The following is a 57,671-nucleotide window of genomic DNA, read 5'->3' as shown; positions in this document are numbered from 1 at the left end:
TCCTTACTAGCCGCTTTTTCCCCAGCCTTTTTAAAAAAAGGCTTGATTTTTCTAACAGGGTGGTTTTAGGACTAGGATCTAATCTTAAAAATCCTTTAAAAATATTAAAAAATTGTTTTTTATATTTTAAAAATCATAGTAAAATCGGGAAAATTTTTTCTTCGCCCATTTATATCAATCCGCCTTTTGGTTACACTAATCAACCTAACTTTTATAACGCTACGATTATCCTTAAAACATCTTTAAGTTTGCGCCATTTTTTTGCTTTGGTTTTTTATATAGAAAGGCGTTTTGGGCGCCAAAGGAAGCGCGATTTTAAAGACGCTCCAAGAACTTTGGATATTGATATTATCGCTTTCAACCAAGTCATTTTAAGACAGAATGATTTGACTTTACCTCATCCTAAATGGAGTGAAAGGGATTCGGTGTTAGTGCCTTTAACTTTACAACAAATTCTTTTTAAAAAAGGGGAGTGGTGAAATTCTATACCTATAGTGGGGAGACAGCTGCTGAAGCTTTAAAGATCGCTCAAAGCCACCATGGGGTGGATACGCTGGTGTTTAAAACCCAAGAAATCCGTAAAAAAACGCTCACTTCTTCTGGGCTTTATGAAATCGTTGTGGCGGTTGAAGAAGAAAACGAAAACAAACCCCCTAAAGCCCCCCTTATTCCAGAAAGCTTGTATGATGAAGAATTGAATGAAGAAGACGTGGTCATGCAGCTTTCAAGCACTGTAGAAGAAATGCGCAAACTCGCCGGGGTTTCATCTAATCAGCACAACTATAGTTTTTCAAAAAATAAGACCCTTTTAGAAAAAGACGCTCCGTTAGAGGATACGCCTTTAGAGGCTAATAAGCAGGACGCTTTATTGCAAGCCTTAAAAGATGAAGCCAACCATAAAAAAGAAAGAGAAAAAAGAGAGGTTAAACAAGAAGAAGAGATTAAAGATATTAATCTGCAATTAAGTAAAATCAGAGACAGCTTAAAACTCATTCAAAACATGTTTTGGGATGAGAAAAACCCCAATTCTATCAATATCCCTCAAGAATTTGCCGAAATTTACAAACTAGCCAAACAAAGCGGGATGAAATCCAGCCATTTAGATGAAATCATGCAATTGAGCCTGGAATTGATGCCTTTACGCATGCGGGAAAATTCCGTAACGATCAAGCGCTATTTTAGAGAAGTGTTGCGTAAAATGATTTTGTGCCGCCCTGAAGATTTGAATTTAAGGCAAAAACGCATTTTAATGCTTGTAGGGCCAACAGGCGTGGGGAAAACGACGACTCTGGCTAAATTGGCCGCGCGCTATTCTAGAATGCTAGCGAAAAAATACAAGGTGGGCATTATCACTTTAGACAATTATCGTATTGGGGCTTTAGAGCAATTGAGTTGGTATGCTAATAAAATGAAAATGAGTATAGAAGCGGTGATTGACGCTAAGGATTTTGCGAAAGAAATTGAAGCTTTGGAATACTGCGATTTTATTTTAGTGGATACGACAGGGCATTCGCAATACGATAAAGAAAAAATTGCCGGTTTGAAGGAATTTATAGATGGGGGTTATAATATTGATGTGTCCTTAGTGCTTTCCGTTACCACTAAATACGAAGACATGAAAGATATTTATGATTCTTTTGGAGTGTTAGGGATTGACACTTTAATCTTTACGAAATTAGATGAGAGTAGGGGGCTAGGGAATTTGTTTTCTTTAGTGCATGAAAGCCAAAAGCCTATCAGCTATCTTTCTGTCGGCCAGGAAGTGCCTATGGATTTGAAAGTGGCTACTAATGAGTATTTAGTGGATTGCATGCTAGATGGCTTTAGTAACCCTAATAAGGAACAAGCATGAACAATCAAGCGAGCCGCTTGGATAATTTGATGAATCTTAAAAGCCCTAAAAGTTTTTTTGATAATAAGGGGAATACCAAATTCATCGCTATCACAAGCGGTAAGGGAGGCGTGGGGAAATCCAATATTAGCGCTAATTTAGCTTACTCTTTATATAAGAAAGGTTATAAGGTAGGGGTGTTTGATGCGGATATTGGTTTAGCGAATTTAGATGTGATTTTTGGGGTGAAAACCCATAAAAATATCTTGCATGCCTTAAAAGGCGAAGCCAAATTGCAAGAAATCATTTGCGAGATTGAACCCGGGCTTTGCTTAATTCCTGGGGATAGCGGTGAAGAAATTTTAAAATATATTAGCGGCGCAGAAGCTTTAGATCAATTCGTGGATGAAGAGGGGGTTTTAAGCTCTTTAGATTATATTGTGATTGATACGGGAGCTGGGATTGGAGCCACTACACAAGCGTTTTTGAATGCGAGCGATTGCGTGGTGATTGTTACCACACCCGATCCTTCAGCGATTACCGATGCGTATGCATGCATTAAAATCAACTCCAAGAATAAAGATGAATTGTTTCTTATCGCTAACATGGTAGCCCAACCCAAAGAAGGCAGGGCGACTTATGAAAGGCTGTTTAAAGTGGCTAAAAACAATATCGCTTCATTAGAATTGCATTACTTAGGAGCGATTGAAAACAGCTCCTTATTGAAACGCTATGTGAGAGAGCGAAAGATTTTAAGAAAAATAGCCCCTAATGATTTGTTTTCGCAATCCATTGATCAGATAGCGGGTCTTTTGGTCTCTAAATTAGAAACCGGCGCTTTAGAAATACCAAAGGAAGGTTTGAAAAGCTTTTTTAAAAGGCTTTTGACATATTTGGGGTAGGCTGATGAGAGTTCAAAATTTTATCCATTTTTCTGTTGTGGTAGGGTTTTTTTTAGGGTTAGTGTTTTCGGTGTTGAAATTCAATGAGCCAGAGAGCATTTTATTATGGACGGTGTTATCCACGCTTGGGGGATACTTGATCGCGTTGTTGTTTGCGTCTATTTTTATCGCTTGCACGGATTTAGACATTTGTCTTTTTGACAAAAAAGGCACTGAAGAGAGCTTGCTTCGTTTCAATCATGAGTTTAAGAACAGAGAAAAAGAAGTGGCTAGTATTTTAGAATACATTAGAAATTATGACTTTGACGATGGAAAATAGAATGCCCCAAGAAATTCAAAAAACTGAACCAAACGAAATAAACGAAAAAAATATAGAAAAGGTTTTGAACGCCTATGATAAGCAACAACACCACCATCAAGACGCGCTCGCTATCCAGTATCTACCGGCCGTGCGCGCTATGGCGTTTCGTTTAAAAGAGCGCTTGCCCAGCTCTATTGATTTTAACGATCTAGTTTCTATTGGCACTGAAGAATTGATTAAATTAGCCAGGCGTTATGAGAGCGCGTTAAACGATTCTTTTTGGGGGTATGCTAAAACTCGTGTCAATGGGGCGATGTTAGATTATTTGCGTTCTTTAGATGTGATTTCTCGCTCTAGCAGGAAGCTGATTAAAAGCATTGATATTGAAATTACCAAACACCTTAATGAGCATGGGAAAGAGCCTAGCGATGCGTATTTAGCGCAAACTTTAGGCGAAAATATTGAAAAAATTAGAGAAGCCAAAACGGCCTCAGATATTTATGCGTTAGTGCCAATAGATGAGCAATTCAATGCGATTGAGCAAGATGAAATCACTAAAAAGATTGAAGCAGAAGAGTTGTTAGAGCATGTCCAAAAAGCACTGAATCAAATGAGCGAACGAGAGCAAATCCTTATCCAGCTTTATTACTTTGAAGAGTTGAATTTGAGCGAGATCAAAGAGATTTTAGGCATTACTGAATCGCGCATTTCTCAAATCATTAAAGAAGTGATTAAAAAGGTGCGTAAATCCTTAGGAGTGGATCATGGCTGATATTTTAAGCCAAGAAGAAATTGATGCGCTTTTAGAAGTCGTTGATGAAAATGTGGATATTCAAAATGTCCAAAAAAAGGATATTATCCCGCAGCGCAGCGTAACCCTCTATGATTTCAAACGCCCTAATCGTGTGAGTAAGGAGCAATTGCGTTCTTTTAGGAGTATCCATGATAAAATGGCTAGGAATCTTTCCAGTCAAATTTCTTCTATCATGCGTTCTATTGTAGAGATCCAGCTCCACAGCGTGGATCAAATGACTTATGGCGAATTTTTGATGAGTTTACCTAGTCCTACAAGTTTTAATGTCTTTTCCATGAAGCCTATGGGAGGAACAGGGGTTTTAGAAATTAATCCTAGCATCGCTTTCCCTATGATTGACAGACTATTAGGGGGCAAGGGGAGCGCGTATGATCAAAACAGGGAGTTTAGCGATATTGAATTGAATTTATTGGATACGATTTTACGCCAGGTGATGCAAATTTTAAAAGAAGTGTGGTCGCCCGTGGTGGAGATGTATCCTACCATTGACGCTAAAGAGTCCAGCGCGAATGTGGTCCAAATCGTCGCTCAAAATGAAATTTCTATCATGGTGGTTTTAGAGATTATTATCGGGCATAGCCGTGGGATGATGAATATTTGTTACCCGGTGATTTCCATTGAGAGCATTCTTTCTAAAATGGGGAGTAGGGATTTGATGCTTTCAGAGACTAACTCTAAAAAGAGCCGTAATAAGGAATTGCAAGCGCTATTGAGCGGGGTGAGCGTAGATATGATCGTGTTTTTGGGTGCGGTGGAATTGAGTTTGAAAGAAATGTTGGATTTAGATGTGGGGGATACTATTCGCTTGAATAAAATCGCTAATGATGAAGTGAGCGTTTATGTGCATAAAAAAAAGCGTTATTTAGCGAGCGTGGGGTTTCAAGGGTATAGGAAAACCATTCAAATTAAAGAAGTGATCTATAGCGAAAAAGAACGCACTAAAGAAATTTTAGAAATGTTAGAAGAACAGCGCAGAGGCAAAGTGGGCGATATTATGAAGATAGAAGAAGAGTGAGAAATGCAAGATTTTATTAAGATTTTTATTCAAGAGGTTGTTTCTACTTTAGAAGGGTTAGTGGGTAAGGCCCCGAGCGTGGGATTAGAAAAAGAAGTTTCTAATGGTGAAGAATCTTTTTTGAAATTAATCAGCGTGCCTTATGCAAGAGTCATGATAAGCACGATTGATAAAGAAGAAAGCCCTATTGAATTACTGGCTCCAGTAGGTTTGGTTACCGCTTTAAGCGATTTGATGCTAGGAGGTGAGGGGGCGAGTAAGGAAGAAATGGATAATGACGATTTAGACGCTTTTAAAGAAATGGCTTCTAATATTTTTGGCGCGATCGCTACAAGCTTGAAGTCTCAAGAATTGCTCCCCAAACTCAATTTCACCACCACAAACGCTGAAATCGCTAAAGAGCTTCCTAAAAAAGAAGATTATACTAAAGCGGTAGTGTTTTCTTTTAAAATGGAAGCCATTAAAGAAAGCCAAATCATTTTATTGACTACGGCGGCTTTTGAACGCCAATTTGAAAAAACGCATAAAGAAGAAAAAGAAGAAACGACAGAGGGCGTTGTTGAAGAGGTTAAAACCCATGATGCGTCTTTAGAAAACGTAGAAATCCGCAATATCAGCATGCTTTTAGACGTGAAATTGAACGTTAAGGTGCGCATCGGGCAAAAAAAGATGATTTTAAAAGATGTGGTTTCTATGGATATAGGGAGCGTGGTGGAGTTGGATCAATTGGTGAATGATCCTTTAGAAATTCTTGTAGATGACAAGGTGATCGCTAAGGGCGAAGTGGTGATCGTGGACGGGAATTTTGGCATTCAGATCACGGATATTGGCACTAAAAAGGAACGATTAGAACAACTGAAAAATTAAACCATTTTATCATAAAAAGGAAAGGGATATGGCCATTTTTGGGGAATTAAGCTCGCTTGGGCATTTGTTTAAAAAAACGCAAGAATTAGAAATTTTGCATGAGTATTTAAAAGAGATCATGCAAAAGGGTAGTAAATCGAATCAAAGGGTTTTAAACCTCGCTTCTAATACAGAATTTCAAGTGCCTTTAGGGCATGGCATCTTTAGCATAGAGCAGAGTTATTGTTTAGAGCATGCCAAAGAAAGCGAGAAAGGCTTTTTTGAAAGCCACCAACAATATGTGGATTTCCAGCTGATTGTCAAAGGCGTTGAGGGGGCTAAGGTGGTGGATACAAAAAAAGCTGTCATTAAAACCCCTTATAATGAAAAAAGAGATTTGATCGTTTATGAGCCGGTCAAAGAGGCTTCTTTTTTGCGTTTGGATGCGGGCATGCTGGCTATTTTTTTTGAAAACGATGTGCATGCGTTGAGGTTTTATGGAGAGTCTTTTGAAAAATACAGGGAAGAGCCGATTTTTAAAGCGGTCGTTAAAGCGCCTAAAGGATTGATCAAATTAAAATTATGAAATTGGTGAGTCTTGTTGTAACATTAGTTTTTTGTTATTTTTTAAGGGCTGTAGAGTTGCCTGGAATTTATCAAACTCAGGAATTTTTATACATGAAAAGCTCTTTTGTGGAGTTTTTTGAGCATAATGGGAAATTTTATGCTTATGGTATTTCTGATGTGGATGGCTCTAAAGCCAAAAAAGACAAGCTTAATCCTAACCCAAAGCTAAGGAATCGCAGCGATAAAGGCGTGGTGTTTTTAAGCGATTTGATTAAGGTTGGAAAACGATCTTATAAAGGCGGTAAAGCGTATAATTTTTATGACGGCAAGACCTACTATGTGAGAGTCACTCAAAATTCAAACGGGGATTTAGAATTCACTTCAAGCTATGATAGATGGGGGTATGTCGGCAAGACTTTCACTTGGAAACGCTTGAGCGATGAAGAAATCAAAAATCTAAAACTCAAGCGTTTTAACCTGAACGAAGTCCTTAAAACCATTAAAGACAACCCTATCTAAGTTTTAGCTTCTTTAAATTCTTTTAATTTTCACTCTCTTGGCATTCTTTACACCACACAAACATTTTCATGTCATGGCTAATCAGCTTGGCTTGATATTTTTTAACGACTTCATTCTGGCGGTTTTCAATTTCAGGGTCTGCAAATTCAATGATCTTACCGCAATGCAAACAAATGATGTGATCATGGTGTTCTTTAGCCGCAATTTCATAGCGCCGACCGCTTTTTGAGGTTTCTAAAACACAGATAAAATTTTCTTTTTCTAAGAAATTCAAAATGCGATAGACTGAAGAAATGCTGGTGTTTTTGTCCTTTTGGCGGATAGAATGCGTGATTTCTTCAGGGCTTAAATGCGTGCCGCTGCGATATAAAACGCTCACCACTTCTTCTCGTTGCTTTGAATTTTTGAGTCCGTTTTTTTTGATAGACATTCTCAAGCGCTCTAAAATGGATTCCAAAGTTTCTAATCTTTTCATGCTGATATTTTCCTTATCCGTAAAATGATTTTCATAATTGAAGTATTATTATACAATAATAATGCGATGAACCATAGATAAAACTCATTATTATTTTAATTTAATCAAAAAATATTGATTTTTTATTACCATTATCGCATTTTAATGTAACTTATAAGATCAATTTCTTATCTTATCAAGCCATTCTAAAAGGGTTTTTTCAAACCCTATACCTTGAGAAGAAACCAAATTGAGGGGTTTTTCTAAATAATCTTGTTTGACATAGCCGTTATAATCATGCGGGTAAAGGTAATCTTTAGAATTGGGTAATAAGTGTTTAGGAATGGGGTAGAGTAAGCCCTTTTGAACGCAATCCAAAGCCTGATCGATCGCTCTATAAGCCGTGTTAGACTTGGGCGAACAAGCCAGATAAATCACGCATTGGCTTAAAATAATGCGCGCTTCAGGGTAGCCGATTTGTTTGACTGAAAACAAGCAAGAAGAGGCTAAATTAAGGGCGTTCGGGTTAGCGTTACCAATATCTTCGCTCGCAAAAATTACCAGCCTTCTGGCGATAAATTCCGGGTTTTCCCCGCCAGCAATCAAGCGCGCCAGATAATAGATGGAAGCGTTTTCATCGCTCCCTCTTAAAGATTTGATTAACGCGCTAGTGAGATTATAATGCGTATCATCGCTATAAGATCCGTCATTTAGGCTATGGGGTCGTAAGGATTGGAGTGTTTTTAAAGTGATAGGATCTTCTATTTTAGCGCTCAAATCTAAAAGGTTTAATAACGCTCTAGCATCGCCAGCGCTGTTGTTTAAAAGATAGGTTTTAGCGTCAGGCTCTATTTGTTTTTTGAGCAATGTTAAAGCCTTATCGCAAAGCTTGTCTAAATCGCTCTTATTTAGTGGGGTTAATTCAAAAATAAAACTTCTTGAGCGGATCGCATGGCTTAGGCTGTAATTAGGATCTTGCGTGCTAGCCCCTAAGATTAAAGCGTGATCTTTTTCCATAATGGGGAGTAAAAATTCTTGTTGGGTTTTATTCAATCTGTGGGTTTCATCAATAAAAACAACGGGCTTTAAAAGGGTGTTTTGGTAATTTTTAAGCTTAAGGCGCAAATCCTCTAATTTGAAATCCGTCGCACTAAATGAAAGAATGGGGCGCTCTAGGGAGCGAACGATGATTTGAGCCAGGCTTGTTTTACCCACGCCAGGAGGGCCATAGAAAAAGGCATGGGGGAAGTGTTTGGATTGTAAGGCTTTAAATAAGGGGGTGTCTTTCCCTATTAGATGCTCTTGGCCTAAAAAATCTTCTAGGCTTGTGGGGTTTAAAAGCGAAGTCAGGCTCATTTTTTAAATAAAATCAATTCGTAAAAATTCGTAGGGGTGTTTAAATTTTTCGTTGGGGTTTTGTTGTTTTTAGAGTGTTTTTGCAGAGCGTCTTGCAGTTCTTTATTGAGATTGTCTAATTCATCAAGCTTTTCTTTCAAACGCAAGATAATATCCACGCCCGCTAGATTAACCCCCATATCCCTTGTAAGGCGTAAAATCGTTTTGATTTTGTCCATGTCTCGTTGGGAATACAAGCGCATTTTCCCATCAGTCCTGCTAGGCTCTATCAAACCCTCTTTTTCGTATTGGCGCAAGGTTTGAGGGTGCACGCCTAAGATTTTAGCCACAACGCTTATCAAATAAAGCGGTTCATCATAATCGCACACGATTCCTCCTTACAATTCTTTTTCTAATAACGTTTTTAACTCATTAGAAAGCGTTTCCGTTTTAGGCAAAATCAAACGAGCTTGCAAATACAAATCCCCCACATGCGAAGTTTTTCTGTTTTTGATCCCTTTGTCTTTGATGCGGAATTTTTGCATCGCTTTGGTGTTAGGGGGAATGGTTAGGGTTAAGGTTTTATGCCAAGTGGCGATTTCAATTTTCCCTCCAAAAAGAGCCGTTTTTAAGGGCAAATCAAAGATTTGGATAATATCGTCTTTCTCGCGCCTATACATTTCATCTTCTTCAATATGGATCTGCAAGAGCAAATCGCCCCTACCCATTTGCCCCGTTTTCCCTTTGTTGCGAACCCTGATTTTTTCGCCCTCTTCCACGCCGATAGGGATTTTAAGGCTAAAAGTCTCATTATTGATGCTCACTTGTTTTTTATTGCCTAAAAGGGTGTCTAAAACAGAGACATTTAAAGTGATGGTCATGTCTAAATTTTCAGGGGCGAAATTGGAAAAATTAAAGCCAGAAAAGCCTTGCGAGTTTTGAGAAAATCTTTGCGAAAAGCCTCCTTTCCCAAAAATAGAGCTTAAAATATCGTCTAAATCTTCACTAGGACCACGGCTTTTTGCAAAATCGCTGAAATTCTGCCCCCCAAACATGTTATCGCCAAACTGATCGTATTGGCGGCGTTTTTCTTCATCGCTCAAAATTTCATAAGCGGCGTTGATTTCTTTGAATTTTTCTTCGGCTTCTTTGGTTTTATTCAAATCCGGGTGGTATTGTCGGGCTAAACGGCGGTAGGATTTTTTGATTTCATCTTGGCTGGCGTTTTCGCTCACATTTAAAGTTTGGTATAAACTCTTACTCATGAATCACCTTTAAAATAGTTTTATTAGAATACTATCATAAATCTTTAGTGTTAGTCAATCAAGTTTATTGATAATGTTTAGTGGTAATTGAGATTTTAAACCCGTTTCAGTGCAATTAAAAGGAATTTTAACTAAAATATTGAGTTTAAATCCACGATGAGTTTTTAATGCAATATAAGAAAAATAAGAAAAGATATTATTATTTAGCGTTAGGGATCTTTTTTTTAAATGGTCTGTCTTTGAAAGCTTTAGAGATCGCAGTCAAACCTTTTGGCTATCTGGGGCTATTGTATAATCAAGGGGCGCAAAAAAACCCTCACAGCTATGTAGGGGCTTTAGCGCGCCTTGGGGTGGATTTTTCTTATAGTAATGGGTGGTCCTTTGGCATTGGAGCGATTGGAGCTTGGAATATTTATAACAAACAGCGTTTGGCTAACCTTTACATCAGTCTGGGGAATTTTTTTGGTAGTTCTAAAAATGTTAAACCTTATTTGAGCGCTGGCGATGTTTCTGATGCGTATCTCCAATACACTAACCAGCGTTTTAAAATCGCTTTAGGGCGTTTCAATACCGATTTTGTGGATTTTGATTGGATAGGGGGCAATATTCAAGGGGTCTCTGTGGCTTTTAAGCAAAATTCCATGCGTTATTTTGGGATTTTTATGGATAGCATGCTTTATAATGGGCATCAAATCAATAAAGAGCAAGGGAATCGGATCGCTACTTCCCTAAACGCTCTAGCGTCTTATGATCCTGTGTCTAAACGCTTGTATGTAGGGGGGGAAGTGTTTGTTTTAGGCGCAGAATACAGGCATGAAAATCTTAAAGTGGTGCCTTTTATTTTAACGGATACCCGCTTGCCTTTGCCCACTCAAAACGTTTTAGTGCAAGTGGGTGGTAAGTTGGAGTATGACGCTTCTTTAGCTAAGGGTTTCACTTCGCACACTCTAGTGCATGGCATGTATCAATACGGCAACACTGATATTGCTACAAGCGCTAAAAATGCCGGCTTGTTTTTGATCGATCAAACTTTTAAATACAAAATTTTTAATTTTGGAACGGGTTTTTATATCGTTCCGGCAAGAAACAACAAGGGCTATCTATGGACTTTTAACGACAGAACCAAATTCTATGGCCGTGGGATCAACGCACCCGGCGTGCCAGCGATTTATTTTGCTAATTCTAGCGTTTCAGGCTATGTTTTTCTAGGGCTTAAGACTAAAAGGGTGCGTTTAGACGCAATGGTGGCTTTTGGGGATTACCAAGAATATTCTTTAATGAGCAGTTTTAGGGTTTGGACTTATAGGAGTTTGTCTTTTGATATGGGTGGGGGGTATGTGTATGCTTATAATTCTAAAGCCACAAGAAAAAGCCTTGGAAATAGTTCTTTTGTCTTTTTTGGGAAGTTTTTATTTTAAAAAAAATACCATTTTTACAATCAATAGTGAAGAGTTTGCAATAAAGTAAGCGATAAAGCAAGCGGTAATTTCTTTTTTAAAAAATCAATATTAAAAGAGGTTTTTGTTTTAAGAAATTCTTTTAAAATCAGGTCTTTGGGGTTTTTTAGGGAAAAAAGTTTTTTTAAACTCAGGCTCCCATAGTTTGATCACGCCATGGCGGGTCATTTGGTGCATATTGACTAAACGCATGTTTAAAAGAGCCTTTTCTTTAGCTTCGCTGTCGCTCAAATCTTCTTTGATTTTGAACGCTTGAATGATTTGCTCCCACAGCTCATGCTCTTTAGCGTCTTCGTTTAAAAAATCTTTATAGTTGAAACCGCCAATCCCCTTAACCCCTTTAATATTATCCCCCTTATCCCCCACAACGCACTGGTAATAAGCAAAAAAATGAGCCTCTTTTTGGCTCACATTAAAAAAGGCGTTGGTTTTCAAGTTGAAATGAGAGCCTCTATTGGAATACAAAATATCTTTATCCATGCTGGCTATCACATAATTGTTGGGGTCTTTCTTTTTATAAAAAGAGATAATATCATCGGCTTCATATTCAAAACAATGTTCGCACTGGATTCTAGCCCCTTTTTTTAGGGGGTATTTTTCCACTAAAGCGATCTTTAGAGCTTTTAAAAGGGATCTAAAACCTTCATCAAATTGGTGGCGTTTTTGTTTGTAATGATCGCACAGCTGGTAGCGGAAACTCTCTCTGCCCCTAGTGATAAAAAAAAGCGTTTTAGAGCAACGGGTCTTGCGCATGATGGATAAAATTTGAGTGGTGAGAAAAATAACGCCCACTTCTTGCAAGCTGTAAGCGGCGAATCTTTTAGGGAGCGTTTTATTAGAAAGCAAACGCCTAACAATATTAGGGATAACGCAATCAATGTCTAGTAAAAGAGTTCTTGAATGCGTGAATCTTGTCTTGTTAAACGCTTGTCTAATGGTTAATCCTTAAGCTGAATTTTTCTTTTTAAAAGTTAAACTATTATAGTAAATATATAGCAAATAATAAGTTATTTTAATAATAATTAGCTCTATTCTCATTAAATACGCTAAATTTTGAGAGATTATCGCTTGCTTGACACAAGCTTTTTAATATTTAATTTTAAAAAATATTTTTGGTATTTTCACATTTTATAACTAACGCCCAACGAGAACAAAGCCTAAGAATTTCCCCACTATTTGCGAGGTAAGTTATACTTACGGCGTTTTTCCCAAAGGCTTTTACGGCTAATGCCAAGCTTACTGGCTAATTCCGTGTCCGTGCAGGTAGAAGAAAAATGCCTGATCGCTTCTTTTTCATATTCTTGAATGGAAAGGAAAGTCGTGCTGTTATTAAACAAAGATAGGGGTTTGTTGCCGCATTCAATGGTGATGATTCTAGGAAATTCTAAAGGCTCTTTATGGGTGTAAGACAACACAATAGGGCATGAACGGGCCAATTCTAACAATTTCAATTGCTCATCTTTTTTAAGCTCTTCTAAATGCATGATGTAAAAAGGGCGTTCTAGTTTGTCTTTATTTTTGTATAGATCTTTCCAAGTGGTATCCTTTAAAGAGAAAAAAGAAAAATCCATTTGCCTTTCTTTAGCGTATTGCAATAAATAAGCGTTCGCAAGCTCTTGAGAGGGCGTGTGGATGATAAAGGGCGGCCGGTAAGAAAAATCTTTAGGCAAGGGCAATTCCGCATGGATAAAGTCTAAGTAATTTTCATAAAATCCCAGACGAGCGGTCATTTCTTGGTAGGCTTTGTGGTATTGGATTTTACGCAACAACTCATCCATTTTAAAAGGTTTTAGAATATAATCTCTCGCTCCTGCTTGAATGGGTTTATTCACGCCATCTTCATTGACATGCGAAGCCATCATGATAATGATTTGCTTGGAATTATAACGCACAAAATGTTCGCAACGCCCTTGAGTGCAAACTTTAGAAGAAACTAAAATCACATCATAAGGCTCTTTGTTTTCTTCTGAAATGCTAGAGATGATCTCGCAAAAATGCCCTAAATCATGCAAATTATGCGAGATACTCCTAGCTAGCGCTAAATCGTCTTCAATGATTAAGATTTTCATCAATTCTTCCTTTTATCGCGTTTAAAGTTTTTGTTTATAACGCATGCTCACATGCGCTTGGACTAACAGCCCTTCTTGTTTGCCAATGAACCCCATTTTTTCCATTGTGGTGGCTTTCAAGCTGATTTGAGATTTTTCTAAACCCAAAAGTTGGCTCAAATTCTCTAAAATCGCCGGTTTGTAAGGAGTGATTTTAGGGATTTCGCTAAAGATGGTCGCCCCCATTTCAAGCAATTCAAACCCAATGCTTTGAGAAAAATCCAACACGATTTTTAAAAGCTCTTTAGAAGAGGCGTTTTTGTATTTGGGGTCATTATCAGGGAACCATTCGCCAATATCCCCCCCTTTAATCGCCCCTAAAACCGCATCAATAATTGCATGCAACAAAGCATCGCCGTCGCTATGAGCCTTTAACCCAAACTCGCAATCCAAAACAACTCCCCCTAAAACCATAGGCTTATTTTTAACAAACGCATGCGTATCAAAACCCATGCCGATAAAAGTGTCCTTTGCTGGGTTAAAAAAAGGCGTAAAAAACTTTAAATCGCCGCTTGTGGTGAGTTTGTGCAAATTTTTACTGCCTTCAATATAGCTCACCAAATCAGGGAAAGCTTGTAAAATCGCGCTGCTTTCATCTTTAAAATCCCCTTGATTTAGGGCTGATTGGAGCGTTTTGGTGTGGCTTAATTGAGGCGTTTGAATGAGTTTGATCGCTTCTCGATCTAAAACTTCATTATAATAGATCGCCGTGTCATAGCAAGGCAAGTAAGGAGCGATGCAATAATGGCTTGTTTGTTGGAGGGTTACAAACAAATTTTTAAGCATCTCAATATTGGCTAAACCCCTAGCCGCATCGCTGGTGAGCGTGTAAGCGCTATCAATTACTTTTAAAGCGTTGCACACGGATTCTTGCCTTGATGCCCCGCCTTTTACAAGCTTGATTTCAGGGTAATGGCGTTGGATATAAATATAATCCAATCCGCTTACAACTAAAATGACTTCCTTAAAGTCTAGGGCTTCTTTAAAGCTTTCATAAACGCTGAGCCATAAGGGGGTATGATTAGAGCGCAACCATTGTTTTTTGATGGTTTGAGAAAAACGCTTAGATTCCCCAGCGGCCAATAAAACAACGCTCGTTTGTTTAACAAGCGTTTCTAGCGTCTCTTTAGTTTCAAAAGGGTCTTCTTCTAAACTTTCTAAAGAAAGATTAAAAGCTTCCCCATTCACTCTAATCAAAGACATGCGGCTAACAACCCACCTCTATCATTTTACCAAAATGATCCTATAACCTTGATTCAAGTCTAAAACTAAGAATCGTTTGGGTTTGCCTTTATACTTTTCTAAAGCATGGTTAAAATCCGCAACGCTTTTCACTTCAATCTCTTCAATTTTTGTGATGATGTTACCTTGCCTAAAGCCAGCTTGCTCTGCTGGAGAGTTTTCATTCACTTGAGAGACTAAAACCCCTTGAACATCATCGCTCAAACGCATAGACCTTTTGGTTTTTTGGGTTAAATCTTCCACTTGAAGCCCGTTCAATTGGCCTTGCGCGCCGTTTTGAGCAGAAATGGTTTCTTTTTTGTTAGGGTTTTTCCTTTCGGCTAGAGTGAGAGTGAAGGTGCGTTCTTTTTTGTCTCTAATGACTTTTAAGGTTACTCTTTGATTGGGTAGCATAGAGCCGATTAGATTTCTCAATTCGTTCGTGTTTTTAACCTTTTTCCCATTGACTTCGGTGATCAAATCCCACACCAAAATCCCTGCTTTTTTAGCCGGAGAGTCTTTTTCTACGCTAATGACCACCGCCCCTTCTTTATTGTCATAAGAATTTTGCAAATCGCCGCTCAAATCTTGCAAGCCCACGCCCAAGTAACCTCTCTCAATCTTACCGGTTTTGATGAGTTGGGTTACAATATCTTTAACCATGTTAGAAGGGATGGCAAAGCCAATGCCGTGGTTACCCCCGGTTTTAGAAATGATAGCGGTATTGATCCCCACTAACCCTCCACGGCTGTCAATTAAAGCACCACCGGAATTTCCAGGATTAATGGAAGCGTCTGTTTGAATGAAATTTTCATAGCTGTTGATCCCTATCCCGCTTTTATTGAGTGCTGAAACAATGCCTTGCGTAACGCTTTCGCCCACACCAAAAGGGTTACCAATCGCAAAAACCAAATCGCCCACTAAAATATCATTAGAATCAGAGAATTTGATCGTGGGTAAGTTGTCTTTAGTGATGCGAATCACGGCTAAATCGCTTTCAGAATCCGTGCCTACTAAAGTGGCGGAATATTCTTTATTGCTCCCTGGAATGGTTACTTTAATCTTATCCGCGCCATCAATCACATGGTTATTAGTTACAATATAGCCATCTTTAGAAATGATTACGCCGCTGCCTAAAGCCCTTTCCATTCTTTCTTTAGGGATCATGCCGCCCAAATCCCCAAAAAATTGTTGGAAAAAGGGGTCATTAAACATACCGCTACCCATAAAATTGTTTTTAATTTTTTTTTCAGTAGAGATATTCACCACCGCCTTAATAGAATCCTTAATAGAATCGTGGTAAGAATAGATCGTATCGTCTTTAGAGGGGACGCTTATGCGCTCTTTAACTTTGGGCATGCTTTGGATTTGGATATTGCCCGCATTCAAGCTTAACGCTAAAGCCAAAGAGATAAAAAGGGTTTTTTTCATCATGGTTACTTCCTTAAAATGTGCTAAACTTCAAAATTAAGAAAGGATTATATCAAATCTTTTTTGTTATTTTCATTAGCTTTTTGTGTAAAATAGTATCCAATGTAACAAATAACAGCAAAAACAATTGTTAAAATCATCCCGATGCGTTGATCCTTATCCATAGCCGAACCAATCACGCCGATAATGCACCCAGTGATCCCTATGAGTTGCAAAAAGGGCAGGAAGGGGGCTTTATAAGGCAAATCTTTTAAAGAATGCCCGGCTTTTAAATATTGCTTACGGAAAGAATATTGCGAAATGGACACGCTAACCCACACAATAATCACCGTGAAACTGATCACATTAATCAAAGCTTCCACGACATTTTCTTTGGCATAAATTTGGACTAAAAGCCCTATGAGAGAAAAAGAAAGGGAAAAAAACATCGCGTAAGTGGGCGTGCCTTGTCGGTTGAGTTGGGAAAAAACCTTAAAAAACATCTTTTGTTTGGACAGCCCATAAATCATGCGGCTCGCTCCATAAAGCCCTGAATTAGCGGTAGAAAACATCGCCGTAATGATAACAGCGTTCATTATATCAGCCACATAAGGGATACCCATGCCAATAAAGGGCAAATTAATGCGTTCTAAAACGCTCACAAAAGGGCTTTGCGTGATAGAAGAATCGCTCATGGGTAAAAAAACAGAAATGACAAACACCGAGCCTAAAAAGAAAAAGACAATCCGCCACAAAGTCGCTTTAATCGCTTTGGGCATCACTTCGCTAGCGTTTTTAGTCTCTCCCACAGCCACCCCAATCACCTCTGTGCCAGTGAAGGCAAAAATAACAGCGAGCATAGCAGAAAAAACCGCTGCACTCCCGTTAGGAAAAAACCCCTTATCGCCAAAATGGAAATTGTTAAAAATAGAACTAAACCCATGCAAATAGATTTGATAAATGATCCCAATCGCGCCAATGCCTATAAAAGCGATCACCGCTAAAACTTTAATCAGGCTAAAGAAAAACTCGCCCTCGGCAAAAATTTTAACCGAAAAAAAGTTCAATAAAAAAACTAACGCAATGCATAAAATAACCCAATAATGGATAGGAATACCCGCAAACCAGCGTTGCATGAGCATGCCAATAGCGATGTATTCTAACGCCACCGTGATCACCCAGCCAAGCCAATACATCCAAAAAACCATATAGCCCGTGCCAGGGCCTATGAATTTAGCCGCATAATCCCCAAAACTGCCCGTAGTGGGATAAACGCTAGCCAATTCGCCTAAAGAGAGCATGATGCAATAAACCACAAGCCCTCCAAAACCATAAGCGATCAAGGTCCCTAAAGGGCCAGCGCTCGCAATATTACCCCCAGTGCCTACAAAAAGCCCTGTGCCAATCGCTCCCCCAAATGCAATCATTAAGAGATGGCGCATTTTCATGTCTCTTTTAAGCTCGCCTTGTTTTTGCGTGGTATTTTGATGCGTTATCTTTTGATTGTCCATGCGACACCTCCTTGATTGAAAATAAAAATAGCTTGAATTATAACAAAAATAAAATAAAATGATTTTTTTTAATTGAATATTGAAAATAAAATTTAAAAAAAAGGAAAGAATGCTAAAGTTAATGTTTATCAATATTTGATGAGAGCGGATTTTTAAGATATTTTTTTAAAGAACGCTAAAAACTTCTTCTAAAACATTAAGATTTATAATATTTAATCGTGTAATCTATCCCCGAATAAAGGGTTAAAAAAACCGCTATAGCCACAAGCGCATAGGAATAAGTTAAATTGGCTAATAAAGCGCCAATCGCCACGACTTGAGAAACGGTTTTATACTTGCCTAACGCATTGACAGGAATATCCTTTTTTTCATTAGCGGCTAAAACCCTAAGCCCTGAAATAAAAAATTCGCGCCCTAAAATCACAAACGGGATCCACGCATTCACACGATCCAAATGGACTAACCCTAAAAACGCGCTCAAAATAAGGATTTTATCCGCTAAAGGGTCAAAGATTTCCCCAAAGCGCGATTTGGCTTTATAGCTTCTGGCGATATAGCCGTCCAATAAATCCGTGAGCGCGGCAAACAAAAAAACCAATGAAGAGATCATGTTGATGTGAAAGGGGGTTAAAAAACTAAAATAAGTGCGCGTGTTTAACAATAAAAACAATAAAAATAAGGATAAGACAATGCGTAAAATCGTTAAAAAATTAGGCAGGAGTTTTAAAACTTTCATGCATTCAAAAAGACTTGTGAAAAATTCAAAAACGCACGCCCTAAAAAGCTAAGCGCCACACACATTAAAATCACAGCGATCGTTAAAAAGATGATAACTAACGCTTGTGCTAAAACCCCTAAAAGAGCCAGCATGAAACTAAAAAGCAATAACCTAAACCCGCTTAAAAAAAACCTTTCTTGCGTGTAAAGGCTCAATTCTCTATAGAGTTTGTGCAAATAAAAAATAGAAACGCCATTACCGATTAGTGAAAGGGCGTTACTGGCACTAGGGACAAGATAGCTTAAAAGAGCGCATAAAATCACCGCCAAAAAACTGAAAGCAAAATTTTCAAAAAAACTCAGATGGCGCGTGATTTTAGAAAGCCTGTAAAAACCAATCGCTCCGGCAATGAACCCAATCGCGCACAAAAAAAGAGACAATAACACGATATAAGCTAGTTGATTATTGAAGAGGTTAGAAATTTGAAACGATTTTGCCCCGCTTGAAACAAGAAAAAGCACCAACAAAATAGCCCCACACAAAGGGGCGAAAAAATAGCCCAACAAGCATTTTTTAATGAATTGCAACTCTTTGTTTTGGTGGATGTGGATAATGTTTTTCAAAAAAAATCTTTATTTAAAAGTAGTCCCGCCATCCACAACGATCGTTTGCCCTGTAAGCCAACCGCTTTGGGTTTCATCGCATAAAAAATAAGCCGCCCCGGCTAGATCGTTAGGATTGCCCATGCGTTTTAGGGGCGATTGCTCTTCTACTTTTTCTTTAATCTCCACATAATCAGGGAAGGCTTTCAAAGCGTCCGTATCAATAGGCCCACCACTAACCGCATTCACTCTAATGTTAAACTCGCCTAAATCCACAGCAGCGTATTTGACCATGGTTTCTACGGCGTTTTTGGAATTGCCATGCCCGGCGTAATTGGGCATATAGACCAAATTCCCGGTAGAGCTTAAGCTCACGATCGCCCCACCGCCTATTTTTTGCATGCGTTTTGCCGCTTCTTGAGCCCCCACCACAAACGCTAACACGGTAGCTGTGTAAATGTTGTTTAACCCCTTAGGTTTTAATCGCATAAACGGCGCAAATCCCCCCACGACAGAACGCCCATAAATAATAGCGTTAGAAATAAAAAAATCCACTCTGTCAAAATCCGCATCAATTTGTTTAAAAAGATCCGTGTATTGCTCAGGCTCTAAAACATTAAGAGAGTAAGCTTTGGCTTTAATGGAATATTTTTGCTCCACATCTTCTATAATTTTGTTGGCTTCTTCAACATTTTTATTGTAAGTGAAAGCGATATTCACGCCGCTTTGAGCGAAGCGATACAATATCGCCTTGCCAATCCCTCTAGTCGCGCCGCTGATCACTAGGGTTTTATTTTTCATGTGATTGGAACCATTCATGCAATTACCTCATATTGTTGTAGGGTTTTTTCTAAAAGTTTAATCGTTTCTTTGCTTGGGGCCACTAAAGGCAGTCTGTAACTTGGGTTTTCAATCAAGCCGGCTAAATGCATAGCCATTTTAATAGGGATAGGATTCGTTTCTACAAAAAGGGCTTGGTGCAAATGAAAAAGCTTATTTTGGATTTCTAGGGCTTGTTGGTATTTTTGTTTAATCGCGCAATTGACCATTTGTGAAATCAGATTGGGCATTAAATTACCGGTCACTGAAATCACGCCGCACCCTCCTGAAAACATGATAGAGTGGTTGAGTGAATCTTCCCCACTAAAAATTTTAAAATCTTTTTCATGATAATGCAATTCTGTTACTCTTTTCAAAGAACCAGACGCTTCTTTGATGGCTTTAATGTTAGGGACTTCTCTAAAGAGTTTGAGGGCGGTTGGAACTTCAATAGACACGCCCGTGCGGCTTGGCACATCATAAAGCATGACAGGGATTTCTACCGATTGAGCGATAGTTTTATAATGTTCAAACAAGCCCTGTTGGGTGGGGCGGTTATAATAAGGGCTTACGCATAAAATCGCATCCGCACCGATTTTTTGAGCGAACTTTGCTAAAGAAAGCGATTCGCTCGTGGCGTTACTGCCCACGCCGGCCAACACTTTCATGCGTGAATTGGAAGGCGTTTTAGTGTTTTTGCAAGTCTCTATGGCGATTTCAATGCAACGCATGTGCTCTTTATGGGTGAGCGTGGCGGATTCTCCTGTCGTGCCAACAGGCACGCATGCGTCCATGCCCTGAAAAATTTGGCGCTTGATCAAAGTTTCATAAGCGGCCTCATCAACGCTCAAATCTTTTTTAAAAGGCGTAATTAACGCGCTAGATGAATGAAATTGCATGCGATAAGGCTCTTTTAAGGTTTCAAAAACACGGTGGTTGATTGGGTGTCTTTAAAATATTCGTTAGCCACGCGTACCAAATCGCTCACTTTTAAATCCAAAAATTGTCGCTGGTAATCCGTCAAGCCTTGAATATCGTTTTGCACTAAATAGTCCGCAAAAAGCCCCGCAACATCGCTAGAACTTTCTAAGTTAGAAATAAAGTCAGCTTTTTGATTGATTTTGAGCTTGTCTAATTCCGCTTGAGTGATTTCGCCTTTTTTCAGCTTTTCTAAAAGCGCTACGATTTCTTTTTGTAAGGCTTCGGCTTTGACATTAGGGTTACCCCCCGCAATGAATAAAAACACGCTTTCATCTTGCAATTGCATGTTGTGCGAGAAAGCTTGAGAAGCTAGGCGTTTTTTATCCACTAATTCGCTTTGCAACCATGAGCTTTTACCTTCGCCTAAAAGCCTGCTTAACGCATCTAAAGCGACTTGATCCTTATGCTTGAAAGCAGGCACTTTATACCCTAACGCTACCCATTCTAAATGGACTCCATCTTTATGCACGACTGCCGTTCTTGCCCCATCTTGCTTAGGCTCTTTCATGTAAGGGGTGGGGATAGCTTTTTCATCAAGGTTTTTTAAGGATTCAAAATGTTTTTTACTCAATTCAAAAACCTTTTGGGAATTGACATCGCCCACCACTAAAATAATAGCGTTTTTAGGCTGATAATAGAGCGAATGGAACTTTTTAATGTCTTTTAAAGTCCAGTTTTGAATATCGTCCATAAAACCAATGGGCGTCCAATGGTAGGGGTGATAGACATAAGCGGTGTTAAAAAAGCGGAAATAAAGCATGCCGATAGGGGAATTATCGGTGCGCCATCGCCTTTCTTCAGCGACCACTTGACGCTCAGGCAAAAACTCATCTTCTTTTAAATTCAAAGAACCCATGGTTTCAGCGAACAATTCTAAAGACTTATCCAAGTTAGCCTGACTGGTTTTAATGAAGTAGCGCGTAATATCAAAGCTCGTAGAAGCGTTACTCACGCCCCCAAAACGCTTAACGATCTTATCAAATTCGCCGGCTTTAAGGTTTTTGGTGCTTTTAAAATTCAAATGCTCCAACATGTGAGCGATCCCGCTCTTGCCCATGACTTCGTTTCTAGAGCCGACTTTATAAAGCACATCCACTTCTATAACCCCAGTTTTATTTTCTAGGGGGACGCTTACGACTTGCAACCCGTTTTTTAAGGTAACGCTCTCGTGTTTGGGTAAGTAAGATTGTGCGTGCATGCTCGCTCCTAAGGTTACTAACAAGACAGAACAAAGCCTCAAAAGTCTTTGACTAGAAAAATGTTTCATCTTAAATCCGCTCCTATAGCCTCTTTGACGCTCAAAAATCCATCTTTTTGGAGTAATTTTACCAAATCTTTAAGAATATTTTGGCATAAATTTGGCCCGTTGTAAATAAAAGCGCTATAAATTTGTAACAGACTCGCTCCCATTTTAATCCTTTCATAAGCTTCTTTGGCACCGCTAATCCCCCCCACAGAAACAAGAACGCTTTTATTAAAAAAAGCTTTAGCCAGTTCTTTAAAGACTTCACGGCTTTTTTTAGTCAAGCATTTCCCGCTCAAGCCCCCCATTTCTTTAGGAGCGAACACCAGGCTTTTATCAATCGTGGTATTAGTCGCAATAATCCCATGCGCTCCTGCTCCAATAGCGCTATTGACAATCTCTAGCATGTCATCTGTTTCTAAATCTGGGGCGATTTTTAAAAATAAAGGCTTATGGGTCATTTCTTTCGCCATGCAAAAAAGCTCATTCACAAACGCTTTATTTTGTAAATCCCTTAAATTAGGGGTGTTGGGCGAAGAAAGGTTGAAAGTGTAATAATCGCCAATATCTAAACATTGATTTAAAACCGCCTTGTAATCTTCTAGGGCATGCGCTTGCTCTGTGTGTTTGTTTTTGCCTAAATTGACGCCAACAGGGGTTTTATAAGGGGCGAAGCGCTTAAACGATCTCGCTCCTAAAATCGCCCCGTAATTATTAAACCCCATCGCATTTTGTAAGGACTCTTCTTCAATGTGCCTGAAAAGCCTTGGTTTTTCATTCCCGCTTTGCGCAATATTAGTCAATGTGCCTGCTTCCAAATAGCCAAACCCAAAGGCAATTAACGCCCTAAGCATGGAAGCGTTTTTATCAAAACCGGCGGCTAAACCTAAGGGGTTAGGGAAATTTAAGTCTAAAATGTCATTTTCAAGTTTTGGGTTTTGATAACCCCATTGAGAATGGATTAAATGACACAAAAAGGGCGATGAAGAAAGCATTCTTAAAATTTGACAAACTTTTTCGTGCGCGTCTTCAGCGTCCAGGCTAAAAAGATATTTTTTTAATAACGAATAAAGCATTTAAATCCTTGTCTTTTATGATTTGAACGATAACCTTTAAAAGGTTTTAAGGGCTTGTTTTTCAAAATAATCCTGTGAATTTAAAGGATCGTTAGGGTTTGAAACTTTAGCGTAACGGCCTTTAGAATTTAACTCGTAGCGTTTTAAAGTGTCTTTTAATTGGATTTCTAAAATATGCAACAATTTATGAGCGATCTTGGGGTTTGTGGCGGGAACAAGCAATTCCACGCGCCTTTCTAAATTCCTGGGCATTAAATCCGCGCTAGAAAAATAAATATTTTCATGTTTAAAATAATAAATGCGTGCATGTTCTAAATATTTCCCCACAATAGAATACACCCTGATATTTTCGCTCAAGCCCTTGACTTGGGGCTTTAAACAGCAAATCCCTCTGATAATGAGATCGATTTTAACCCCTTTTTGAGAGGCTTGATAGAGCCATTCAATGATTTCGCTATCCACTAGGGCGTTGGCTTTTAAAATGATATAGCCTTCTTGTTTGTGGTTCATTTCATTTTGAATGAGTTCAATGATTTTAGGCTTGATCTGTTTGGGCGCCATGAAAAGCGTTTCTAATACGCTATTAGTCGCGCTGCTAGTGAGCAAGGAATGGAAAAGCTTGATAATGTCGTTAGCGATTTCATTTTTAGCGCTAAAAAAACTCACATCGGTATAGACTTTAGCGCTCAAAGGGTTGTAATTGCCCGTGCTTAAATGGGTGAAATGGCGTAATTGGCTGTCTGCTTTTTTGGTGATCACGAGCATTTTAGCATGCACTTTGAGTTTGAAAACGCCATAAACGACTAAAGCGCCCGCCCTTTCTAAAGCTTTTGCCCAGTGCAGATTGCTTTCTTCATCAAAACGCGCTTTTAATTCCACTAAAACGCTCACTTGAATCTTGCTCGCCGCTTCAATCAAGGCTTTGACAATGGGGGAATGTTTGCCCACACGATAAAGCGTCATTTTGATAGAAAGGGTGGTTGGATCGCTAGCGGCTTGCTCTATTAAATCGATCACAGGCTCAAAACTTTCATAAGGATGGAACAGCAACAGATCTTGTTTTTCTATGGATTTGAAAAGATCGTTTTCATTGAAATGAGGGTGGATTTTGGGCGTGAAATTGGGCGATTTAAGCGCTTTAAAATCGCTGTGATTGACTAATTCCCACAAATCCCCTAAATTGAGCATGATCGCGCTTTTATAAGCATGCATGCCGGTGAGTTTGTGCTTTTTGTAAGAGTGGGTTTGAAAACTCCTTAAAGACGCTAAAAGGGTTTTTAAAAGCTCTTGACTCCCTTTTTGGGTTTGCAAGCGCACGATTTCGCCTTGGTTTCGTTTCCTTAAACTCTTACTCATCAAATCCGCATAATCATGCGCTTCGTCTTCAGTGATAGCAATATCCGCATCGCAAGTTACCCTAAACGCCATGCAATCTAAAATCTCATGCTCTAAAAACAATTCTTCTAAATGCGCTTCTACGATTTCTTCAGCCAGCACGAACAAGCCTTTTTCCAGCTCTACAAAACGGAAGATAAAAGAGGGGAGTTTGATGAGCGCATAGGAGGTGGTTTGGGTTTCTTTGTCTTTAATGCGGGCAAAAAGCGCGAAAGTCAAATTCGCTAAAGGCGGGAAAGTGTGCGAAGAATCCAACTTAAAAGGCAAAACTAACGCATAAAGTTGCTCTTTAAAATAGGTTTTAGCCTTAGCTTTTTGCTCTAAATTCAATTCATTATAGGGGGTGATACAAAGCCCTTTTTTAAAGAGTAGGGCTTGGATTTTTTGAAATTCTAATTCCCTTTCTTCAATTTCATGCGCTAAATAATGCTTGATTTTTTCTAATTGTTCTTCAGGACTTGCGCCATCAATGCCTTTAGAGACGATTTTATGCTCATAGAGTTGTTTAAGCCCTGCCACTCTTATCATGTAAAATTCGTCTAAATTCGTGTCATAAATGGCTAAAAATTTCAAGCGCTCTAATAAAGGCAAGCTCTCATCTTTGGCTTCGTTCAAAACCCTTGTGTTAAAAGCTAACCATGAAAGCTCTCGGTTAAAGAAACGATTCAATAAAAATCCTTTCAATCATCATGTTTAAAAATCAGTTTGTTTGGTGTGATTATATAATGAAATGATAATGATTGAAGTTTTTTTTAAAAAGTCATGGTCGGAGTAGCGGGATTCAAACCCACGACCTCACCCACCCCAAGGGTGCGCGCTAATCAGGCTGCGCCATACTCCGCAATCAAAAAGGGAGATTGTAGCGCGAGTTTGCTTAGTTGTTGTTTAAAAACTCTTTTTTGTAAAACTTCATTTTTTGAATAAAACTTCATTTAACCCTAAAAGATCGCTTAAAATTTTTTCAGCGTTTTTTGGGTTGATTTATTCTATAATAAACGGACGCAAGTAGTAATCTCTTGGTCTTCTCTTTGGTTGCGGTATTTGGAGTATGTTAGGGTTGGGGGTAACAGTGGGCGGTTACCTCAGAAAAGGAGATAACCTAACATGAGATTAGTAATCATAGTTTTAATGGTGTCCGCAACGCCATTATACTAAAATTTTGGCTCTGGCGCAAGAGCGCTAGGGTCAAATCTATGGTTACTAGCGGATTTGACTCAAACTTTTAATTTTTTGAAACTTCTTTTTCTTTAAAAAATTTCTTTTGATGACAAAACTTCTCTTTCTTGTAACTAAAGGGTTTTTACCCCTTAAAAAAGTTTTGTTCTAAAATTTTTTATTTAGGTTTGACTTGTTGTTTTAAGAGTAGGGGGAGTAGAAAGTCTCTGATTTGTTCTAATTTTTTAGAAGTTCTTGTATTAATGGATATAAGCGTGAGTAGGGGGATAATAATTTGATTAAATTTTTTAATTTCATGCGCGGACGGCATGTAAATAGGATATTTTTTAAGCAAATTTTTTTGTAAGTGTTTAAGGCTAGTTCCTTGAAAAAAGCTTTGATTGATATGGTTTTTTATGCTTGAAAGCAGTAAATATAAATAGTCGCTAAATTCGTTAGCGCAAATACACCAAGTATCCGTTGAATAAGAAGCTTTGCCCACATAAAATTTAATACCAGCATTGCCCCCAGTGTTTAAAAAGCAATTTCTGCCATCAATGATCGCTTTAGGATAGGATAGGATATTATCTCCGCTTGTAAAAAAGGGGTATTTATCTTGGGTTTTTTGAGCGTTTTTAACCATAATGCTAGATTTAGGATTTTCAATAATAATTTGTTCTAGTTTTGCATTTTTAGGTTTGTATTTGAAATAATATTCATAGATTTTATAAGCGAGGGTGTGTAAAAGCTCATTGATTTTATGGTTGTTTTCTATTTTATTTTGAATGCTATTAAAAATTTTAGCGATTGTAAAATTGATTGTAGGGATTTTGAAATTCATCATGTGTGTTTTATTGCCTCTTGGCATTTTAGAACCTTGACTACCTGAACACGCATAATCAGTAAAAATTTGACTAGATAAAATCGCAAAAAGTGTGGCGCTATCAATGTGTTTAGCCCTAAACACCAGGACATCAGAGCTACAACCGCCTTTTTGTTTGGCTCTATAAACTTTTCTAAAATAAAGTCTTATGTTTGACAACAAAACATCATCTTTTTGAAATGATCTGACCTTTCCTTGCGGGACATTGATATTTTTAAATATATCAATACCGCCTAAATTTTGGCACATGTTATCCGTAGTGATATAGTGATTGATTTCATTTGATTGTATGGTATCATTGATTAAAGTTGCGTAGTCTTGTAGAGTTTTACTCAAACCTAACCCCTTTTAAAGTTTCTAAAATTTCTTGTTGCAAGCTCTGGCTTTCATCAAAAAGGCTTGTCAGTTCGCTTGAATATTGTTGTATTAAATTTTCAAATTCCGCTTGGCTGATTGTCTCGCTCGTGTCTTCTATAGTGAAATACTGCCCGGGGTTTAGAGAATAATTTTTTCCTATGATTTCATCAAAAGAAACCAAAGCGCAAAAATCCGCTTTTGGGGTTTTATTTTGAAAAGTTTCTAAAATCAAATCCATATCGCTTGGTCTTAAGCGCGTTTTTTTGTTTTTGTTTTCGGTGTATTCTTCGCCGAGTTTGGAAGCGTCAATCAAAATGACTTCCCTTGCGCTTGGCGTTTTTTGAAAAAAGATGATGCTCACATTAGTGCCGGTGTTGGCAAAAACTTGACTGGGCATGCAAATTACCCCATAAACGAGCCTTTCATCTACTAAATGCCGGATAATCTTATTTTCTACCCCGCTTTTAGCGCTAATGAATCCGGTTGGCACGATAATAGCCCCCTTACCCTTATGGCTAAGCATGTTCAAGCAATGCTGGAAAAAGAGCGTGTAAATGGGCATTTTGCTTTTATCGTTTTTAGGGATATTAGGCACGCCTAAGAAAAAATCGTTTTTGTTTTGCGAAATCTCGGCATGCTCGTTGGAAAAATCTAGTTTGAAAGGGGGGTTACTCACGATGTAATCCATTTTCCCCTTAAAGTCTTTAGAGTGGTAGGGGTTGGTTAAAGTGTTTCCCTCAATGGCGTTTTTTAAAGAGTGGGTCAAGTCGTTTAAAATCAAGTTGAGTTTGAGCATTCTTAAGGATTTTTGCGAAATGTCTTGGGCATAAAGGGTGCAAGAATGGGTGCCTATTTGGTGGGCTAGTGCCATTAAAAGCGTTCCTGTGCCGGCGCTTGGGTCATAGATTTTGACGCTTTGAGTCGGCTCATTAATCAAAAGCTTAGCGATGATGCTAGCGATGCTTAAAGGGGTGTAGTATTCGGCGTATTTCCCTCCGCCGGCGTTATTGTAATCTTTGAGTAAGTATTCAAAAATGGGGGCGAAAAAGTCATAGCCTTGTTGGTTTTGTAAGTTTAAAAAAGCTTGTTTGAAATTAAAATTTTTGAGTTTGTCTAGTAAAACTCTTGTAAAATTAGCCCTTTTAGACTCTTCATTAATGTATTGTGAGACGCTTTCAAATAGGGCGATAGTGGTTTTATCCGTGCTTTGGGTGTTAAAAAGTTCGGCATTATTGCTAGAAATGCGATTAAAAATAGCGTCTAGCTTTAGGTGTAAATCGTTATCGTTAAAATGTTTTTCAAAAAGATAGTTTAAAAGCTCATCATAAGCGAGTTTGGGGAGTTTTTTATCGTCTAAGGTAATGAAAAAATATTTTTTTTCTTCCTTTTTAAAATCTTTGTAATCTTGTATCGTTTGGTTGGGGAACTTTTGTTCAAAAAGGAATTCAAACTTATCGCATAAGAATTTATACAAAAAGCATTGCGTGATGATCTTGTATTCGTTGCCATCATTCCCTAAGCCAAAACTCGTGCAAATGGCTTTTAAATCGTCAATGAGGTTGAGAGTGTCTTGTTTGATTTGCAATAAAGCGTTATTAGGCATGTGAATTTCCTTGATTATATTTTTTTGGGAGTTCGTTAAAAAGGGTTTGAACGATAAGTTCTTCTTCTTTTTCTAAATCTTTTAAGGAGGGGTCTTTGTTGAAAGCGTCCATTAATTCTGCTTTTATGGCAGTTTTTAGGGTGGTTTCTTCGTTTAAGATTTCTTGACGCTTAGAAATACGCGTATCAAGAGCTTTTTTTAAGGCGCTTAAAAGCGTGAAAATTCCCTTAGAAATGTTTTCTTCCATAAGGCGATCATGAAGGCGCTTATGCGTGATCACATAAGCTCGATCATTATTGTATTTATTTAATAGGTTGGTGGTTTGCTCCTTATGTTGTTTTAGTTGTGAAATGATCGCGCTATAAGAATGAGAAATTCCATCAAAATTATGATTGGTTAGGGGTTCTTGGAGCAGTTTTGAAAGCTCTTTAGAAATCTTTTGAACTTCTTTGTCTTGTTTGTCCGGGATTTTTTCTAACATCTCTTTAGCTTGCTTGCATTTGGCACTAATCTCTTCTTTTTCTTTGAAGTGTAATTTAATGCTTTCTTTAAACTCTATTTTAAAGTCTAAAAGAGCGATGAGGTCTTCTAAGATGATTAAATCGTTTGGGTTTTTAGGCTCATTGATATTTTTTAACGCATGGAGTTGTTTGGCTTTTTTGCTGAGCATTGAAGAGATTTTGCTGATCTTTTCAATATCCATTTTTTCTTTTAATGAAAGGATTTTTTCATCGTTAGAAGTGCGGATTAAATTATAGCGCTCTTTAAGCGTGTTAATGGCGTGTGAGACTTTTAAAAGCTCGTTCATTTTGCTGATACTAACAATGGCGCTAGTCATGGCCTCTATATCATCAATGGGGTAATCAAAAAGATCGTCATAAGCGTTTTTAATGTCTTTTTCTAAAATATTGCGATCCGCAAACATGTCTTTGAGATTATCTTTGATATTAAAATCGCTTTGATTGAATTGGTTTAATTCTTTCAAATAATCATCAGTCGTTTTGTCGTAATTTTCTTTAATCCCTACAAAATCTATAAGGTAACCAAAAGACATGTTTTTATAGGAGCGATTCACTCTGGCTAGGGCTTGGAGCAAATTGTGATCTTTTAATTCTCTGTGGATATAAAGGCGTTTGAGATTGGGTAAATCAAAGCCGGTTAAAAGCATGTTAAACACAAAGACTATATCAGTATTTTCATGTTTGAAAGAATAAATCTTTTCTTTGACTTCTTGTTCGTCATGCAAAATGAGGCTGGATTGGAGTTTTTTTAAAATTTTTAAATTAGGGTTTTCTTGTAAGACTTTTTCTTGGACTTCATTAAAAAATAAATTAGCTAACTTGGCTTGTGTGCTTGAAAAACAAATTACCATAGCCTTTAAATTTTCATCAGCCTTTAAATTTTCATCATTATTTGCACGCCTGAAATTCAATAAATCTCTGATGATATAATAGAGTATTTCTTTAATGTATCTTTCATGATTAAAAATCCTTTCTTTTTTAACCTCTATGCCTTCAACAGTGATGCTTTCTTGTAAAAGGCGATAGATTTTTTGTAGTTTTTCTTTGTAACTCTTTTCAATGATTTCTAATTGGAGTTTTAGAGTGTGTCTGTCTTTAATGGATTCTGCATAAGAATAGGTGTGCAAGTAGTTGCCAAAAGTTTTTTTAGTGGCTTTATCTTGCGCGTTGTCTTCTAATAGGGGCGTGCCTGTGAGGGCGATTTTTACCGCTGTCTTGTCGCATTCTATCAAATTAGCGTAAAAGCAACCTTTAGGGTCATAGCTCCTGTGGGCTTCATCTATGATAAACACCCTTTGTAAATCATGGTTATCTTTTGTCGCTTCTTGTAATTCTGTTTTAGAAATAATTTCTTTAGGAGCGCTATTAGAGAGGTCTTCATTGGGGGCTTTTTCTTCATTGGGGGCTTTGAATTTTTGGATATTCACAACGATGATTTCATCATTCCCTTGAGGGCCTTCAAAAACGCTAGAGTTTTTTAATTTTTGGCTCAAATCCTCTTTATTTTCTGCCTCATGCACACAAAGGCCTCTTTTTAAAAACTCGTTTTTGGCTTGTTCCAATAAATCCAACCTGTCCACAATAAAATAAAATTTAGTCTTTTTGTTTAGGTTGGATCGGCTAAAAAAGTCTCTGATGAGTTTGGTTAAATGGTAGGTTAAGGCGGTTTTACCGCTGCCTTGTGTGTGCCAGATGATGCCTTTTAGAGGGTCTTTTGGGTTGCTTTCATAATGCTTTTGTAATTCTTTTAAAACATTCAAGCTCGCAAACATCTGCGCATAACGCCAAATGTGTTTTTTAAACTCTGATTTTTCTTTTAAAAAACTAATGCCGTATTTTAGGATAAAGCAAAGCCTTTTGTGAGAACAAAACGAAGTTAAAAGGGAGTTTGTGGGGGTGTCTTCAGGGCTTTTTGGGGTGTCGGTGTTTTTAAGATTGAATTCATTTAAGATCTTTTTTTGAATTTCTTCAAGCGATCTATGATTTTGATGTTTTTGATGACTTTGTTCATTTTCGGGGGGGGGGGTAATATCTAGCCTATTGGCTTCAACAAAGCGTTGGAAAATGGGCGAATAAGAAGCGCTATAAAAGACGCCTTGATCAGGGTTTTTTTCATCATAGGGTGAGTTATCGCTAAAGAGCCAGATTTGCGCAAGGTTATAAAAAACTTTATTTTCAGGGTTTTCGTAGCGTTTGATATGGCGATCTTTTTCCTCTTTAATGCCTTGTCCGGCGAAAGGCTGTTTAACTTCTATATTCACCAAAGGCAAGCCGTTGATAAAAAGGGTGATGTCAGGCCTAAAGGATTTATAGGGTAATTCAGCCATCATTTCATAAAGATTGTTGTTAGGGTTATCAAAGTCTATGATTTGATGCTCGCTTTTGAGCAAGTATTCATAAAAGCTTTTGCCTAAATCATCATAATTCAAGCGTTTTTTGATTTCAGCAAGCGCATCTTTTGCGTTTTTATTGGGGTTTAATCGCTCAAAGGCTTGAGTGAAACTATCGGTTAAAATATTGGTGGCGGTGTCTAGGTTAGGCTTATCTTTTTGAGAAATAAAATCATAGCCCAACTCAGCTAAATGCATCAAGGCAGGGACTTGAACCCTTGTGATTTCATTGTATGGCATGCACACCTCTTTGATTTAAGGTTGTTATTATAGTGTAAAAATAAAAATCATGGTTGTTTGAGTTGCATTTGCAATAACAAACAAGCTTTTTTAAGGAATTGTTTTAAGGTGTTTTGAGAGAATTTGATAAAATGCGTCAGCTCATTTTCATTAAGATACAATGAAACGATTAGAACGCTTTGTAAGATATGAGCGATACTCCCTTCAAATAAAATGCCTATGATGGGGGTTTTAGCGCTGGTTGTTTGGCAAAACCCACTCAAGCTATCCACCCATTCAAATATTTCTTGCTTGGTTTTACAAGGCGTGTTTAAATATTTTAAAAAATTCTCTTTAAAACTCATAAGATTTTTTTGTAAATTGTTTAAATCCTTAGCATGGTTATTGGGGGGATTAAACATGCTTTTAATGCGAGCGGTAGCGTCTTTTTTATTAAAATTCTTTAATTTTACTTGAGAGCGATTGAGACTAACGGCATGCTTGATTTTAGCCCCATAGCTTAAATTATAGACTTTTTTAGGCTGGTAATAATGAAGGGCTTCTTCAATCCTTTCTTTAGAGAGCAAAAAAAGCGAGTCGCTAAAAGTTTCATAACCTTCAACATTACCCTCTACGCTGATTAAAGATGAAGTGTCAATTTCTTTTTCATTTTCATAATAGGAATTTTGAGCGTGCTTTTTAAACCCTTTAATATAAGCGCAATCTAAAGCGCACAAATAGATTTCATCGCTCATCAAACCCGCTAAAGCCACCCCGGCATTGCCCACAAAAGGCGCTGCGTATTCTATACTTAAAGGGCTTATATACGCGCAAGCGCTCCCCCCACGCATAAACATTAACGCTTCTTTGGCTGCATTAAAAGCGTTAGGATTGAGCATGTTGGCTCCCATTAAGGGGGTGTCTTCTAGGGGGGCTTTTTCTAAAACCTCTTTAAGATAGTCTATGCGCTCCACTTCTATTTGAAAATCCACTTTAACGCCATGCGTTTTTAAAGGCTTCAAAGCGGTGCCGCATGAAAAAATAATGAAATGGTCTTCATTTTCTTTTAAAAAATCCAACAATAAATCCAAGCTTGGCCCATTACCCACCACGCAAATGGGGGCGTTAATCTTTTTGGGTTTGGTTTTTAGAGTTTGATATAAGGGTAAGTTTTTGAGCGTGTTTTTTAACCCTAGTAATTCGTCTTCAAAACTCCCCCAACCCCTTAAAGCTTGTTTGTAATAGCTTTGAATGTTTTCTCGCATGCACAAATTAAAAGCGCTTTTATAGGGCATGATTTCTAGCTTTAAAAAAGAATGCGTAACAGGGCGTTTCAAAAAATCCATTTTTAATTCATTAGGGTTAAAAAACCCTTGAATAAAGAGTTTAGCCCCTTTTGTGATCAAATCTTCATAACGCGCAAAATAACAACTGATCTTAAACAAGTCTAAATTTTCTTCAAACAAATAAAGCGAATGGAAGCGGTAATTTTGAGCCTGTAAAATAGCCAAAAACAAGCCGTCTAAGACACCATAAATCATGGTAGGGGGTAAGAATTTCTCTAAAGAGCAAGGCGTTTGATGATTGTCTAAAAAGTTTGAGATCGCATGCGTGGCTTTAAGGGTTAGGGGGAGTTTGGGGTTGTTTTGAGTTTTTAAATAATGTAAAGAGAGGCGGTTATTGTCTAATGAGTATCTGGGATTATTCAAGGGGTTTTTAGCCATGTTGAAAGCGGTTTCTATCATTTGATTTTTAGGGTAGCTTAAAGCGTTTGTAGGCGTGTGCAAGAGGTTAAAGTGGGTTTTTTCAAAAAGCAATTGGTAATTTTTAAAAGGCGTATTGAGGGCGTTAAACAGATTAGGGTGATAAGATTTGAAAAAAACTAAATTATCCCTAAAACGCTTTGAAATTTCTTTTTCTAAAAAGGGCGCATCAAAAGATTCTAGGGCTTTTAAAAAGGGCATTCAATAGCCTTTTTCACAAGACCCCTTAGGAGTCTTTTAAATCATTTTCTAAAAGTTGGGAAGCGAGAGCGATTTTTTTCAAAGAGATAAAATCTTGTTCGCTGTAGCGTTTGTTGTCATTCATTTTATGGTAGTAGGGGGCGCTTAAATCCAAGGCTTTTTTTTCTAAATCTTGCTTGGTGGTGTGAGTTTGGATTTCAAAAAGACTTTTTGCTTCTTCTAAAGACATAGGGATTTCTATTGCATTGAAGCGTTCAAAATTGTCATAAAGCTCGTTAAAATCCTGATTGTCTATCTGCAAAAACGCCCCCACGTCTAAAAACAATTCTTTTTCTTTGCTATCTAGTATCCCATCAGCATAGGCTAATAACATAAGAAATTCCACTAATTTCAGGCGTTTGGTGTATTCCCCATGCGTGTGATCGGCGATTTCTTGGCATAAGGATTCAAAATTTTCTTTTTGATCCACAGGCTCGTTGAGAAGCTCTTTGGCTAAATTTTGCTGTTCGCTGTTTAAGGGCTGCTCTAATTCATGGATAAAAAGCGTCCTTAAGGCGTTATCCAAAGCGTTTTTTTGAATGTCTAAAAACTTTAAAAGACGCATATACGCACCCGTTTGGGTTTGCTTGAATTTGTCTAAGGGGCTAGATTGCGCTAACAAATAGGGGTCATTTTTCAGGTCGTATTCTTCGGTTTTGGTTTTAGGGTTTAGGGGGTTTTTCAAATATTCTTTGAGGGTGTTGTAAAAATAAAACAACACAACCGCCGCAACAATTAATAAAATGATTTCCATGATTTTCCTTTATGAGTATTTTTTTATTTGTTCTTTAAGGTCTTGTTTTTGCCTGCTCTCTCGCTCTTTTTTGGCTTGATAAAGGCGCATTTGCTCTTCTTTTTGCTTGTCTTGTAAGATCATTTTCCTCTCATGGTTTTTTTTGAGCCGTTCTATGTATTCTTCTCGTTTTTCTGGGTCTTGGAAACTCACAGGGCGGATGAAAAAAACAAACAAAATCAACACAAAAATCCCTATAGCGACAATTTCAGAGCCTTCGCCATTGAAAGCATACCAAAGCCCCCCCATCAAAGAAGCGAGCGCGAGTTTTAAAAAAGCGTTCATTTTAAATGAAAGTAACTTGATGATAATGCGTATCAAGCCCTAAATCTTGCGTGTTTTTTTCCCCCATAGCCATTAGTGCGATTTGAGGTAAAAATAAAGTGGGGGTGTTGTCATTATCTCTTTTATAAACTTTTGAAGCTTTTAAGCTTAAATTTTCAAAAGCGTGAAAAAGCCCTAAAGAATGCGCAATTAAAAAATCCGCCCCCAAATCAATCCCCAAATAGCGTAAATGCGCACACTGGAGTAAGCCGCTTACTTCATTGACTTCCAAAAGGGGGGCGTAATTTTGAAAAGATTCTAAAAAATGGGGGGCTTTTAAATGGATTTTATGGAAAAAATGATCGCTTTTTTTGATGCGAGAAAATTCAGCCCCTAAAAACGCATCAAAAGGGCTTTTCAATTCCCATGCCAAAAATTCATTAACCCATTCATTAAGATAGACGATCTCAACGCCTTTTTCATAAACGAGCTGGTATTTTTTCAATTTTTCATTGACGGAGTTGATGATTTCAGGGTTGTTGTCTAAAACCTCTTTAGCATGCAAGATATTCAAATACGCATCTTCTTCGCAAAAAATGAGCGAAACGCCATTGGCTTTGGCTAGAGCCAGATTATACGCAGAAGCGGTAAGGAAATCATGCGTGCTGATAATCTTCCCATAATAGCCCCCATCATAACAAAAAGGCAGATCAATGGTTTTTTGCCCCATTTTTTCTAAATAGAGCTTAGCGCTTTTGAGGAGCGATTGCGCGTCTAAATGCTTTGCATAAGCGTTAAAGAGCGCGCAAGTTTTAGGGGGGTTAGGCGTTTTAGGGGGGTTAGAATGGTATTGAAAAAGGCTTAAAAGGTTTTTAGAAAAATCTTTCCATGGCTTGATTTTGGAATTGGTGAGCATTTCTTGCAACTCATAGATTTCATGGTCAATGTTGTCATCGTTTTTATAGAGGTAATGCGCCACGCTTAAAAAATTCATCACGCCGCTTTCAGGCTGAGAGATCATCTCTAATAACCGGTTGTGCTCTGTGGGGTAGCGCTTCATCAGCCATTTAACATACAAGAAAAAGCCATCGCCCAGATATTTAGGGTTGGTTTGGGGGTTGATAAAATTGATTTGAATAAACTTTTCTAATTCTTCTTTTTCGCCTTTAGTGATGTAGGGGACTTGCTTGAAAAAATCTTCATAGTTTTTTAAAACCGCCTTTTCATCAATCATCAAGTCTTTTAAAGCGTATCGTTTGGATAGGGGATCTAGCACCCATTCTTTAGAAAAAAACGCCACCAAATCGCTCACCTTAGCGTCTTCAAACACCGCAATTTGATTGATTTTAAGTGCGATATTTTCATTATAGCTCACGCCTTTGAGTTGTTTTAAAAGATCCAAAAGGTATTGATCTTCTTGGTATTCTAAAAAATAAGACTCATAAGCAGGGTTGTAGTCTTTGTTGGTTTCAAAACGAAAGACCTTTACATGCAATTTCAAAACGCTCATCAATGATTCCTTTAGCTTTTGTGCAGATTTTCTAAAATCGCACGGTTTTTGGAATTGGAAAACAGAGCCTCTTTAGAATCCAACCATTCTTTAGACTCTAATTCGTCTTTTTTTGGCTCTTGAAAGGGCGGTTCTTTTTTTTGGAACAATTCAAGCGAATCGCAACGATTGAATAAAACGGCATTTTCATTTTTTTCTTTGATAAGGATTTGAATGATGCCAGGAAGTTCCACTTGAACCACACTGCCAATATTGTTAGGGCCAAACCCGGCTTCAAATTGCACGCTTTGCGCGTCAATCATCAAGCTTTCTAAGGTGTATCCGGCTAAAACAAACAGCACTAACGCGCCGAATTTTTCATGAATTTCTTTAGGGAGCTTGGGGGAAAAATCAATCGCATCTCTTTCGCACAAAAGGTTGAAACTCAAATGGTTTTTGGACAGGAATTGCAAGTATTCAACGCAATGCTTGTTGTTTAAAAGCCTTAATTCTCTTTGCATGCGAGCAACCTTTCAAATTCTTCTAACAAATGACGCACCTCTTGCATGCCAATTTCCCAAAATTCTTTGCTATCAATGTCAAAGCCAAACATGGACACTAATTCTTTAGGGCTTTTTGACCCTCCTAAGCTCAAAAATTCCGTGTAAGTTTTAACAAATTCTTTAGCGTCGCTTTTTTTGTAAAGCCCATAAAGCGCTAAAGTTAAAAGCTGTCCGTAACTATAAGCGTAGCAATAAAAAGGCGAATGGATAAAATGGGGGATATAGCTCCACCACAAATGGTAGTTTTTGGTGAGTTTCACGCTCTTTTCAAACATTCTTTGATTTTCTTCAAACCAAATTCGATCAAAATCTTTGGTGTCTAGTTCTTCATCCATCTCATGAATTCTTCTTTCAAAATTAGTCATCACCACTTGCCTAAAAAGGGTAGAAAAAATGTCTTCTAGCTTGCCGGCTAGCATGAAAAGGAGTTCATCTTGTTTTAACCCTTTTTTTAAATGCTCAAAAAACAGCATTTCAGAAAAGACAGAAGCGGTTTCTGCGGTGGTTAAGGGCGTATCCATGTTCAATACGCCTTGTTTTTTGGACAATTCTTGGTGGATCATATGTCCGAATTCATGAGCGATAGTGAAAGCGTCTCGGCGGTTTCCTGTGTAATTTAACAGCACATAAGGGTGAGCGCTAGGCACCCCGCCATGGCTAAAAGCCCCGCCTTGCTTAAAGTCTTTGGGGTGTGAATCCACCCAGCCTTCTTTGATCGCTTTAGAAGCGATTTTATGAAATTCTGGGCTAAAGGCTTTAAGGGTTTTAAGCACTTCTTCTAAAGCATGAGAGTAAGTCATGGTGGTATTTTCATCGCTTAAAGGGGCGTAGCGATCGTAATCTTTGAGTTTATGCCCTAAAATTTGCGCTTTTTGATGGTAGTAACGATGCACTAAAGAAAAATTAGCGTTCACAATCTCTATCATGCTATCCACGCTCTCTTGCGAGATCTGGTTATCAATGTGGCGGAAACTCTCTTTTTTGTCGTATTTTCTTAGCCTAGTTTCAATGAGCAAATCTTTACGCACCATGTTTAAAATATAAGTGAGTAAAGGGCGGGATTTTTCTAACGCTTTGCTGAAAGCTTTTTGAGATTTTTTACGGATCTTGCGTTTGGGGTTGTGCAAGAGGGCTAAAATTTCTTCTTCGCTTAAATTTTGCTCTTCAAAAGGGATTTTCAAAGAAGAAAAATGCTCATCAAAAAGACGGCTAAACGCACCCACTCCCACAGGTGAAAGGGCTAGAGCGATCTTTTCTTCATCTAAATTTAGGGTGTGCTTTTTCTTTTCTATGAGATTGTTCAAATAAAAAGCATGGTCTTTGCATTTTTTAATGAAAGCGAGTTGTTTTTTGGCGTCTAAATTCTTAAATTCAATTTCAAAGAATAAAAGGTGTTGTTGGATATTTGTGCAAGCCATTTCGCATTGCGAATAAAACTTCGTTTCTTTAGTGTTTTTAGCAAAGAGTAATTGAGCGTAAGTCATCACCCTAGAAATCTTTTCTGACAAATTTTCGTAATGTTTAAGAGCGTTGGCAAATCCTGTAGCGTCTAAATTTTTAAGGTTATTTTGATAAGCGTTCTCAAATTCTTGCGCTTCTGTTTGTAAGGTTTTTAAAAATTCTTCTGCACTTTCTTTATTTTCAAATAAAGCGCTTAAATCCCATTCTTGCTCTTTCATGAAATCCCTTTTTATATCAATTTGGAGTTAAAATATGCTTGTATTTTAACATAACACTGACAACACAAGCAAACTTATCATTTGGTTTTCACGCAATTATTTTTTAGCCGGCTCATTTTCTTGGCTCTTTTGGTGCAAAATAAATTGAGCGATAGATTCTAGGTATTTTAAAATAAAAGGGGTTGCTAACATAGAAAAGACCACCATAAGAATAAGGAGCTGGTGGATGTCATTTTGAGCGATACTTAAGATATTTTTTTGGTGCAAAAAACCAAGAATCCCTTTTTTTTCTTGCAAATTAAAGAGCTGGTGCGAGCCTGAATTTAAAAAGATAACAAAAGAAAATTCCCCGATTTGCGCTAAAGAAAGGGCGGTTTTTATGGCAGTTTTAGCGTCTCTAAAAAAACGCAAGAGCGCATAAATGATAGCCGTCTTAAAACCCATCACTAAAATGAGTAAAAAGATGACAACAAAGAACTTCTCCATAAAGAAACTCACATTAATTTGCATCCCTATCGTGATGAAAAAAAGGGCTAAGAAGAGGTTTTTCAATTGTGCGAATTCTTCTTGGACATTGATTTTATAGCGCGATTTAGAAATGGCCATACCCACAATGAACGCCCCTAAAGACATAGAAAACCCAAAAAAATGGCTCAACCCCGCTGCGCTGCAAACAATCACTAAAATCGTGCCTATAAAAATTTCAGGCAGGCGCGTGTCTTTTGCTTGCTCTAAGATGAGATTAGCCCCTTTTTTTCCAGGCAATAACAAAAGAACTAAAATAATCCCTGCGGAAATAAGGGTTTTAAGAATGAGTAAATTAACATTAGAATCTTTACTGCCTAGAATTGTCAAAATCAAAAGCATGGGAATGGCTGCAATATCTTGGAAAATCAAAATCCCCACCGCGCTCTTTCCCATGGGCGTGCTAAGCTGTTTGGAATCTTCAAAGAATTTCAACACAATAGCGGTTGAAGAGAGCGAAAGCCCCATGCCTAAAACAAGGGAAAAAATGGGTGAAAGACCTAAAACAAAATACCCCACTAAAAAAGCGATTAAAGCGCACAAAACGACTTGTAAAAGCCCAAAAACGAGCACTTCTTGTTTGATGGATTTGAGCTTGTCAAAATTAAACTCAATGCCTATCATAAACATTAAAAAGACGATACCAAATTCACCAATATCAGACAACAAATCAAAATCATTAATTTTAAAAAAAGCCGCTAAGACCGTTCCTGTGCAAATGTAGCCAATGATAACAGGCATGTCTAATTTCTTTAAAAAGATTCCAAAGCCTACAGCAAGCCATAAGCCAGCAATAACAATATAAAGTGTGCTGTTTTCCATAAAAACCTTTCCCCAGTAGAATCGATTTGTTTTAAAGAAATAAAAGCGAAACTATCTTAATAAATTGATCCATTAAATAACACTATTAAATAAAATAATATCTATCAAATATATATAAGTAATTTATTATTTAAATCTTACTAAACCTATCTTTAAACGCCAACACCAAACACTCTATTGAGTAAAATAAAAATTGAAACGCTAGGATTATACTGCACTAAGGCAAACTTTCTATTTATGAAAAAGATTTTTAAACCCCAACCTTTTAAGAGTTGGCTAGGGTTTGATTTGATGAAGAAGAGCGGATGAAAGAACGGATTAGAAAGTGAAGACATAATCCACATACCAAGAATAGTAGCGGATAAGCCCTACATCTTTGCTGCCCTGATTAACCATAGGGAATTTCACGCCCGCTTCAAACGCGCTACGATCCCCAACGCGCATTCTTCCGCCTAAATTCCATAAGAACTGGAATCTCGTTTGATTGACATCATAAGGGAACATCCAAGTGTTTCCGGCTAATTGAACGCCACCGATGAGACCCAGAGCGAATTTATCCAAAGGAATGAGATTGACAATCAAATCGCCACCGCCACCATAGGTGAGCAAATTGGTTTTGGTGTGTTCAGTCCCTGAAGTGTTAAACCAATCTAAAAAGCCATACACCCTAGCCCCAAACCATTTATTGGCAAAGCCTACAAAACCTAATTTGAAATTCAAACCATAAAGATCATTGCCATGGCGCCAATCAGAGTAATTGCTGTTATAAGGGCCATAACGACCTTGCTGATAACCCGCACCCATAAAAAACCCATTCACTTCGCCAGCCAGTGCTAAACTCGTGCTCAAGCTTAAAATACAAGCAATTCTTTTAATCATAATAAATCCTTCTTGTTGAATTAAAGTTACACCTTAAAATCGGTTATTTTTCTAAAAGATTTAATTTTTTATCAAAGATGAGGGTTTTAGAGTGAAAATATTGATTAAATCATGGATAAGTGGGATACACCTACAAAACCACCTCAAACTTTTAAGATACAAATTTTTAAGATATAAATTAGGTATAATCACCAATTTCAATCATTTAATCAAAGGGAGTTCTATGAAAAATACTTTCAAAGCGTTTGCCTTTTTAATCGTATTTTTTTCAAGCGCTCTGTTGGCACAGGATTTAAAAATCGCTGCTGCTGCTAATCTTACACGCGCTTTAAAAGCCCTTGTTAAAGAATTTCAAAAAGAACACCCAAAAGACGCTATCAGTATTAGCTTTAATTCTTCAGGCAAACTCTACGCTCAAATCGCTCAAAACGCCCCTTTTGATTTATTCATTTCAGCAGATATTGCCAGACCTAAAAAGCTTTATGATGAAAAAATAACCCCTTTTAAAGAAGAAGTCTATGCTAAAGGCGTGTTGGTTTTATGGAGTGAAGATCTAAAAATAGATTCTTTAGAAATTCTTAAAGACCCTAAAATCAAGCGTATCGCTATGGCTAATCCTAAACTAGCCCCTTATGGAAAAGCCAGTATGGAAGTCTTGGACCATTTAAAACTCACTTCCAGTCTTAAATCTAAAATCATTTATGGCGCTTCTGTTTCTCAAGCCCATCAATTTGTCGCTACTAAAAACGCTCAAATAGGCTTTGGAGCGTTATCTTTGATTGATAAAAAAGATAAAAACCTCTCTTATTTCATCATTGATAAAACCCTTTATCACCCTATTGAACAGGCTTTGATCACCACTAAAAATGGGGCTAATAACCCTTTAGCCAAAGTTTTTAAAGATTTTTTATTCAGCCCTAAAGCCAGAGCTGTCTTTAAAGAATACGGCTATATTGTGGATTAAAACGCATAAAAAAGGCGAACAATGGATCATGAGTTTTTGATTACCATGCGTTTGAGCTTTTCTTTAGCTTTGATTACCACCCTTATTTTACTCCCTATAGGGATTTTTTTAGGCTATTTTTTAAGCCTTAAACGCAATCTTTTAACGAGCTTAACAGAAACGCTTGTGTATATGCCTTTAGTTTTACCCCCAAGCGTGCTAGGGTTTTATCTTCTTTTAATCTTTTCGCCTTCTTCTTTTTTGGGAGCGTTTTTACAAGATGTTTTCAATGTGAAACTTGTTTTTAGTTTTCAAGGGCTTATTTTAGGGAGTGTGATTTTTTCCTTACCCTTTATGGTAAGCCCCATTAAAAGCGCGTTAATTTCCTTGCCCACTTCTTTAAAAGAAGCCAGTTATAGCTTGGGTAAAGGGGAATATTACACCCTTTTTTTTGTCCTACTCCCTAACATCAAACCAAGCCTGTTGATGGCTATCATTACAACTTTTACGCACACTATAGGCGAATTTGGCGTGGCGGTGATGCTTGGGGGTGATATATTAGGGGAAACAAGAGTGGCGAGCATTGCGATTTTTAACGAAACTGAAGCGCTCAATTATTCTAAAGCCCATCAATACGCCTTAACGCTCACGCTTATCAGTTTTAGCCTCTTATTTGTTACCCTGTTTTTGAATAAAAAACAAAGCTCCTTTTTATGATAAAAGCGCAATTTAAAAAACGCCTTTTAGGATCTAGGGGCGCGTTTGATTTGGATATAGACTTAGAAATTAAAAAAGCAGAAGTTGTCGCTTTATTAGGAGAATCGGGTGCGGGTAAAAGCACGATTTTACGCATTTTAGCGGGGCTTGAAGCGGTGAATAGCGGCTATATTGAAGTCAATCGTTCAGTGTGGCTAGACACTCAAAAAAAGATTTTTTTAAAACCACAACAACGAAAAATCGGCTTTGTGTTTCAAGATTACGCTCTATTCCCGCATTTAAATGTGTATCAAAACATCGCCTTTGCTCACCCTAAAGATAAAAATAAAATTCACGAAGTGTTACGCTTAATGCGTTTAGAAAATCTAAGCCAGCAAAAAATTTCTCAACTCTCTGGCGGACAAGCCCAACGAGTCGCTTTAGCAAGAGCTTTAATCGCAGCCAAGAATTTATTACTTTTAGATGAGCCTTTAAACGCCCTAGATAACGCCTTAAAAAACGAAGTGCAACAAGGTTTGCTTGATTTTATCAAGCGTGAAAATTTAAGCGTGTTATTGGTGAGTCATAACCCAAACGAAATAACCAAACTCGCGCAAACTTTCCTCTTTTTAAACAATGGCGTTATTGATCCCAATCAAGAAAATCGGCTTTTTTCAAACCGCTTATGGGTAAAACCTCTCTTTGAAGATGAAAATTATTGCCATTATGAGATCATTCCTCAAACGATCAGTTTGCCCAAAGATTGTCTGAACCCAACTTTTAAGCTTGATTTCAATCAAAACAAAAAATTTTAGAAATATTTTTTTCATTTTCTCTTGAAACCCTCTTATTTTTCAAAAGGAGTTGTTTAGAATAACCGCTAAAATCAAGTCCTTTTATGATTAGCGTTCAATGAAAACAGAGCCAATCTTTTAGTTTTTCAAAAACTTTTCTATTCTTTTGACGCTCTCTGTTTTGCCTAAAATAAAAAGCGCTTCTTTAAGGCCTATCCCGCCCCCCTTACCCAAAAGGGCTAATCTTAAAGGCTGCATGAAACTACCCGCTTTAATCTTTTCTTCTTCAATGATTTGGTGCATGGCGTTTTCTAGTGCGCTTTCATCGTTGAAATTGGTTGTATTTAATTCCAATTTAAACTTTTCTAACAAGGGCATAACGAGCGCTTGATTGAGTTTTTTAAAAACCTTTTCTTCATACTCTATAGGAGCAATTAAAATCTCATCTATTTTAAGGGCTAATTCTTTTAGGGTTTGAGATCTTTCTTTGAGAGCGTCCAACAAGCGATCCAATTGAGTGGGGTTTAAATGAGAAAGATCGCTAAAACTAAAAGGCTTTAAAAGCTTTAACAATTCCTGTGCGCTTTGGTTTTTTAAATAATGAGCGTTGAGCCAATTAAGCTTGTGCCAACTAAAGCAACTGGGCGAAGAATTTAAATCTTTAGGGTCAAAACATTCCAATAATTCTTGCATGCTAAAAATCTCTTTATCTTGATAGCTCCACCCCAAACGCGCTAAAAAATTCACTAAAGCTTCCTTAAGATAGCCCCTTTCTTGATAGTCCATCACATTAGTGGCCCCATGGCGTTTGCTTAATTTTTGCCCTTCTTCGTTCAAAATCATCGGCACATGGAAAAAATTAGGGATTTTAAAATTCAAAGCCTTATAGAGAACGATTTGTTTAGGGGTGTTAGAAAGGTGATCATCGCCTCTAATCACATCAGTAATCCCCATTAAAGCGTCATCAATAGTAACCACAAAGTTATAAGTGGGCGTCCCATCGCTCCTGGCGATAATGAAATCGTCCAATTCATTAGTGTTCACTTTTACTTCGCCTTTAACCCCATCATTAAAAACAATGATTTCATTTTGCGGGACTTTAATCCTTATCACAGGCTCTATGCCTTTAGGGGGCGTGCCTTTAAAATCACGATAGCGATTGTCATAGCGTGGGGTTTCTTTCCTAGCTTTTTGTTCTTCTCTCAAAGCGTCCAACTCATCTTTGCTCATATAACAATAATAGGCTTTGTCTTCATCTAAGAGTTTTTGAATGTATTCTTTATAAATCTCAAAGCGTTTGGATTGGTAGAGGATTTCGCCATCGTATTCTAGCCCCACCCATTTGAAAGCCTCTATAATGGCGTTAGCCGCTTCTATGGAGTTACGGCTCAAATCCGTGTCTTCAATGCGTAAAAAAAACTTTCCTTGATTGGCTCGTGCAAAAAGATAATTAAAAATGGCTGTTCTTAAGCCTCCTATGTGGAGGTAGCCAGTGGGCGACGGGGCGAAGCGCGTAACGATCAAATTCATTATTCTAACCTTAAAAATAAAATGCTCTTATTGTATTCAAAAATGGCTTAAAAATGGTTTCACTTTTTTCTATTAAAATTAGTGTATCATTGAGATTATTTTTAATAGGATCACCCATGCAATTTCAAAAAACCTTATTTTCTTTACCCTTATTATTTTTATCTTATTGTATCGCTGAAGAAAATGGGGCGTATGCGAGCGTGGGGTTTGAATATTCTATTAGCCATGCCGTTGAGCATAATAACCCTTTTTTAAATCAAGAACGCATCCAAACGATTTCTAACGCTCAAAACAAAATCTATAAACTCAATCAAGTTAAAAATGAAATCAAAGGCATGCCCAACACCTTTAATTACATCAACAACGCTTTGAAAAACGATGCTAAATTGACCCCCACTGAAATGCAAGCCGAGCAATACTACCTCCAATCCACCCTTCAAAACATTGAAAAAATAGTCATGCTTAGCGGGGGCGTTGCATCTAACCCACAATTAGCCCAAGCGTTAGAAAAAATGCAAGAACCCATTACTAACCCTTTAGAATTAATAGAAAACTTAAAAAATTTAGAATTGCAATTTGCTCAATCTCAAAACCGCATGCTTTCTTCTTTATCTTCTCAAATCGCTCAAATTTCAAATTCCTTAAACGCGCTGGATCCTAACTCTTATTCTAAAAACATTTCAAGCATGTATGGGGTGAGTTTGAGCGTAGGGTATAAGCATTTCTTTACCAAGAAAAAAAATCAAGGGTTTCGCTATTATTTGTTCTATGACTATGGTTACACTAATTTTGGTTTTGTGGGCAATGGCTTTGATGGTTTAGGCAAAATGAATAACCACCTTTATGGGCTTGGCATAGATTATCTTTTTAATTTCATTGATAATGAGCAAAAACATTCGAGCGTGGGTTTTTATGTAGGCTTTGCTTTAGCGGGGAGTTCGTGGGTAGGGAGTGGTTTGAGCATGTGGGTGAGTCAAACGGATTTTATCAACAATTACTTGACAAATTATCAGGCTAAAATGCACACGAGTTTTTTCCAAATCCCTTTGAATTTTGGGGTTCGTGTGAATGTCAATAGGCACAATGGCTTTGAAATGGGCTTAAAGATCCCTTTAGCGGTCAATTCCTTTTATGAAACGCATGGCAAAGGGTTAAACACTTCCCTCTTTTTCAAACGCCTTGTGGTGTTTAATGTGAGTTATGTTTATAGTTTTTAGGGGGGTAAATGCCTTCAAATGCTCTTTTGATTGAAGAAATCGCTCATTTAATCAATGTTTCTCATAGCAGCGTGCATAATTGGATCAAAACCAATCTTTTAGAGAAACTAGAGATTGATCATAAAATTTATGTGAAAACGAGTTCTTTTTTAGATTTTTGCTACAACCATTTAGGGAAAAACAAGCTTAACAAATACGCTAACAAATCCTTAAAAAGCGCGCATAACCATCAAGAATTGATTTTAAAATACCTAGAAATGTTAGAAAATAGCTCTGATTTAGAAAAGTTGGGTTCTTATTATGAAGAAGAACTTTCTAACACCACCAGAAATTTAGAAAGCATTTACTACACTCCTAATAAAATAGTAGAGCAACTTTTCACTCTCCCTAAAGATTTTGATACCTCCCAAGCGATTTTTTGCGATCCGGCTGTGGGGAGCGGGAATTTTATCATGCATGCTTTAAAACTGGGTTTTAAGGTTGAAAATATCTATGGTTATGATACAGACGCTTTTGCTGTCGCTTTGACTAAAAAGCGTATTAAGGAGCGTTATCATTTAGATTGCCCTAATATTGTGCAAAAAGATTTTTTAAATTTAAAACACACTCCGCAATTTGATTGCATTTTCACTAACCCGCCATGGGGTAAGAAATACAACCACAACCAAAAAGAAAATTTCAAACAGAAATTCAACCTCTCTCAAAGCCTAGATAGCGCGTCGCTCTTTTTTGTAGCGAGTTTGAATTGCTTAAAAGAAAACGCTCATTTGGGGCTATTATTACCCGAAAGTTGTTTGAATATTGATGCGTTTAGCAAAATGCGAGAAATGGCTTTAAAGTTTCAAATTAGAAGCCTGATTGATTTTGACAAACCCTTTAAAAATCTAATGACTAAGGCTGTGGGTTTGGTGCTTAAAAAAACCCTTAACAAGAATCAAAAAATCTCATGCTTTTATCAAAATAGTAAGTTCAAACGCTCGCCCTCTTCTTTTTTTAACAACCCTAAAAAGATTTTTAATATCCATTGCTCTAATAAAGAAAATAAAATTTTAGACCACCTTTTTTCCATTCCTCATATCACTTTAAAAAATAACGCTCACTTTGCTTTAGGGATTGTTACAGGCAACAATAAAGAAAAATTACACTCCAAACAAGAAAAAAATACCATTCCTATTTTTAGGGGTTCAGATATTTTAAAAGACAGATTAAAAGCCCCTAGCCAATTCATTAACGCTGATTTAAAAGACTGTCAGCAAGTCGCTCCCTTAAGCCTTTATCAGGCTAGAGAAAAAATCGTGTATAAGTTCATTTCTTCAAAGCTTGTCTTTTTTTATGACAATGAGCAACGCCTTTTTTTAAACAGCGCGAACATGTTTGTTTTAAAAGAAAATTTCCCTATCAACGCTCATGCGTTAAAAGAACTATTAAACAGCGATTTAATGCAATTTATTTTTGAATCGCTTTTTAAAACGCATAAAATTTTAAGAAAAGATTTGGAATGTTTGCCCCTATTTGCGCAATTTATTAACAATAGTTTTGATGAAAAATTTTATTTAAAAAATTTAGGGATAGAAAAAAAAGACCCTAAACATTTCACCATCAGGAAAAACCATGCATGTTGCTTGTCTTTTGGCTTTAGGGGATAATCTCATCACGCTTAGCCTTTTAAAAGAAATCGCTCTCAAACAGCAACAGCCCCTTAAAATCCTAGGCACTCGTTTGACTTTAAAAATCGCCAAGCTTTTAGAATGCGAAAAACATTTTGAAATCATCCCTGTTTTTGAAAATATCCCTGCTTTTTATGATCTTAAAAAACGAGGCGTTTTTTTGGCGATGAAGGATTTTTTATGGTTATTAAAAGCACTTAAGAAGCACAAAATCAAACATTTGATTTTAGAAAAACAAGATTTTAGAAGTTTTCTTTTAGCCCCATTTGTTTCCATAACCACTCCAAATAAAGAAATTAAAAATGCTTATCAAAACCGCCAGGAGTTGTTTTCTCAAATTTATGGGCATGTTTTTGATAACCCTTTATATCCCATGAGTGTAAAAAACCCCAAAAAGATTTTGATCAACCCTTTCACAAGAGAAAATGATAGGAATATTTCTTTAGAGCATTTAAAAATCGTTTTAAAACTCTTAAAACCCTTTTGTGTTACGCTTTTAGATTTTGAAGAACGATACGCTTTTTTAAAAGATGAAGTCGCTCATTATCGCACTAAAACCAGTTTAGAAGAAGTTAAAAACCTGATTTTAGAAAGCGATTTGTATATAGGGGGGGATTCGTTTTTGATCCATTTGGCTTACTATTTAAAGAAAAATTATTTTATCTTTTTTTATAGGGATAATGACGATTTCATGCCGCCTAAGAATGAAAATTTTCTAAAAGCCCATAAAAGCCATTCCATAGAACAGGATTTAGCCAAAAAATTCCGCCATTTGGGGCTATTATAATATTGTGTTATACTTCTAATTTCAATTTTGCTTGTTAGGACATTCATGAAAAATATTAGAAATATCGCTGTAATTGCGCATGTTGATCATGGGAAAACCACTTTAGTGGATGGCTTACTTTCTCAATCTGGCACATTTAGTGAGAGGGAAAAAGTGGATGAAAGGGTGATGGATAGCAACGATTTAGAGAAAGAAAGAGGGATCACTATCCTGTCTAAAAACACCGCTATTTATTACAAAGACACTAAAATCAATATCATTGACACTCCCGGGCATGCTGATTTTGGGGGCGAAGTGGAGCGCGTTTTAAAAATGGTGGATGGGGTGTTGCTTTTAGTGGACGCTCAAGAAGGGGTCATGCCTCAAACTAAATTCGTGGTTAAAAAGGCTTTGAGTTTTGGGATTTGCCCTATTGTGGTGGTGAATAAAATTGATAAGCCTGCCGCTGAACCGGACAGAGTGGTGGATGAAGTTTTTGACTTGTTCGTAGCGATGGGGGCTAGCGATAAACAATTGGATTTCCCTGTCGTCTATGCCGCCGCACGAGATGGCTATGCGATGAAAAGTTTAGACGATGAAAAGAAAAATTTAGAGCCTTTGTTTGAAACGATTTTAGAGCATGTGCCAAGCCCTAGCGGGAGCGTTGATGAGCCTTTGCAAATGCAAATTTTTACGCTTGATTATGACAATTATGTAGGCAAAATCGGTATCGCTAGAGTGTTTAATGGCTCAGTTAAAAAGAATGAAAGCGTGCTGTTGATGAAAAGCGATGGGAGTAAAGAAAATGGCCGTATCACTAAGCTTATAGGCTTTTTAGGGCTGGCTAGGACTGAGATTGAAAACGCTTATGCGGGCGATATTGTAGCGATTGCCGGGTTTAATGCAATGGATGTGGGCGATAGCGTCGTTGATCCCACTAACCCCATGCCTTTAGATCCCATGCATTTAGAGGAGCCTACGATGAGCGTGTATTTTGCTGTCAATGATTCGCCCTTAGCCGGGTTAGAAGGAAAGCATGTTACTGCCAATAAATTGAAAGACAGGCTCTTAAAAGAAATGCAAACCAATATCGCTATGAAATGCGAAGAAATGGGCGAGGGCAAGTTTAAAGTGAGTGGGCGTGGGGAATTGCAAATCACTATTTTAGCTGAAAACTTGCGCCGTGAAGGGTTTGAGTTTAGCATTTCACGCCCTGAAGTCATTATTAAAGAAGAAAATGGCGTTAAATGCGAGCCTTTTGAGCATTTGGTGATTGACACGCCCCAAGATTTTAGCGGGGCTATCATTGAAAGATTAGGCAAAAGAAAAGCTGAGATGAAAGCGATGAACCCCATGAGTGATGGCTATACAAGATTAGAATTTGAAATTCCTGCAAGGGGGCTTATCGGTTATAGGAGCGAGTTTTTAACCGACACTAAAGGCGAAGGCGTGATGAATCATAGCTTTTTGGAATTCCGCCCTTTTAGCGGGAGCGTGGAATCGCGCAAAAATGGGGCGCTAATTAGCATGGAAAATGGCGAAGCGACTGCTTTTTCCCTTTTCAATATCCAAGAAAGAGGCACGCTTTTTATCAACCCCCAAACGAAGGTTTATGTGGGCATGGTCATTGGCGAACACAGCCGGGATAATGATTTAGATGTCAATCCTATCAAATCCAAGCATTTAACCAACATGAGAGCGAGTGGGAGCGATGATGCGATCAAACTCACCCCGCCTAGGACTATGGTGTTAGAAAGAGCGTTAGAATGGATTGAAGAAGATGAGATTTTAGAAGTTACCCCCTTGAATTTAAGGATTAGGAAAAAGATTTTAGACCCTAACATGAGGAAAAGGGCGAAAAAATAAATAGAATTTTTTGGAATGCATGCGAATTTATTCAACCAAAACACTAGTAAAAAAGATGTTTTTTTGCACAATTTACGCTCTAATAATGGGCGTTACAAACGCTACATAAAAGCCCCTTTAAGATATGGTGGGGGCAAGTCTTTAGCTGTAGGGTTAATAGTGGAGTATATACCTAATGGTGTGCGTAGGGTTATTAGCCCTTTTATAGGTGGGGGGGAGCGTAGAAATTGCATGCGCAACAGAGTTGGGTTTAGAAGTGCTAGGCTTTGATATTTTTGACATTTTAGTGAATTTTTATCAAGTGCTGCTCAAAGACAAACAAGCTCTTTATGATAATTTGTTCTCTTTAGAACCTACACTAGAAACTTACAGCACCATTAAGCAAGAGTTAAAAGCCCATTATAAAAAAGAATGCGTTTTAGACCCTTTAATTTTGGCTAGAGATTATTACTTTAACTTTAATTTAAGCTATGGGCCGGGATTTTTGGGGTGGATGAGTAAAATTTACACTGACAAAGAACGCTATCTAAACGCCCTTTTAAAAATTAAAGATTTTAACGCCCCTAGTTTAAAGGTGGAATGCTCTAGTTTTGAAGAAGTGTTGCTCGCTTATCCTAATGATTTTTTCTATCTTGACCCCCCTTATGTGTTAGAAAATTCTAAAATGTTTAAGGGGATTTACCCTATGCGTAATTTCCCTATCCACCATAATGGTTTTAAACATGAAGTATTGGCTCACATGCTAAAAAGACATAAAGGGCCATTTATTTTAAGCTATAATGACTGCGAATTTGTAAGGAATGCTTATAAAGATTTTAAAATTTTAGAACCATCTTGGCAATACACTATGGGACAAGGCGAAACCAGAATGGGTAAAAACCGCTTAGAAAGAGGCGATAATAACCATGTCAAACAATCTCATGAGTTATTGATTATCAAGGAGTAAAAATGCATATTAGCGGAGTCAAAACTGCCTTTAAAATCGCTGATGTAGAATAGTAGAATATGTGAAAGACAGCACAAAGTTGAATTTCAACTATCTTAAGGATTTAAAAGATGAAAACAATCAATCTTTATCTCAAAATATTTTAACTCAAAATGTGGCTAGAGTGTATTTAATTGTAGTGGATGGTGAGATTAAAAAAATCGGCGGTTCTCAAGCAGATGGCGGGATTAAAAGCACGCTCAATATTTATAAAGATGGGGGAGTCAAAGGGAGGCCTAGTATTAGAAGTTTTGGTGTGTGGTATTTTCTTTATCACACAATACTCACAGGGGCTAAAATAGAATTTTACATGATTTATCAGCCTAATTTTAAAACTCAAGTCAAAGGCTTGTTTGGTTTTCATGCAATCAAAGACGCAAGCATCAGCTATAAACTTTTAGAGCAAGCTTGCCTGACGGATTATAGAAACAATAACAATGACGCATTACCCAAATGGAATGCGCAAGAGCAAGGCAAAGATTAGCCAAATGATATTAAAGATGAGCATGCCAATACCACTCAAAAAGCTCAAAACAGAGAAAAGGCCATCCATAGAAAGGCGATTGACAAACCTAGCGGAACTTTAAAAGATTGAATAAATGATCTTAACCCAATCTCAAAAAAAGGGCTTTAAGTTTTTGCTCCATTTAAAAAGTGTGGGTTTATGTGGGTTTAGATGAAAGGAAAAAATAAAACTTGTATAAAGTAGCAGATATTTTTTGTGGTGCTGGAGGATTGAGCTATGGTTTTTCTGTGCATCCCCATTTTGAATTAATATGGGCCAACGATATAGACAAGGACGCCATTTTAAGCTATCAAGCCAATCATAAGGAGGCACAAACCATTTTATGCGATATTATGCAACTTGATTACCATAATTTACCGCACGTTCCAATTGACATTATTCTATAGCATATGCCATCAAACGCTTTAGATTATGGTGTGTCTCAAATGAGAGAGCGAGTGATTTTGGGTGGGTGCGCTTAAACGCTTTAAACAAAAATCCCACTCCCCCAAACCCATAAAAACATATTTTTTCAACCAACTTATATTTATCAACTTATATTTTGATTCGCATTAGCCTTTTATTGTCTCCTGCTAAAAGTGATCCCATAAACTTCATTCCTGATTTGGAATAAGGGATCAGTAGGGGCTTCTACGCCTTTAGGGAGATCGGCAGGCAAATACACATCTTTATTGCAACCCATTCCTTCGTATTTTTCAACTTTCAAGGTCCCCACTAATAATTCCTTGTGTTTGCCTTTCCAAAGCGCGGTCGTGTCGTTGGTGGCATCATTTTGATTCGCAAACACCAGATACATTTGGTATTCTATGGGCTTAGTTTTAAGGTGTTGTTGGAATGAAGAAAGCAGATAATTTGAATCTTTTTGCTTTAATTCTTGGGGGTTAAGATACTTAACGCCGTCTTTAGGCACAAATTTCCATCTCGCATGCAATAATTTCTCTTTCTTATCTTTAAACCTGAACGCATGCACGCTATAATAAGGCGTGTTAGCCACGCTTGAGCTAATCCCTATCGTTTTCATATAGGCGGCAAAATTCCTATAAGAGGGGACTTCTTCATAAAGCTTTTTGATTCTTGCTTCATCCACCTTGCCATTTTTAGGAATCCTCATCTCAAAAAATTGAGCGAATTCTTTAGGGTTTTTGGCAAAATTGATTTCTGTATTGAGCATCACCATTGTCCAGCTAGCGTTTTGATTTTCCAATTTTAACGCCATTCCCCTAACTTTGCTTTTATCGTCCATCGCTACGCCCCCTAAAGAATACCTTACAGACGCAGGGATTTCTTTTTCATTGAGTAGTGGCACATCTAAATCCTCTCTTGCTTGCAAATTAGGGAGGAACACGCCTTTAGCACAAAACCCCTTAGTGTGGTTGATTTTCATTTTAGGCTCTTTGGCGTTGAGTTTGTAGAAAATGTCCGCAATCTCTTCAGCGCTCACTTCATGGGCTTTTAAAAAACCCAAACTCAAAACCAAACACAAGCTCAAACCAATTTTTTTCATTTTTTTCCTTATTATTATTTTTTACAAAACAATGCTTTTAATTGTATCAGTAAATTCCCTATTAAGCCTTTAAAAAGCCTTTTTTTGATACCTTATTAGGATCTTAAAAGATTATCCTATCCATTTGCATGCTCATTAGCAAGCTTTTAAGAATAAACTTGCGTTTTAAATTTTGTGATTTTTAAGAAAAATTAGCTTGATTTTAAACTAAATCTATATTCTTTTATGCTACAATTACTTCTACAGAGTAATTTATCTATTCTCAGGTAAAGTAAGGAAGAGGAATGAAATTAAAGAAACGAGAAGTTGCGGCTGCATTGCTAAAGCGTTTTACCTTGCCACTATTGTTCACTACGGGTTCATTAGGGGCGGTTACTTATGAAGTGCATGGAGATTTTATCAATTTTGCTAAAGTGGGTTTTAACCATTCGCCCATTAACCCTGTTAAAGGTATCTATCCCACAGAAACTTTTGTTAACCTTACAGGTAAGCTAGAGGGTTCTGTGCATTTAGGTAGGGGATGGACCGTGAATTTAGGCGGTGTTTTGGGCGGACAAGTTTATGATAGCACTAGATATGATAGGTGGGCAAAGGATTTTACTCCCCCAAGCTATTGGGATAAAACTTCTTGTGGCACTGATTCTATGAGCCTTTGTATGAACGCCACTAAAATGTGGCAACAATCAGGGCCAGGTGGTATCATTGACCCTAGAGGTATTGGTTGGGAATATATGGGTGAGTGGAACGGCTTGTTCCCTAACTACTATCCGGCTAACGCCTACTTGCCCGGTGGTTCAAGGCGCTATGAAGTTTATAAAGCGAATCTTACCTATGATAGCGACAGAGTCCATATGGTCATGGGGCGCTTTGACGTTACGGAGCAGGAGCAAATGGATTGGGTTTACCAATTGTTCCAAGGTTTTTATGGGACTTTCAAGCTTACGAATAAGATGAAATTCTTGCTCTTTAGCTCTTGGGGTCGTGGTATCGCTGATGGTCAATGGTTGTTCCCCATTTATCGTGAAAAGCCTTGGGGTATTCATAAAGCCGGTATTATTTATCGCCCTACAAAGAATTTGATGATCCACCCTTATGTGTATCTTATCCCAGAAGTAGGTACATTGCCCGGTGCTAAAATAGAGTATGATACCAATCCTGAGTTTAGCGGTATGGGCATGAGGAACAGAACGACTTTTTATGTGTTGTATGACTATCGTTGGAATAATGCTGAATACGGCCGTTACGCACCCGCTCGTTATAACACTTGGGATCCGTTCTTGGATAATGGTAAGTGGCGTGGCTTACAAGGTCCTGGTGGTGCGACGCTCTTTTTACGCCACCATATAGACATTAACAACTACTTTGTGGTTGGTGGTGCTTATCTCAACATCGGTAACCCTAACATGAACTTAGGTACTTGGGGTAACATCATCGCTGTGGATGGTATCGAACAATGGGTTGGCAGTATCTACAGCTTAGGGTTTGCAGGGATCGACAACATTACCGATGCTGACGCGTTCACTGAGTATGTTAAAGGTGGAGGCAAGCATGGTAAGTTCAGTTGGAGTCTCTATCAACGCTTCACTACCGCTCCAAGGGCATTGGAATATGGTATTGGTATGTATCTAGACTATCAGTTCAGCAAACATGTTAAAGCGGGTCTCAAACTCGTGTGGTTAGAGTTCCAAATTCGTGCGGGTTACAACCCTGGAACCGGTTTCCTTGGGCCAAACGGTCAGCCGCTTAACTTGAATAATGGTTTGTTTGAATCTTCTGCATTTGCACAAGGTCCTCAAGACATGGGTGGCATTAAAAAGAGTATTACCCAAGACAGAAGCCATTTGATGACACACATTAGTTATAGTTTCTAAGAGAGTTCCCCTATCTCTTAGATATGCCTTTCTTGTATTTTTAATTCAGTATCTTTGGGAGTTAGGGTTTTGGGAATTAAGAAATATTCTTTTTACTCTCTATTTTTTTTGCTTTTTTCTGGTCTCTTTTTATCCAAACTTCAAGCTTATAAATTTAACATGAGTATTGTTGGAAAGGTGAGTAGTTATACCAAGTTTGGTTTTAACAACCAAAGATACCAGCCTTCTAAAGATATTTATCCTACAGGTAGCTACACTTCTTTACTCGGCGAATTGAATTTGAGCATGGGTTTATACAAGGGTTTGAGAGCGGAGGTGGGGGCGATGATGGCAGCGCTCCCCTATGACTCTACCGCTTATCAAGGCAACAATATCCCTAATGGCCAGCCTGGCTCTAGGACGGATCCTTTTGGGGCGGGTATCTTTTGGCAATATATTGGTTGGTATGCGGGACATAGCGGTTTAAATGTGCAAAAACCTCGTTTAGCCATGGTGCATAACGCTTTTTTGAGCTACAACTACAAAAAAGACAAATTCAGTTTTGGCGTGAAAGGGGGTCGCTATGATGCTGAAGAGTATGATTGGTTCACTTCTTACACTCAAGGGGTTGAAGGCTTTGTCAAATACAAAGACACCAGATTCAGAGTGATGTATTCAGACGCTAGGGCTTCAGCATCAAGCGACTGGTTTTGGTATTTTGGGCGTTACTATACAAGCGGTAAGGCTCTAATGGTAGCTGATTTGAAATACGAAAAAGACAACCTAAAAATCAACCCTTATTTTTATGCGATTTTTCAAAGAATGTATGCGCCAGGCATTAATATCACTTATGACACCAACCCTAATTTCAACAATAAGGGCTTTCGTTTTGTAGGCACTTTCGTGGGGTTTTTCCCCATTTTTGCCACTCCGGCTAATCAAAATGATATTATCCTCTTCCAACAAGTGCCATTAGGAAAGAGCGGGCAAACTTATTTCTTCCGCACTCGTTTTTACTATAATAAGTGGCAATTTGGGGGCAGTGTCTATAAAAATATCGGTAACGCTAATGGTGATATAGGTATTTATGGCGACCCTTTGGGGTATAACATTTGGACAAATAGTATTTATGACGCAGAAATTAACAATATTGTTGGCGCTAATGTTATTAATGGGTTTTTGTATGTAGGCTCACAATATAGAGGGTTTAGTTGGAAAATTTTAGGCCGTTGGACGGATAGCCCAAGGGCTGATGAAAGGAGTCTCGCGCTCTTTTTGAGTTATTTTTCTAATAAGTATAATATTAGAATGGATTTAAAACTAGAATATTATGGCAATATCACCAAAAAAGGCTATTGTATTGGGTATTGTGGCATGTATGTTCCAGTCGATCCTAACGGGCCTGGGACACAGCCTTTAACGCACAATGTGTATTCTGACCGAAGCCATATAATGTTTAACATCACCTATGGTTTTAGAATTTACTAGCATTTATCCTTAATGGATATTTTTGATTAGCCTTTTTAAAATATTGGAAGGCTCTGCTCCAATCAAATATCAATACTCAAAAAGCCTTATTTAACTTTACTATTCAATATTCAATACACTAGAACAAAACACCACACCTACGCAGTTTTTAAACAAGCTTAACGAGTTTAAGAGCGATGTTTTTACCACGCCCAAGGCTAAAGAATACATTGACATAGCGAGCGGTTTTCATAAGCTTTTTAAGAATGATGCTAAGATCGCCGAAAGCCTAAAACCCGCTATTACGAAAAACTTAAGCCAAGGTTTAGCAACCACTCTAAGCGGAGCGTTAAAATACCAATGGACTAAATTTACTTTAGGGACTTTATACCGAAACGCGCCCGATCGCATTCTAGGAGTGAAATTACCCAAAGCCTTGAATGAAGCCACCGCAGGCGCGGCCTTAAAGTATCACATTAAAAGAGCGCTTGAGAGAAGCCACTCTATAAGCGAATTTAGCAAGAATTTAGAATTAAGCGCGCAAAAATCCCACTTTAGCAACAACACGCTTAAAATCATTGAAGAGCTTAATAACGGCGTCAAACAAGCCAGCGAAGAGCTAAGCAAGAAAGCGAGCGATTTACAACACGCTACAACCCCACTCAAAGAGTTTGGCACTAATTACCCCGAGTTTGCCTTAAAGCCTAAAGAAGCGTTAGAGAAACTCTTACAAGAGAAAAACGGGCAAGTCGCAGGAGCAGCGTATAGGGATGATTTAGGAGGGATTGATTTTGTTTGGGGAACGCCAAAGACTAAAGAGAGCGTAGGTTATGGGTTAGCGCATGTATTAGAGCGAAGAGAGCAGCAAGCGCTTGCTGATGGATTAAGTGAAGCAGAAGCTAAAGAATACGCTTTAAATATCGTTAAATCTATCCCTGAAGTGTTAGAGAAAGGCACTAAAGGAACGGATCATTTAGGGCGTGTGTTTGTGGATTATGGAAATAAGAGAGTAGGTTTAAATAACACATGGAATAATAAAGATTTAGAAAATCATTGGGTGATAAGCAGTTATGAATTACGAGATACAACAGAGAAGCCCACGCATTTTCCGACCTCGCAAGCAATCACTAAAGAAAAGGACATTCATTCTTTAAACTCCGTAGAACCTAATCCTACCACAAACGCGCTTAAACAAGAGTTAAGCCCCTTAGAACAAGCCAAAGCTGAAAAGTTAGCGAAGTTAGAAAGCGAGAAGTTACAAAGCGAACAAGAATTTTTAAAAGCTAAAGAGCAAGAAAAACAACGCAAAGAAGCGTTAAAAAAGA

51 protein-coding genes, 1 tRNA gene and 3 pseudogenes (1 of these 55 running past the window's edge) are annotated in these 57,671 nt (G+C 37.8%); 23 read left to right on the top strand and 32 right to left on the bottom strand.

Going from position 1 to position 57,671, the window contains the following annotated elements:
- The 9 genes in view from folK to EAL87_RS01780 are tightly spaced (at most 28 nt apart) and all read left to right on the top strand, a layout consistent with a single transcriptional unit that may run on beyond the window.
- Positions 1-479, top strand: the 3' portion of a protein-coding gene (folK, locus tag EAL87_RS01820) for a 2-amino-4-hydroxy-6-hydroxymethyldihydropteridine diphosphokinase (RefSeq protein ID WP_162968241.1). 10 nt of this gene lie to the left of the window's left edge; the window shows 479 of its 489 coding nt (coding positions 11-489); its start codon lies beyond the left edge, outside the window; it ends in the stop codon at positions 477-479.
- Positions 476-1,852 (top strand): flagellar biosynthesis GTPase FlhF, encoded by a 1,377-nt coding sequence (gene flhF / locus EAL87_RS01815; protein WP_162972524.1) that lies wholly within the window; start codon positions 476-478, stop codon positions 1,850-1,852. Before folK ends, flhF begins: the two co-directional genes overlap by 4 nt.
- Complete coding sequence (gene ylxH / locus EAL87_RS01810; RefSeq protein ID WP_120912735.1) at positions 1,849-2,733, top strand: flagellum site-determining protein YlxH; 885 nt, start codon at positions 1,849-1,851, stop codon at positions 2,731-2,733. The genes flhF and ylxH overlap by 4 nt, the downstream gene beginning before the upstream one ends.
- Before the next feature lie 4 nt (positions 2,734-2,737).
- Positions 2,738-3,052 (top strand): hypothetical protein, encoded by a 315-nt coding sequence (locus EAL87_RS01805; protein ID WP_120912734.1) that lies wholly within the window; start codon positions 2,738-2,740, stop codon positions 3,050-3,052.
- A complete protein-coding gene (locus EAL87_RS01800) occupies positions 3,030-3,806 on the top strand; it encodes an RNA polymerase sigma factor FliA (RefSeq protein ID WP_120912733.1) in 777 nt (258 codons plus the stop codon). Before EAL87_RS01805 ends, EAL87_RS01800 begins: the two co-directional genes overlap by 23 nt.
- Positions 3,799-4,863, top strand: a complete 1,065-nt coding sequence (gene fliM / locus EAL87_RS01795) for a flagellar motor switch protein FliM (RefSeq protein ID WP_000763567.1) — start codon at positions 3,799-3,801, stop codon at positions 4,861-4,863. Before EAL87_RS01800 ends, fliM begins: the two co-directional genes overlap by 8 nt.
- A 3-nt stretch (positions 4,864-4,866) precedes the next feature.
- Positions 4,867-5,730, top strand: coding sequence for a flagellar motor switch protein FliY (gene fliY / locus EAL87_RS01790; protein WP_120912732.1), 864 nt, complete (start codon positions 4,867-4,869; stop codon positions 5,728-5,730).
- A gap of 28 nt (positions 5,731-5,758) precedes the next feature.
- The gene (locus EAL87_RS01785; protein WP_120912731.1) at positions 5,759-6,295 is read left to right on the top strand and encodes a NanQ anomerase/TabA/YiaL family protein; all 537 of its coding nucleotides are present in this window, start codon (positions 5,759-5,761) and stop codon (positions 6,293-6,295) included.
- Positions 6,292-6,795, top strand: coding sequence for a DUF2147 domain-containing protein (locus EAL87_RS01780; RefSeq protein ID WP_120912730.1), 504 nt, complete (start codon positions 6,292-6,294; stop codon positions 6,793-6,795). The genes EAL87_RS01785 and EAL87_RS01780 overlap by 4 nt, the downstream gene beginning before the upstream one ends.
- Positions 6,796-6,817: 22 nt before the next feature.
- On the opposite strand, the gene fur is transcribed toward EAL87_RS01780, so the two are convergent.
- The 4 genes from fur to EAL87_RS01760 form a co-directional block, all read right to left on the bottom strand.
- A complete protein-coding gene (fur, locus tag EAL87_RS01775; protein WP_108320184.1) occupies positions 6,818-7,270 on the bottom strand; it encodes a ferric iron uptake transcriptional regulator in 453 nt (150 codons plus the stop codon).
- A gap of 159 nt (positions 7,271-7,429) precedes the next feature.
- Positions 7,430-8,605, bottom strand: coding sequence for a replication-associated recombination protein A (locus tag EAL87_RS01770; protein ID WP_120912729.1), 1,176 nt, complete (start codon positions 8,603-8,605; stop codon positions 7,430-7,432).
- Positions 8,602-8,973: a heat shock protein transcriptional repressor HspR gene (locus EAL87_RS01765; RefSeq protein ID WP_000332997.1), complete on the bottom strand. Its 372-nt coding sequence runs from the start codon at positions 8,971-8,973 to the stop codon at positions 8,602-8,604. Before EAL87_RS01765 ends, EAL87_RS01770 begins: the two co-directional genes overlap by 4 nt.
- Positions 8,974-8,982: 9 nt before the next feature.
- On the bottom strand, positions 8,983-9,849 hold the full coding sequence (locus EAL87_RS01760) for a DnaJ C-terminal domain-containing protein (RefSeq protein ID WP_120912728.1): 867 nt from the start codon (positions 9,847-9,849) through the stop codon (positions 8,983-8,985).
- 167 nt (positions 9,850-10,016) lie between these two features.
- On the opposite strand from EAL87_RS01760, the gene EAL87_RS01755 reads away from it, so the two are divergent.
- Positions 10,017-11,267, top strand: a complete 1,251-nt coding sequence (locus EAL87_RS01755) for a hypothetical protein (protein ID WP_120912727.1) — start codon at positions 10,017-10,019, stop codon at positions 11,265-11,267.
- A gap of 108 nt (positions 11,268-11,375) precedes the next feature.
- Here the strand turns inward: EAL87_RS01755 and EAL87_RS01750 are convergent, their stop codons facing one another.
- The 25 genes from EAL87_RS01750 to EAL87_RS01625 all read right to left on the bottom strand — a co-directional run bounded on the left by EAL87_RS01750 (position 11,376) and on the right by EAL87_RS01625 (position 40,535).
- Positions 11,376-12,242, bottom strand: a complete 867-nt coding sequence (locus EAL87_RS01750; RefSeq protein WP_120912726.1) for a 5'-3' exonuclease — start codon at positions 12,240-12,242, stop codon at positions 11,376-11,378.
- A 236-nt stretch (positions 12,243-12,478) separates the two neighbouring features.
- The gene (locus tag EAL87_RS01740; protein ID WP_120912724.1) at positions 12,479-13,375 is read right to left on the bottom strand and encodes an OriC activity response regulator; all 897 of its coding nucleotides are present in this window, start codon (positions 13,373-13,375) and stop codon (positions 12,479-12,481) included.
- Between the two features lie 21 nt (positions 13,376-13,396).
- Positions 13,397-14,617 carry a bifunctional 2-C-methyl-D-erythritol 4-phosphate cytidylyltransferase/2-C-methyl-D-erythritol 2,4-cyclodiphosphate synthase gene (locus EAL87_RS01735; RefSeq protein WP_120912723.1) on the bottom strand — a complete coding sequence of 407 codons (1,221 nt, stop codon included), beginning with the start codon at positions 14,615-14,617 and terminating at the stop codon, positions 13,397-13,399.
- A gap of 21 nt (positions 14,618-14,638) precedes the next feature.
- Complete coding sequence (locus tag EAL87_RS01730) at positions 14,639-16,069, bottom strand: DegQ family serine endoprotease (protein ID WP_120912722.1); 1,431 nt, start codon at positions 16,067-16,069, stop codon at positions 14,639-14,641.
- Between the two features lie 44 nt (positions 16,070-16,113).
- Positions 16,114-17,556 (bottom strand): amino acid permease, encoded by a 1,443-nt coding sequence (locus EAL87_RS01725; protein WP_120912721.1) that lies wholly within the window; start codon positions 17,554-17,556, stop codon positions 16,114-16,116.
- Positions 17,557-17,752: 196 nt separating this feature from the next.
- Complete coding sequence (gene pgsA / locus EAL87_RS01720) at positions 17,753-18,292, bottom strand: CDP-diacylglycerol--glycerol-3-phosphate 3-phosphatidyltransferase (RefSeq protein WP_017180680.1); 540 nt, start codon at positions 18,290-18,292, stop codon at positions 17,753-17,755.
- Positions 18,289-18,897: a hypothetical protein gene (locus EAL87_RS01715; protein ID WP_120912720.1), complete on the bottom strand. Its 609-nt coding sequence runs from the start codon at positions 18,895-18,897 to the stop codon at positions 18,289-18,291. Before EAL87_RS01715 ends, pgsA begins: the two co-directional genes overlap by 4 nt.
- 9 nt (positions 18,898-18,906) lie before the next feature.
- Entirely contained in the window at positions 18,907-19,695 is a 789-nt protein-coding gene (locus EAL87_RS01710) for an enoyl-ACP reductase (RefSeq protein WP_001014515.1), read from the bottom strand.
- Positions 19,692-20,594: a 4-hydroxy-tetrahydrodipicolinate synthase gene (gene dapA / locus EAL87_RS01705; RefSeq protein WP_120912719.1), complete on the bottom strand. Its 903-nt coding sequence runs from the start codon at positions 20,592-20,594 to the stop codon at positions 19,692-19,694. The genes EAL87_RS01710 and dapA overlap by 4 nt, the downstream gene beginning before the upstream one ends.
- A gap of 14 nt (positions 20,595-20,608) precedes the next feature.
- Positions 20,609-21,943 carry a zinc protease PqqE gene (pqqE, locus tag EAL87_RS01700; protein WP_120912718.1) on the bottom strand — a complete coding sequence of 445 codons (1,335 nt, stop codon included), beginning with the start codon at positions 21,941-21,943 and terminating at the stop codon, positions 20,609-20,611.
- The gene (locus EAL87_RS01695) at positions 21,940-22,995 is read right to left on the bottom strand and encodes a quinone-dependent dihydroorotate dehydrogenase (protein ID WP_120912717.1); all 1,056 of its coding nucleotides are present in this window, start codon (positions 22,993-22,995) and stop codon (positions 21,940-21,942) included. The genes pqqE and EAL87_RS01695 overlap by 4 nt, the downstream gene beginning before the upstream one ends.
- A 36-nt stretch (positions 22,996-23,031) precedes the next feature.
- The gene (locus tag EAL87_RS01690; RefSeq protein WP_120912716.1) at positions 23,032-25,059 is read right to left on the bottom strand and encodes an RNA degradosome polyphosphate kinase; all 2,028 of its coding nucleotides are present in this window, start codon (positions 25,057-25,059) and stop codon (positions 23,032-23,034) included.
- 94 nt (positions 25,060-25,153) lie between these two features.
- Positions 25,154-25,231 (bottom strand) — tRNA-Pro (locus tag EAL87_RS01685).
- Positions 25,232-25,723: 492 nt separating this feature from the next.
- Positions 25,724-26,764, bottom strand: coding sequence for a restriction endonuclease subunit S (locus tag EAL87_RS01680; protein WP_120912715.1), 1,041 nt, complete (start codon positions 26,762-26,764; stop codon positions 25,724-25,726).
- Positions 26,757-28,388 carry an N-6 DNA methylase gene (locus EAL87_RS01675; RefSeq protein WP_120912714.1) on the bottom strand — a complete coding sequence of 544 codons (1,632 nt, stop codon included), beginning with the start codon at positions 28,386-28,388 and terminating at the stop codon, positions 26,757-26,759. The genes EAL87_RS01680 and EAL87_RS01675 overlap by 8 nt, the downstream gene beginning before the upstream one ends.
- Positions 28,381-31,539 carry a type I restriction endonuclease gene (locus EAL87_RS01670; RefSeq protein ID WP_120912713.1) on the bottom strand — a complete coding sequence of 1,053 codons (3,159 nt, stop codon included), beginning with the start codon at positions 31,537-31,539 and terminating at the stop codon, positions 28,381-28,383. Before EAL87_RS01670 ends, EAL87_RS01675 begins: the two co-directional genes overlap by 8 nt.
- A gap of 47 nt (positions 31,540-31,586) precedes the next feature.
- Positions 31,587-33,482 carry a motility associated factor glycosyltransferase family protein gene (locus EAL87_RS01665; protein WP_120912712.1) on the bottom strand — a complete coding sequence of 632 codons (1,896 nt, stop codon included), beginning with the start codon at positions 33,480-33,482 and terminating at the stop codon, positions 31,587-31,589.
- Positions 33,483-33,507: 25 nt separating this feature from the next.
- A complete protein-coding gene (locus EAL87_RS01660; protein WP_108334614.1) occupies positions 33,508-34,275 on the bottom strand; it encodes a TerB family tellurite resistance protein in 768 nt (255 codons plus the stop codon).
- A 9-nt stretch (positions 34,276-34,284) separates the two neighbouring features.
- Positions 34,285-34,599, bottom strand: a complete 315-nt coding sequence (locus tag EAL87_RS01655) for a hypothetical protein (RefSeq protein WP_162972522.1) — start codon at positions 34,597-34,599, stop codon at positions 34,285-34,287.
- Between the two features lies 1 nt (position 34,600).
- The gene (locus EAL87_RS01650; protein WP_120912711.1) at positions 34,601-36,088 is read right to left on the bottom strand and encodes a DUF5644 domain-containing protein; all 1,488 of its coding nucleotides are present in this window, start codon (positions 36,086-36,088) and stop codon (positions 34,601-34,603) included.
- 11 nt (positions 36,089-36,099) lie between these two features.
- Complete coding sequence (locus EAL87_RS01645) at positions 36,100-36,588, bottom strand: hypothetical protein (protein WP_120912710.1); 489 nt, start codon at positions 36,586-36,588, stop codon at positions 36,100-36,102.
- Positions 36,573-38,309 carry a M3 family oligoendopeptidase gene (locus tag EAL87_RS01640; RefSeq protein ID WP_120912709.1) on the bottom strand — a complete coding sequence of 579 codons (1,737 nt, stop codon included), beginning with the start codon at positions 38,307-38,309 and terminating at the stop codon, positions 36,573-36,575. The genes EAL87_RS01645 and EAL87_RS01640 overlap by 16 nt, the downstream gene beginning before the upstream one ends.
- Positions 38,310-38,405: 96 nt before the next feature.
- Positions 38,406-39,656 carry a cation:proton antiporter gene (locus EAL87_RS01635; protein ID WP_120912708.1) on the bottom strand — a complete coding sequence of 417 codons (1,251 nt, stop codon included), beginning with the start codon at positions 39,654-39,656 and terminating at the stop codon, positions 38,406-38,408.
- Between the two features lie 152 nt (positions 39,657-39,808).
- Positions 39,809-39,991, bottom strand: a complete 183-nt coding sequence (locus EAL87_RS08195) for a hypothetical protein (RefSeq protein ID WP_120912707.1) — start codon at positions 39,989-39,991, stop codon at positions 39,809-39,811.
- Positions 39,975-40,535 (bottom strand): outer membrane beta-barrel protein, encoded by a 561-nt coding sequence (locus tag EAL87_RS01625; RefSeq protein WP_000595790.1) that lies wholly within the window; start codon positions 40,533-40,535, stop codon positions 39,975-39,977. The genes EAL87_RS08195 and EAL87_RS01625 overlap by 17 nt, the downstream gene beginning before the upstream one ends.
- A gap of 223 nt (positions 40,536-40,758) precedes the next feature.
- Here EAL87_RS01625 and modA point away from each other — a divergent pair, with 223 nt between their 5' ends.
- Genes modA through EAL87_RS01605 form a run of 3 tightly spaced genes read left to right on the top strand, consistent with a single transcriptional unit; the run spans position 40,759 to position 42,989 of the window.
- A complete protein-coding gene (gene modA, locus EAL87_RS01615) occupies positions 40,759-41,499 on the top strand; it encodes a molybdate ABC transporter substrate-binding protein (protein WP_120912706.1) in 741 nt (246 codons plus the stop codon).
- A 21-nt stretch (positions 41,500-41,520) separates the two neighbouring features.
- On the top strand, positions 41,521-42,195 hold the full coding sequence (gene modB, locus EAL87_RS01610; RefSeq protein ID WP_120912705.1) for a molybdate ABC transporter permease subunit: 675 nt from the start codon (positions 41,521-41,523) through the stop codon (positions 42,193-42,195).
- Positions 42,192-42,989 (top strand): ATP-binding cassette domain-containing protein, encoded by a 798-nt coding sequence (locus EAL87_RS01605; protein WP_120912704.1) that lies wholly within the window; start codon positions 42,192-42,194, stop codon positions 42,987-42,989. The genes modB and EAL87_RS01605 overlap by 4 nt, the downstream gene beginning before the upstream one ends.
- 117 nt (positions 42,990-43,106) lie before the next feature.
- On the opposite strand, the gene gltX is transcribed toward EAL87_RS01605, so the two are convergent.
- Positions 43,107-44,498, bottom strand: a complete 1,392-nt coding sequence (gltX, locus tag EAL87_RS01600) for a glutamate--tRNA ligase (protein ID WP_120912703.1) — start codon at positions 44,496-44,498, stop codon at positions 43,107-43,109.
- A gap of 116 nt (positions 44,499-44,614) precedes the next feature.
- Between gltX and hopJ the strand changes: the two genes are divergently transcribed.
- From hopJ to EAL87_RS01560, 7 genes and pseudogenes are all read left to right on the top strand, one after another.
- Positions 44,615-45,715, top strand: a complete 1,101-nt coding sequence (gene hopJ / locus EAL87_RS01595) for a Hop family outer membrane protein HopJ/HopK (RefSeq protein ID WP_120912702.1) — start codon at positions 44,615-44,617, stop codon at positions 45,713-45,715.
- Between the two features lie 8 nt (positions 45,716-45,723).
- Positions 45,724-47,361, top strand: coding sequence for a class I SAM-dependent methyltransferase (locus tag EAL87_RS01590; protein ID WP_120912701.1), 1,638 nt, complete (start codon positions 45,724-45,726; stop codon positions 47,359-47,361).
- Positions 47,327-48,169 (top strand): glycosyltransferase family 9 protein, encoded by an 843-nt coding sequence (locus EAL87_RS01585; protein WP_120912700.1) that lies wholly within the window; start codon positions 47,327-47,329, stop codon positions 48,167-48,169. The genes EAL87_RS01590 and EAL87_RS01585 overlap by 35 nt, the downstream gene beginning before the upstream one ends.
- 45 nt (positions 48,170-48,214) lie before the next feature.
- On the top strand, positions 48,215-50,014 hold the full coding sequence (gene typA / locus EAL87_RS01580) for a translational GTPase TypA (protein ID WP_079305519.1): 1,800 nt from the start codon (positions 48,215-48,217) through the stop codon (positions 50,012-50,014).
- Positions 50,015-50,029: 15 nt separating this feature from the next.
- A pseudogene (locus EAL87_RS01575) lies at positions 50,030-50,960 on the top strand (DNA adenine methylase).
- 2 nt (positions 50,961-50,962) lie between these two features.
- Positions 50,963-51,594 (top strand): annotated as a pseudogene (locus EAL87_RS08190) (GIY-YIG nuclease family protein).
- A gap of 101 nt (positions 51,595-51,695) precedes the next feature.
- Positions 51,696-52,035, top strand: a pseudogene (locus EAL87_RS01560) (DNA cytosine methyltransferase); the annotation flags it as partial.
- Positions 52,036-52,084: 49 nt separating this feature from the next.
- Here EAL87_RS01560 and EAL87_RS01555 read toward each other — a convergent pair.
- Positions 52,085-53,029: a catalase family peroxidase gene (locus EAL87_RS01555; protein ID WP_120912699.1), complete on the bottom strand. Its 945-nt coding sequence runs from the start codon at positions 53,027-53,029 to the stop codon at positions 52,085-52,087.
- A gap of 284 nt (positions 53,030-53,313) precedes the next feature.
- On the opposite strand from EAL87_RS01555, the gene hofC reads away from it, so the two are divergent.
- Positions 53,314-54,900: an outer membrane beta-barrel protein HofC gene (gene hofC, locus EAL87_RS01550; RefSeq protein WP_120912698.1), complete on the top strand. Its 1,587-nt coding sequence runs from the start codon at positions 53,314-53,316 to the stop codon at positions 54,898-54,900.
- A gap of 69 nt (positions 54,901-54,969) precedes the next feature.
- Positions 54,970-56,367: an outer membrane beta-barrel protein HofD gene (hofD, locus tag EAL87_RS01545; RefSeq protein WP_162972520.1), complete on the top strand. Its 1,398-nt coding sequence runs from the start codon at positions 54,970-54,972 to the stop codon at positions 56,365-56,367.
- A gap of 228 nt (positions 56,368-56,595) precedes the next feature.
- On the opposite strand, the gene EAL87_RS08110 is transcribed toward hofD, so the two are convergent.
- Complete coding sequence (locus tag EAL87_RS08110; RefSeq protein WP_120912696.1) at positions 56,596-56,796, bottom strand: hypothetical protein; 201 nt, start codon at positions 56,794-56,796, stop codon at positions 56,596-56,598.
- Between EAL87_RS08110 and EAL87_RS01535 the strand changes: the two genes are divergently transcribed.
- A partial coding sequence (locus EAL87_RS01535) for a putative barnase/colicin E5 family endoribonuclease (RefSeq protein ID WP_240444223.1) occupies positions 56,783-57,671 on the top strand: 889 nt, incomplete at its 3' end. The two genes, EAL87_RS08110 and EAL87_RS01535, sit on opposite strands and share 14 nt — an antisense overlap.

The sequence above is a fragment of the Helicobacter pylori genome (genome assembly GCF_003636935.1).
In the GTDB taxonomy this organism is placed as follows: Bacteria; Campylobacterota; Campylobacteria; order Campylobacterales; family Helicobacteraceae; genus Helicobacter; species Helicobacter pylori_CH.
Note: the sequence above shows the minus strand (reverse complement) of the source record. Positions and strands in the feature narration are given on the sequence as shown.

Coding starts and splice junctions, on each gene's coding strand:
- ylxH (WP_120912735.1), top strand. CDS start 1,849: ATGAACAATCAAGCGAGCCGCTTGGATAATTTGATGAATCTTAAAAGC.
- EAL87_RS01805 (WP_120912734.1), top strand. CDS start 2,738: ATGAGAGTTCAAAATTTTATCCATTTTTCTGTTGTGGTAGGGTTTTTT.
- EAL87_RS01800 (WP_120912733.1), top strand. CDS start 3,030: ATGACTTTGACGATGGAAAATAGAATGCCCCAAGAAATTCAAAAAACT.
- fliM (WP_000763567.1), top strand. CDS start 3,799: ATGGCTGATATTTTAAGCCAAGAAGAAATTGATGCGCTTTTAGAAGTC.
- fliY (WP_120912732.1), top strand. CDS start 4,867: ATGCAAGATTTTATTAAGATTTTTATTCAAGAGGTTGTTTCTACTTTA.
- EAL87_RS01785 (WP_120912731.1), top strand. CDS start 5,759: ATGGCCATTTTTGGGGAATTAAGCTCGCTTGGGCATTTGTTTAAAAAA.
- EAL87_RS01780 (WP_120912730.1), top strand. CDS start 6,292: ATGAAATTGGTGAGTCTTGTTGTAACATTAGTTTTTTGTTATTTTTTA.
- fur (WP_108320184.1), bottom strand. CDS start 7,270: ATGAAAAGATTAGAAACTTTGGAATCCATTTTAGAGCGCTTGAGAATG.
- EAL87_RS01770 (WP_120912729.1), bottom strand. CDS start 8,605: ATGAGCCTGACTTCGCTTTTAAACCCCACAAGCCTAGAAGATTTTTTA.
- EAL87_RS01760 (WP_120912728.1), bottom strand. CDS start 9,849: ATGAGTAAGAGTTTATACCAAACTTTAAATGTGAGCGAAAACGCCAGC.
- EAL87_RS01755 (WP_120912727.1), top strand. CDS start 10,017: ATGCAATATAAGAAAAATAAGAAAAGATATTATTATTTAGCGTTAGGG.
- EAL87_RS01740 (WP_120912724.1), bottom strand. CDS start 13,375: ATGAAAATCTTAATCATTGAAGACGATTTAGCGCTAGCTAGGAGTATC.
- EAL87_RS01735 (WP_120912723.1), bottom strand. CDS start 14,617: ATGTCTTTGATTAGAGTGAATGGGGAAGCTTTTAATCTTTCTTTAGAA.
- EAL87_RS01730 (WP_120912722.1), bottom strand. CDS start 16,069: ATGATGAAAAAAACCCTTTTTATCTCTTTGGCTTTAGCGTTAAGCTTG.
- EAL87_RS01725 (WP_120912721.1), bottom strand. CDS start 17,556: ATGGACAATCAAAAGATAACGCATCAAAATACCACGCAAAAACAAGGC.
- pgsA (WP_017180680.1), bottom strand. CDS start 18,292: ATGAAAGTTTTAAAACTCCTGCCTAATTTTTTAACGATTTTACGCATT.
- EAL87_RS01710 (WP_001014515.1), bottom strand. CDS start 19,695: ATGAATGGTTCCAATCACATGAAAAATAAAACCCTAGTGATCAGCGGC.
- dapA (WP_120912719.1), bottom strand. CDS start 20,594: ATGCAATTTCATTCATCTAGCGCGTTAATTACGCCTTTTAAAAAAGAT.
- pqqE (WP_120912718.1), bottom strand. CDS start 21,943: ATGAAACATTTTTCTAGTCAAAGACTTTTGAGGCTTTGTTCTGTCTTG.
- EAL87_RS01695 (WP_120912717.1), bottom strand. CDS start 22,995: ATGCTTTATTCGTTATTAAAAAAATATCTTTTTAGCCTGGACGCTGAA.
- EAL87_RS01675 (WP_120912714.1), bottom strand. CDS start 28,388: ATGCCTAATAACGCTTTATTGCAAATCAAACAAGACACTCTCAACCTC.
- EAL87_RS01670 (WP_120912713.1), bottom strand. CDS start 31,539: ATGCCATACAATGAAATCACAAGGGTTCAAGTCCCTGCCTTGATGCAT.
- EAL87_RS01665 (WP_120912712.1), bottom strand. CDS start 33,482: ATGCCCTTTTTAAAAGCCCTAGAATCTTTTGATGCGCCCTTTTTAGAA.
- EAL87_RS01660 (WP_108334614.1), bottom strand. CDS start 34,275: ATGGAAATCATTTTATTAATTGTTGCGGCGGTTGTGTTGTTTTATTTT.
- EAL87_RS01655 (WP_162972522.1), bottom strand. CDS start 34,599: ATGAACGCTTTTTTAAAACTCGCGCTCGCTTCTTTGATGGGGGGGCTT.
- EAL87_RS01650 (WP_120912711.1), bottom strand. CDS start 36,088: ATGAGCGTTTTGAAATTGCATGTAAAGGTCTTTCGTTTTGAAACCAAC.
- EAL87_RS01645 (WP_120912710.1), bottom strand. CDS start 36,588: ATGCAAAGAGAATTAAGGCTTTTAAACAACAAGCATTGCGTTGAATAC.
- EAL87_RS01640 (WP_120912709.1), bottom strand. CDS start 38,309: ATGAAAGAGCAAGAATGGGATTTAAGCGCTTTATTTGAAAATAAAGAA.
- EAL87_RS01635 (WP_120912708.1), bottom strand. CDS start 39,656: ATGGAAAACAGCACACTTTATATTGTTATTGCTGGCTTATGGCTTGCT.
- EAL87_RS08195 (WP_120912707.1), bottom strand. CDS start 39,991: ATGTCTTCACTTTCTAATCCGTTCTTTCATCCGCTCTTCTTCATCAAA.
- EAL87_RS01625 (WP_000595790.1), bottom strand. CDS start 40,535: ATGATTAAAAGAATTGCTTGTATTTTAAGCTTGAGCACGAGTTTAGCA.
- modA (WP_120912706.1), top strand. CDS start 40,759: ATGAAAAATACTTTCAAAGCGTTTGCCTTTTTAATCGTATTTTTTTCA.
- modB (WP_120912705.1), top strand. CDS start 41,521: ATGGATCATGAGTTTTTGATTACCATGCGTTTGAGCTTTTCTTTAGCT.
- EAL87_RS01605 (WP_120912704.1), top strand. CDS start 42,192: ATGATAAAAGCGCAATTTAAAAAACGCCTTTTAGGATCTAGGGGCGCG.
- gltX (WP_120912703.1), bottom strand. CDS start 44,498: ATGAATTTGATCGTTACGCGCTTCGCCCCGTCGCCCACTGGCTACCTC.
- hopJ (WP_120912702.1), top strand. CDS start 44,615: ATGCAATTTCAAAAAACCTTATTTTCTTTACCCTTATTATTTTTATCT.
- EAL87_RS01590 (WP_120912701.1), top strand. CDS start 45,724: ATGCCTTCAAATGCTCTTTTGATTGAAGAAATCGCTCATTTAATCAAT.
- EAL87_RS01585 (WP_120912700.1), top strand. CDS start 47,327: ATGCATGTTGCTTGTCTTTTGGCTTTAGGGGATAATCTCATCACGCTT.
- typA (WP_079305519.1), top strand. CDS start 48,215: ATGAAAAATATTAGAAATATCGCTGTAATTGCGCATGTTGATCATGGG.
- EAL87_RS01555 (WP_120912699.1), bottom strand. CDS start 53,029: ATGAAAAAAATTGGTTTGAGCTTGTGTTTGGTTTTGAGTTTGGGTTTT.
- hofC (WP_120912698.1), top strand. CDS start 53,314: ATGAAATTAAAGAAACGAGAAGTTGCGGCTGCATTGCTAAAGCGTTTT.